This is a genomic window from Collinsella sp. SGI.095 (assembly GCF_050314535.1).
Classification (GTDB): domain Bacteria; phylum Actinomycetota; class Coriobacteriia; order Coriobacteriales; family Coriobacteriaceae; genus Collinsella.
Genome location: NZ_JBNPNG010000017.1, coordinates 1 through 41,163 on the forward strand (window position 1 = coordinate 1; position 41,163 = coordinate 41,163).

The following is a 41,163-nucleotide window of genomic DNA, read 5'->3' on the forward strand; positions in this document are numbered from 1 at the left end:
GATGCACAGATTGGGAAATACGCTTAAGCGCGCGGTTACGGTTGGCGCGGTGTTGGCGCTGACGTTAGGCATGGCCACTCCGGCGACCATGTCATTCGCAGACGATGCCGCGGGGGGCGCCGGTCAATCGTCCACGTTAGAGCAGAACCAGAAGATGGCGACCGAGCTTGACGAGAATCTGGAGACGAAGGTTACGCTTTCGTTCCCGGGCAAGCGCGAGGCCGAGCCGTCCGACGTTGTGTTTGTGCTCGATAAGTCGGGCGCTTCCGCGCAGACGGACATTTACAAACAAGCCAAAGAATTCTTGGAGCAAATTAGCCAGAAAGCCAAGGCTGATGGTCTGGACATCAAGGTTGGCGTAGTCCTCTTCAACAGGGTCGGTAACATCCAGCAGCCGCTGACCGACGTCGTCACGGGGTATAATGACATCCTGAACGCAATGAACTCCAGCCTGCATTCGGGCACTAACATGGACGCTGGCCTTCTTGCCGCAAAGAGCATCCTCGACGCGGATACTGCCGTTAAGGCCGAGAACAAGCACGTGATCCTTATTAGTGACGGTGCAACCTACCTTTACTGCAAGAACGGCGATTACACCAAACCGTATACGAGGTCGTTTGGCGATCCAACCAAGCAGACGAATCCAGAGACCCACGCTGCATACCCCTATGGATCGAACAAAATGGGCGGTATCTGGGAGTGGCAGTCTCGCGAGTACAATCTCAAGAACGACTGGAAGAAGTTCTCCGACGGCTCTAACTTCATTTTCTCGCAGGCCATGAAGAGCCCCGAGAAGCTCGGCGAGTATCTTAAGTACTATCGCGACCAGTACGAGAACTCTGACAAGAACTGGGCTCAGTACGACTACGAGTACACCGACGACGCCCGCAATAACGGCACCACGAACCCCATCCCCGTCGATGTGAACGCGCCGTGCAACATTGACGTCGCGTTCTGGAGCACGGACGACACGTTCCAATCGATGGTCAACGCTGGCTACGACATGAACGTCTACTACAAGAACGCCGCCGACTTTGATGGCCAGGTATTCCTGCAGTACCTCACCAGGAATTCCAACAGTAGCCAGCTCGACACCGACTTTGCCGATATCAAGGCTAAGCTTGTTGACAAGATTGCCGCCGGCTCGACGGTCGAGGACTTTATTGGCAACAACTTTGACTTTGTGAACGATGCCAGTAAGATCAGCCTGAATGTTGCGGGCGAGGACCTTGCGCCCGAGAAGATCGACGAGACCACCTATGGCTTTGGCAAGCGTGCGGACGGCACCTATCGCTTTACCCTCAAGTACACGGCAGGGGAGAACGAGAAGCTCGTCTTCACTCTCAACGAGGCCGCGGTGCCCGCTAAACCGGTTGTCCTTACGTACAGCGAGGTATTAGTGAATAAGCCCACCGAGGCCGGCACCCATAGCCTCAAGGTCAACGAGAGTGCAACCCTGCATCCTGTTGATAGCAATCACGTGTCTGGCGCCGATTACGACTTCCCGGTTCCGACGGTTACCTACACGGTTGCTGCTCCCGAGCCTAAGCCCGAGCCCGAGGTTAAACCCACGAAGCCGAGCGATAAGAAGCCCGTCAAGACGACGAAGGGCGAGAAGGGCACCATGCCGATGACGGGTGATACCTTCTCAATTCTGCCCGTCATTGGGCTGGTCGTAGCCGGTGCAGCCGTTTGCGTTGCCGGCATTATCCTCAAGCGCCGTAATTAGTAACGGCGTTGACGTCGAACGACGTTTCGCTTCCCAGCGCTTACGCAACGCTTGAGTGCTCTCTGCGAAGCAACTGATGGGGCGCGGTCGCACACTTGCGACCGCGCCTTTTTGCTGCCGTGCACTCATGTGGTTTTCCTTTTGACCGTGGGGCATCTTGCTCTGCTAGACGGGAGCAGGTAATATATATCGAGCGCCTAGCGCGTTCGATGGGTTCGGATGACGACATGTTCCGAATCTGGTCAGGTCCGGAAGGAAGCAGCCATAAGGAGCCTCTGTCGGGCATCCGAATCCATCGAGCGCACGGGCTTTCTTTTTGCGCGGTTTTACCAAACCGCGCAATGCTCGACGCTGCGCGTCACCCAGAGCGACAATTTGTCATTCAAAAGGCAAGGCATGACCAGAAGGTCTATGCCTTGCCTTTTTCATGCCAACTTGTTCGCTCTGGGTGGCGCTCGCTGGCTTTGGCAAAACATCGATGGTAACGCGGTCCAAGAGGTGATGGGGTATTTGGTGTCTCGCTGGTCCTCGGCTTTGCCTGCGGGATCGCTCGACTACCAAACAGCCCGCCGGCACCGGGACCACTTCGTCCAAAAATCACCCGTAGAGGGCGCTTTTATCTGAAGAATTGAATCCCGTGTCTTGCGGCGCTCGCTGGCGTTGCCAAAACATCGGCTGCTACATGCCTTGGGCGCTAGTGACCGTCGCCCTTACATCTGTAACGAGTTGCTTACGCATCTCCAGGGCTCGCCGTATTATCATGAATCAGATTGAAGAGAGATGATGATAGGGAGCGCCTTTTTATGATTGAGCTGCTCAGGCGTTTTGGTGGTAAGTTTCGCCGGTATATGGTGATTGGCCCTGCGTGTAAGTTGATCGAAGTGATCTTTGACCTACTTACGCCGCTCGTGATTGCCCAGATGATCGATAAGGGTATTGGCGCACGCGATGTCAACGCCGTCGTCCACTACGGTATGGTGCTCGCCGCCATGGCTGTGATCGGCATCTCGTTTACGCTCGTCTGCCAAAAGATGGCGGCGCTCACCTCACAGGGCATGGGCACCGACATCCGCGGCGCACTCTACCAGCACATCAATAAGCTGAGCTATGCCGAACTCGATCGCTTTGGCACGCCGTCGCTCATCACGCGCATTACCAACGATGTCAACCAGGTGCAGCTTGCCGTGGCGCTGGGCGTGCGCATGCTCATTCGCTGGCCCTTCTTGGCGGTGGGATCTATGTGCGCGGCCCTTGCCATCGACCTTAAGCTCGGCGTGATCTTTTTGATTTGCACGCCCGCCATCGGCCTGGTGTTTTGGTTTGTCATGGCGCGCTGCATTCCGTACTACAAGCAGCTGCAGGCAAAGCTCGACCGCATCGCACTCATTTGCCGCGAGGGGCTTTCGGGCGCCCGCGTGGTCCGCGCCTTTGTACGCGAGGATCACGAGCGCGAGCGCTTTGCCCAAGCCGCCGACGACCAGGCCCATACCGCCATCGCGGTGGGCAAGCTCTCGTCGATCCTTAACCCCGTAACGTTTTTGATGATGAACCTAGGCGTGTGCGCCATCCTGTGGGTGGGCGGCATCCAGGTCAACGCGGGCGAGCTTACGCAGGGCCAGGTTATGGCGTTCGTCAACTACATGACGCAGACGCTCACCTCCATCGTGTACGTTGCCAACCTGGTCGTGGTCTTTACCAAGGCGAGCGCCAGCGCGTCGCGCATCAACGAGGTGCTCAATTGTGAGCCGAGCATCACCGATGAGGGCAATCAGCCGGTCGCGCTGCCCAAGCCGAGCGAACTGGCGGGTGGCGCTGTTCCGGTTCCCGCACTGAGCTTTGACCATGCGAGCTTTTCGTTTGGCGCCGGCGCTGCCAACGCCGTCAACGATGTGACCCTGGAACTGCCGCTGGGCAAAACGCTCGGCATTATCGGTGGCACGGGCAGCGGCAAGTCCACACTCGTCTCGCTTATCCCACGCCTGTACGATGCGAGCACCGGCAGCGTGAGCGTGATGGGCGCCGACGTGCGCACCTGGCCGCTCGACCAGCTGCGCCATGTGGTTGCGACCGTTCCGCAACGTGCATCGCTGGTGAGCGGCACTATCCGCAGCAACTTGACCTGGCGCGACGAGGCGGCAACCGACGAGGAGCTGTGGGCGGCGCTCGATATGGCGCAGGCCAGCGAGTTCGTACGCAACAAGCCGCAGGGCCTCGATGCCCCGGTCGAGGCGGGCGGCAAGAACTTTAGCGGTGGCCAGCGCCAGCGCCTGACCATCGCACGTTCCCTGGTGGACTCTCCGCAGATCCTGATCATGGATGACTCCGCCTCGGCGCTCGACTTTAAGACCGACGCGGCGCTTCGCCGTGCCATTCGCGAACGAAGCGTGTGCGGTACCGCCGAGGGCGGGCTGCCGCTGACGACCATCATCGTGAGCCAGCGCGTCTCGACCGTGCGCGACGCCGACGTGATTTGCGTACTCGACCACGGCTCGGTCGCGGGCTTGGGCACGCACGATGAGCTGTATGCAAGCTGCCAGCTCTACCGCGAGATTTGCCAGTCGCAGCTTCGCCGCGAGGAGCTCGAGGGTCAGCAGGGGGGTGCGGCGCCCACGCCCGCTCCAAGCCCCGCGCCCGTCCCAGGCGCCCCGACCGCCCCCGCATCCGTCTGCGCAAAGGAGGGCTGCTAAATGAATCCGTACACTTCTTCCGGTTCGGTCGCCACGATGACGGCCAACGTGTCCGGCAACGATAACCTCAGTGACTTGGGTGACGGCCCGCGTCAGCCCGGCGACCCCGAGCGCTATCCCGTGGGCGCGGTAACTCGCCGCCTGTTGGGCTATGTTCGTCCGCACCGCATTTCGTTTGTAGCGTCGTTTGTGAGTGCCGCCGCTTCGGTGATCTTGCAGCTCTACACGCCCATCCTCGTCGGCGAGGGCATCGACCTGATCGTCGCCGCCGGGCAGGTGGACTTCGACGCGCTGCTGCCGCTTGTCACCAAGCTCGCGATTGTCGTCGTAGGTGCTGCGGCTTTCCAGTGGCTGCAGGGCTACTGCGTCAACCGCCTGTCCTACGAGACGGTGCGCGACATGCGCGTGGAGGCGAGCGACAAGCTCAGCCGCATGCCGCTCAGCTTTATCGACAGCCATGCCCACGGCGACCTTATGGGCCGCGTGGTCAACGATGTCGATCAGGTGGGCGATGGCCTGCTGCAGGGCTTTACCCAGCTTTTCACCGGCGTTATCACCATCGTGGGCACGCTCGCGTTTATGCTTTCCATCAACCTGACCATGACGCTCGTGGTGGTGCTCGTCACGCCGCTTTCCATTTTTGCAGCCGGTGCTATTGCCAAGCTCTCCAACAAAAGCTTTACGGCACAGCAGCGCATCCAAGGCCAGCTCGGTGGTCATATCGAGGAGTACGTGGGCGAGCAGAAGCTTGTCGACGCCTTTGCCTATGGCTCCAACGCGCAAGCGAGCTTCGATGCCCTCAATGCCGAGCTCTACACCGCGGGCGAGCGCGCGCAGTTTATGGGTTCGCTCTCCAACCCCGGCACGCGCTTTATCAATAACATCATCTATGCCGTGGTCGCTGTGATCGGCTGCGCGGGCGTGATCACGGGCGTGCCGTCGGCGCTTACGGTGGGCGGCGTGCAGATCTTTCTGTCCTATGCTAACCAGTACACCAAGCCGTTCAACGAGGTCACCAACGTCATTACGCAGATCCAGGCGGCGTATGCCTCGGCGCGCCGCATGTTTGCGCTGCTCGATGCGCGCGAGCAGGAGCCCGACGCGTCGGACGCTGTAGAGCTTGCCGCACCGCAGGGCGAGGTCGCCTTTGAGCATGTTGACTTTAGCTACGTGTCCGACCGCAAGTTGCTGCAGGATATCTGCATCGAGGCCAAGCCCGGCATGCGCTTTGCCCTGGTCGGCCCTACGGGCTGTGGCAAGACAACGCTCATCAATTTGCTGCTGCGTTTTTATGATATCGATGCCGGCCGCATTGCGGTCGATGGCCGTTCCTCGCGTGAATACACGCGCGCAAGCCTGCGCCGTGCCTTTGGCATGGTGTTGCAGGATACGTGGCTGTTCGAGGGCACGGTGGCAGATAACATCGCCTACGGCTGTCCCGATGCCACGCGCGAGCAGGTTATCGAAGCTGCCAAGCGCGCGCATGCGCACAAGTTTATCGTGCAGCTGCCGCAGGGCTACAACACGGTGATTGGCGAGGACGGCGGCACGTTTAGCCAGGGTCAAAAACAGCTGCTGTGCATCGCTCGCGTCATGCTCACCGACCCGGCGATTTTGCTGCTGGACGAGGCGACCTCGAGCATCGATACTCGCACCGAGCTGCAGGTGCAGGCGGCATTCGACGAGCTCATGGCCGGTCGCACAAGCTTTGTGGTGGCGCACCGCCTGAGCACCATTCGCAACGCCGACTGCATTTTGGTGATGCGCGACGGCGAGATTATCGAGCGCGGCACACACGACGAGCTGCTGGCGGCAGACGGCTTCTATGCCGATCTTTACCGCAGCCAGTTTGCCCAGTAGGGGCCACCGATTAGCGGCAGGTGGTTTACATCTGTCACGTTGGTACTAAGATATTCATCTAATAAATTGCATTAGTGGCTTTAGTTTTGGGGGAAACGAGGCAACGTGACTATGACGTGCTCTTTGGTGGTTAACAGCAAGAGCGGTAATACCAGGATGGTTTCGGGCGCGATCAAGCGCGCTCTGCAGGCTGCGGGTGTTGAGTTTGTCCATGCCGCGGCGTTGAGCGACGATGCGGATGCAGATCAGGTTGCGCTCGAGGCGCAGGGCGCCTGCGCGGCCGACACGGTGCTCGTCGGTTTTTGGTGTGACAAGGGCGCGTGCACGCCTTCGGTCGCGGCGTTGCTCTCCACCTTGCACCGCAAGCGCGTCTTTTTGTTTGGCACCTGCGGTTTTGGCGCCGACCAGAGCTATTATCAGCAGATTATCGATCGCGTGACCTCCAATTTGGCCAATGATGCCGAGCTTGTAGGTTGGGCGATGTGCCAGGGCAAGATGGGCCCTGCGGTCAAGCAGCGCTACGAGGCCATGCTCGAGCAAGATCCCGACAACGCCCGCGCTAAGATGCTGCTCGACAACTGGGTTGCCGCGAAGGACCATCCGACCAAGGAAGATCTGGACAACATGGCGGCAGCCGCCAAGAAGGCCGTGCTGGGCGAGTAGGTCTATCGCTGCCGCGCGTGCGAAATAATACAGAAGCGAAAGCCTCGAAATCCTCGAGGCTTTTTTCTTGACACTCGCGGGTGCAACCGTGGCAAGCGTGTGGGGCGACATTTTCCATCACCCCGATGACGAGGCCGTCCTGGAAGACACGCTCTCCTGCATCCGCTGGATGTATTGAGCGTGGGACGGGCTTTCCAGATGGGCAGGGTTTCGGGAAGTGTGTCCCAGAATCGGCGCTCAGACTGGGATACACTTTCCGCTTTACGCCTTGTCCGGAAACTGTGTCCCGGAATTAAGGCTTGGAATGGGATGCACTTTCCGGTTGAGAGCCTTAGCGGAAAGTGCGACCCGGAATTTACTCTTGAAGTGGGATGCGCTTTCCCAACAGGCCCTCAAGCGGAAAGTGCATCCCACTCCGGACGTGAATTCTGGGACACAGTTTCCGCGATTCGCATGACAGGCCACGCTTCTACCATGAGGTGAGCGCAGTTTCTTTATCAGCCCACTCAACCCGCAACGGGTGAGGGGCGGCGGCAGGCGAAGGCACGGGAAAGGTCTGTCGCGAGTTCCGCACGCAAAGGGGGCCACTTAATGTGGCCCCCGTCTTGCGCAGGACTGTTTGAGCAGCAGACCTTTCCCGTACCTCCGCCTGCCGCCGATTCGGGCCCCCGACCCCGTTACTTGATCCCCGCTACTTGATCTTGGTCGTACCCGGCGCCAGGTTGGGGTCGGTCTCGTTGGCCTCGGTCTGGAGGTGCTCGGTGTACACGTTCTTGCCGTCGCGGAACATCTCGTAGTACTGCATCTTGGCGTAATCCTCGCGCGCCTTGGTGGCCGCCGCGGCGACGGCGTCTTCGCCGGTGACGTTGGAGGAGAGCGCCCAGCGCAGGCTAGCGTCCTCGTAGCCCACCGAGTTGATGGCGGGCAGCGACTTGCGCAGCGTCATGTGCGCTTTCTGGTAGTCGGTCAGTGGTGCGCCGATCAGCTGCATCAGCTGGGTGGACAGGTAGTTGGTGGACAGGTCGTCGACCTCGCTCGCCTGGTCGCAGCCGGCAACGTCGTAGTTGGCCCAGATGATGTAGTCGGTCTGCCACAGGCGCTCCTGATGCGTAGCGTCGTCCTCGCCGGTAAACCACTTATCGTTGAACTTGGACGGGAAGAACGGCTGGTGGTCGCCCCAGAACACCACGACCACCTTGCGGTCGAGATTGCGCAGGGCATCGAGGAAGTAGCGCAGCGCCTGGTCGGACTGCTCGATGCACGAGACGTACTCGTCGACATCGGAGAGTGTGCCGTCCTCGATGGTCTTGGCGTCCAGATCGGTCGTGTCGATGTTCAGGTGCATCTGCTTATCTGCCGGCAGCAGGCCCGTATCGTAGCCCGAGTGGTTCTGCATGGTCACGTCAAAGATGAACTGCGGGTCGGCGTTCTGGTTGAGCAGCTCAAGGATTTTGTCGTAGGTTGCCTGGTCGGTCACCATGCCGCGCAAGGTGTCGGCTCCCTGGAAGTCGTTGATAGACAGGAACTGGTCAAAGCCAAAGTCCTTGTAGACGTTCTCGCGGTTCCAGTTGGTTGCGTGGTTGGGGTGCATGGCCGTTGTGGAATATCCGAGCGACTTGAACTGCTCTGCCAGGTTTCCGGTCGTTTCCATGATGTAGATGGTGTAGGGGTACACGCCCGAGCCCAGGTTGGCCATGGAGTTGCCGGTCATAAACTCAAACTCGGTATTGGCGGTGCCGCCGCCGTAGGCACTCACGTAGAGCTTGCCGCGGCTGAGGCAGTCGGACAGGTTCTTAAAGTACTGCGGGCCCTCGTAGCCGGCGTGCATCTCCTGATAGATCGAAAGATCCGAGAAGGTCTCGTTCATAATGGCGATGACCGTGGGCTTCTCGCTATCGAACTGCTCTTGGGCGGCGGTACGGGCGTCGCTTGTGGCGGCATCGGACTTGTCATAGGCCTTGGCATACTTTTTGAGCGTTGCCTTGGCGTCGTCGGCGGAGTAGTTGGCGGGTTTGGGCGGCTTGATGGACTGTGCCGCACTAATAAAGGCAGGCAGATAACCCTCGCGCCAGTAGCTCTCGAGCGGGCGCCAGGTGTAGACGGTGATGCCGAGGGTGTTGTAGTAGTCGATAAGCGTGACATGCGCGGTCACGCCGCCCAGGCACAGCACCGCCACGAGCAGGTTGGTGAGCAGCATGCGCTTGGCGTTGGCGGCACCCTTCTGACGGTGCGGTGCTACCAGGCCGGCGTACTCGCATAGCAGCATGGCGATGGCGGTAAAGCCCATGGACAGCACGCAGAACAGCGAGATCGAGTAGGTGTAGCCGTTGCCGGCGACCGCGGCGGCGGTGGAGATGGCCGAAAGGTCGCCCGGCTGGATGGGCATGGATTTAAACGTGATGACGAAGAACTCGGCAATGCCCAGGATAAAGAGGGCGAAGGCCAGGGCGGCGGGAGCTGCGCCGCGGCGCTGGAACAGGAAGAACAGGCCGACCATGAGCGTGGTGATGATGGCCCACTCGAGCAGTATGCACAGGGGGTAGACCCAGGTAAAGTCGTGGTTGGACGAGACCTCCATGCCCAGCAGCGCAAAGACGCCGGCGAGCAGCAGGCACAGCACGGCGGCGACGAGCGGTTTGCCCACAAAGGCGCCGCGCAGACGGGCGAGCTTGCCGGTGGGGGCGGGGGCGTCGGGCGCGGCGAACGCAAAGACGCGCGGGGCGATGCGGTCGCGTGCGATGCTGGCCCAGGCGCAGCCGGTGAGGATGGCATTGGTCAGAACGAGCATTACAAAGGCGAGCGGCTCGTTTTGGGCGACGAGGCCCATGGCGCCCCAAATGGTCAAAAAGACCTGGAACAGACCGAAGGCGACGCTCCATCCAAGAGCGCCCTTGGCAACGGTGCCCGACTGCGCGCGAATGGCTTTGGCCTCGCGCAAGACAAGGAAGACGGTCGCCGCAAGACCGACGAGCGAGATGGCGGCTGCGAACATGCTGAGACTCCTCACAAACTTAAAACTACGAAAGCGGGGGTTTACCCGATTGTTACCAAGATATGCGCTGCGATTGGTGGCTGCGCACAACAACCAGCCATATTAGCGCGCATGTGTGGCGGTGTGGCGCAATGTAGTGGCGACCTGCGCGATAATGGACGGGAATTACACGGAAACGTAAAGGCTTCTTAAAGAAATGGCGAGGTTGAGGCGATGAACGAGCAGGTTTGTATGACGAGTGCGGGCGACGTGGGCGCTGGCATGGGCGCGGGCGGCTATCCGGTCGAGACCACGGGCAACGCGGTGCTGGACATTTTGGAGCACCGTTCGTCCACGCGCGCTTTTGCGCGCGATGACAACGACCGTCCCGTAGCGGTGACCGACGAGCAGCGGGCGGCGATTCTGCATGCGGCGAGCCGCGCGCCGTCGGCAGGCGCCATGATGATGTATTCCATCGTGAGTATCCGCGAGCAGACAACGCTCGATCGCCTGGCCGACCTGTGCGACCACCAGCCCATGATCGCCAAGGCGCCCTGGGCACTTATATTTGTGGTCGACTATGCCAAGTGGATCGATCTGTTTGAGCACGTGGGTTGCTTTGAGCCCGAGTTTGTCGAGCGCACGGGCAAGGCGCCCCGCCGCGCGCCGGGTTTAGGCGACTTTGCCATCGCGGCGCAGGATGCCGTGATCGCTGCCCAAAACGCCGTGGTCGCCGCCGAGGCCCTGGGGCTGGGGAGCTGCTATATCGGCGATGTCGTCGAGAACGCCGAGGAAGTTGCTGCGCTGCTGGACTTGCCGCCCTATACCATGCCGCTGTCGATGCTCATCATCGGCACGCCCCGCAAGGAGCGCCCGGCGATTGCGCATCCCGTGGTGAACCTGGTGCACGAGGAGCGCTATCGCCGCGCCGATGCCGCGACCATGGATGCGCAGGTGGCCGAGATGGACGCGATGTTCCGTCCGCATGCCCGCGAGGTGGGGGAGCGCGTCGTGGATATCTACACCCGCAAGCACACGAGCCCCTTTATGGCCGAGATGAGCCGATCCATGGAGTGGTGGTTCAAAAACTGGCTCGGAAAATGACGAATGTGACAAAGGGACAGTCCCTTTGTCACATTCCATATCGCCGCGGTGGCCTAAAGGCCGTATAAATGTTTATCTAGCTGGGAAAACAGTGCATTAAAACATGGGACGATTATCTATAATCCCCTCGAACGTTAAAGTTGGGAGGAAACCGGCTTATGGAACAAAAGGCCAAGGAGGCAGCCTCGCACGCTGCGATTCCTGTGAGCATCTCGGCGATGCTCGTCACGCTGGGCGTGGTGTATGGCGATATCGGCACCAGCCCCATGTATGTAACCAAGGCGCTCGTTGCCGGCAACGGCGGCATCGGAAGCGTCACGGAGGAGTTCGTGCTCGGCGCGCTCTCGCTCGTCGTGTGGACGGTCACGCTGCTGACGACCGTCAAGTACGTGCTCATCTCGCTGCGCGCCGACAACCATGGCGAGGGTGGCATCTTTGCTCTGTACAGCTTGGTTAAGCGCTGCGGCAAATGGCTCATCATCCCCGCCATGCTGGGCGGCGCGGCACTGCTCGCCGATGGCATCCTCACGCCTGCCGTTACCGTGACTACGGCTATCGAAGGCCTGCGCACCATTCCGGCAGTCCATGCCGTGCTGGGCGACGATCAGGCCCGCGTCGTGGCCATCACGCTTGCCATCATCATTGCGCTCTTCTTGGTGCAGCGCATCGGCACGGCCAAGATCGGCCACGCCTTTGGCCCCATCATGACGCTGTGGTTCCTGTTCCTGGGCGGCACGGGTCTGTTCTTTGTCTTCCAGCACCCCGCCGTGCTGCTGTGCCTCAACCCGGTGCGCGGCATCGCCTTTTTGTTGAGCCCCAACAACCATGCGGGCATCATGATTCTGGGCAGCTGCTTCCTCGCCACCACCGGTGCCGAGGCGCTTTATTCCGACATGGGCCACGTGGGCCGTGGCAACATCTACGCAACCTGGCCGTTCGTTAAGTGCTGCTTGCTGCTGTCCTACATGGGCCAGGGCGCGTGGCTTATCAACAACGCCGGCAACCCGGAGCTCATGGGTATCGCCGACCTCAACCCCTTCTACCAGATGCTTACCCCGGGCCTGCGTCCCTTTGCCGTCGGCCTTTCCACCGTCGCGGCCATCATTGCCTCGCAGGCGCTCATCACCGGCGCTTTCTCGTTGGTGTCCGAGGCCAGCCGCCTGGACCTCATGCCGCACATGCAGGTCTTCTATCCTGCCGAGACCAAGGGCCAGCTCTATATTCCCATGGTCAACAACGTCATGCTTGTGGGCTGCGTCATCGTGGTGCTGCTGTTCCAGAGCTCGGCGCACATGGAGGCCGCCTACGGCTTGGCGATTACCCTGACCATGATGTGCACGACGCTGCTGCTCTTCTTCTACTTGCATGTTGATCGCGGCCTTAAGGTCGTCCCGTATATCTTCGTTGTGTTCTTCCTTATGCTCGAGGGCTTCTTCTTTGTGAGTTCGCTCACCAAATTTTTCCACGGTGGCTATTTCACTATTCTTATGGCCATGCTCATCATGGGCGTTATGCTGTGCTGGTACAACGGCACGGCGGTCGAGCGGCGTCAGTTTACGCTGCTGCCGCTGCGCAGCTATCTGCCGCAGCTCAAGCGCCTGCGCGACGACGATCGCTATGAGCTTATGAGCGACAACATCGTGTACCTGACCAAGGACACCAATACCGACTACATCGACCGCGATATCGTCTACTCGATTCTGGACAAGCATCCCAAGCGCGCCCGCGCCTGGTGGTTCGTGAACGTCGAGACCATGGATGAACCGCATACCTTTGCCTATTCGGTCGAGACGTTTGGCACCGACTATGTTTTCCGCGTGCATCTGTACCTGGGCTACAAGGTTAACCAGCGCGTGAACGCCTACCTGCGCCAGGTTGTTCAGGATCTGGCCGCCACCGGCGAGCTGCCGCCGCAGATGCATGACTACTCGGTCTACAAGGATCCGGGCAACATCGGCACGTTTAAGTTCGTCATGATCCGCAAGCTCCTGGCGCCCGAGAGTGACGTGGAGCCGAGCGAGCGCACGGCCATCACGCTCAAGTACATCATCCGCCGCTTTGCCGGTACGCCGGCGCGCTGGTATGGCCTGGAGAACTCCAACGTGAGCTTTGAGTATGTGCCGCTGTTCACCAAGTTCAAGGCTGTGAACAAGATGCAGCGCTTGGCCCCCAACGAGCGCCCGTAGTCGCCGACAGGTTGCATGGAGTTGGCCTTCGATGGACAGGAGTGTGCGCCCTGCTCGCGCACGTGCTGTTTGTCTAACGACCGCAGACTGCAAAGGCTATACACTTGGAACCACCACAAGGGAAACCACCACAAAGGTGCTGTCCCTCTGTGGTGGTTTTTGTTTTTAAGAGAGGGGCGGGGTGCCGATGGACGTCCGTGCGGACGGCGATATTGCCGATAGCTTTTGGTGGCGGCGCACAACGCTGACACGTCGCAGCCCTCTGTATGACGCCTGCGTATCGGCGGGGCTGCTGGTCGCGGCGACGATTGTGGGTGCGTTGCTCGACCATCCTGGTCTCGCGCCGAGCATCATGATCGTCTATGTGTTCGCCGTGCAGCTGTGCGCATTCTTTACCTGGAGCCGCCTGTATTGCTTGCTGAGCTCGGCTGCCGCCGTAGCGCTCTACAACTTCTTGTTTGTCGACCCGCGCTGCTCGCTATCGTTTATCGACCGCGTCTATCCCGGCATGTTCTTCATCATGTTTGTGGTCTCGCTTGTGTCGAGCTCGATTGCGTTGGCCCTGCGCCGCGCCTTGGCACAGGCTGCCGCCAGCGACCGTCGCACGCATATGGTGCTCGAGACCAACCGCATGCTGCAGCGGTGTCCCGATCAGCAGCAGATTGTGCATGCCATGGCAACGCAGCTGGCGCGTCTTTCGGGCTGTCCGGTCGTGTGGTACAGCGCCGACGCCGACGATGATGACTTGCTGCCGCGTGCGACGTACACGGCCGTGGGTGACGCCGCGCCGGTGCACCAGCTGACGCCCCAGATGCCGCCGCGGCTCTCGGCGTCCGCCTATGTGGGAACGCCGCTCGATGCCACCTATGGCGGCTCGGCGTTTTATGGCATCTACCTGACGGTTTGCACGGGCGACGGCTTCGTGCGCTCGGGCGACCCCGCCTCGGTGGTGGGCGTGCTGGCTATCGTTGCCGAGCCCGACATGCTGACGCACGAGGAACGGACACTTGCCGACGCCATCGTGAGCGAAGGCGAGCTGGCACTCGATCGCGCCCGCGCCATGGAGGCCCGCGAGGAGGCGGCGGTGCTCGCCAAAAACGAACAGCTGCGCGCCAATCTGCTGCGCTCCATCTCGCACGATCTGCGCACGCCGCTTACCAGCATTTCGGGCAATGCCGACGTGCTACTCGACCAGGGTTCGACCGGCACGGCCGTGCTCGATAGCCAGACGCGCCGCAGCATGCTCCTTTCCATTCGTTCGGATGCGCAATGGCTCAACGCCACCGTCGAGAATTTGCTCGCCATCACAAAGCTCGAGGGCGGCGGCATGTATCTGTCGACCACGCTCGAGCTCATGGACGATATCGTCGAGGAGGCGCTGCGCCACGTGAATCCGGCTGTACGCGAGCACGATCTTAAGGTGGTGCCGTGCGACGAGCCGGCGCTCGTCAACGTCGATGCGCGCCTGATGGTGCAGCTGGTGGTGAACCTGGTGAACAACGCTATTGCCTATACGCCGTCGGGCTCGCATATCGTGATCTCGATTATGGCGAACGATGGACAGGTGGCATGTTCCGTCGCCGATGACGGTCCCGGTATTGCGCCCGAGGAGCAGGGCCGGATCTTTGAATCGTTCTACACTGTCAACCATGGCTTGGCTGATAGCCATCGCAGCGTGGGCTTGGGACTTTCGCTCTGTCGATCCATTATGTTGGCGCATGGCGGTAGCATAGAGGTTGCCGCGGCGGACCCGCACGGCTCGGTCTTTACGATTGGGCTTCCCGCCGCCGACGTTTCGTTTGATAAGGAGTAACGCTGTGTCGAACTCTGCCATGAAACCGCTCATCTTGGTCGTTGAGGACGACCCCGCCGTCCGCAACCTTATCTTTGCCGCGCTCGAGGCGCACGGCTTGCGCCATATGGCCGTGGAGACCGCCCATGCCGCCATCGCCGCCGCCTCATCGCAGGCACCGAGTATTGTGCTGCTCGATCTGGGCCTGCCCGATATGGACGGCGTCAAGGTGGTGGAGTCGGTGCGCGCATGGTCGGGCATGCCGATCATTGTGGTCTCGGCGCGCAGCGAGGATGCGGACAAGATTCGCGCACTCGATGCCGGTGCCGACGACTACCTGACCAAGCCGTTTTCGGTCGAGGAGCTGCTCGCGCGCATTCGCACGACGCTCAGGCGCCTTTCGTATGCGCAAACGGGTGGCGTTGCCTCCGAGGGCTCGTTCGATACCGGTGAGCTGCATATCGATTTTGATGCCGGCATCGCCACGATGGATGGCGAGGAGCTGCATCTGACGCCGATCGAGTACAAGCTCTTGTGCCTGCTGGCGCACAACGCCGACAAGGTGCTGACGCACCAGTTTATCCTGCACGAGATTTGGGGCACGGCAACTAAGAGCGACCTGGCGAGCCTTCGTGTCTTTATGGGCACGTTGCGTAAGAAGATCGAGTCCGATCCGGCGCATCCGCGCTATATCCAGACGCACGTGGGTATCGGCTATCGCCTGGTCACCCAGGGCTAGATCGCCAACCACCATCCCAATATGAGTTGCGGTGAAATACGGTCTAAATTTGCCTAATTTCCAGGCAAAACAGTCCGCATTCCACCGCAACTTTGTTTATTTACCCTTGGGCTTGCTGGCGTAGAACTTCTTCTTTTTGGGCTTGCCGGCGCAGGCAGGCTTGCCGTCGCCGCGCGACCCTCGGTCTCCGGCCTGCGCTTGCGCGGGCGTCGTTGCGCGAGGCTTGCGGGCTTCGGGGTTGCGCAGCTCTTCGGTTCGCTCTGCAATCTCCTCGGCGCTAAAGCCGACTTCGGCCATGGCGTCCTCGATGGGCAGGCGGCGCACGATATAGCAATGGTGCACCTTCTGGTTGCGCGCAAAGTCCTCGGGGATGGTCTGCGCCGTAATGTCCTCTAGCACGACGCCCGCGCGCGCGAGCTTGCGCGTCTCGGGGCGGAAGCCGCGCAGGTTGCAGCTAAAGATGGCGTGGCCGCCCTGTGCGAGCAGGCGCGATACGCCGGCCAAAAGCTCAACATGGTCGCGCTGGACGTCCCAGGTGCGGCGGCCCATCTTTGATGAGTTCGAAAACGTGGGCGGATCGACAAAAATCAGGTCCCAGCGGTTGCGCGTCTGGCGCTGGACGCGAATCCAGGCAAGCACGTCGTCGCGCACAAAATGATGCTGCGGACCAACAAAGCCGTTCTGGCGCATATTGCGCTCGGCCCAGTCCAGGTAGGTGTTGGAGAGGTCGACCGTCACAGTTTCCTCGACGCCGCCGTCTGCCGCATAGCAGGTAGCGGTGCCGGTATAGGCGAACAGGTTGAGAAAGCGCCGCGCCTGCTTGGCGTGCTCGCGCACCAGGTTGCGGGTGACGCGGTGATCCAAGAAGATGCCGACGTCCAGGTAGTCGTCAAAGTTGACGGCAAAGGTAAGGCCGCCCTCCTCGATGAGCGGCAGACGACGGCGTGCGATATTGGCGCGCTCGCCCGAGCCGCCCTTGCCGGCGCCCTGCTTGCCGTACTGCGAGCCGCCGCGCGAACGCATGCGGGCCTTGGCGTGCACGTGCTCGGCGGGAACATCTAGGATGCGCGGCGCGATGGCCAGAATGTCGAGCATGCGGGCCTGGGCAAGCGCGGGATCGATGGTCTTGGGCGCGGCGTATTCGGCGATGACGAGCCAGCGGCCCGGCGTCTGCGGGCAGCCCTCGTACAGGTCGATGGCGGCGGAGTAATCGGGCAGGTCGGCATCGTAGACGCGGTAGCAGCTCACGCCCTCGCGCTTTGCCCACTTGCGACGCAGACGGGCGTTCTTGCGCAAGCGGTTGGCGAACTGCTCGGACTCGGGGATGAGCACGGGCAGCGGCTTGCCGTCGCCCAGGTCGAGTGTGGCGGCAGGTTCGGGCATGGGGGTGCTGGCGGCTTTGTCGTTGACTTCGTTGGTATCCGCAACCTCGGCCTCGGCATCTGCGCCGGTCGCAGCCTCAAACGCTGCGGCGGCGTGGTCGAGCGACGGCCAGACTTCGACGGTCGCCTCCTCGTTGTTGGGCATGACGGCGATCGAGCGCTCGGGCTCGGCGTGGAGCGAGCGGGCCAGCAATCCATCGCGGGTGAGCGCAGCGACCGGCGCCGCGGCAAGCTCGGGCGCGCGACGCAGCTCGCCGACCAGCGTCATGGCGTCGTGCATGAGCGAAAGCGGTGTCTCGGTCGTATCCGCGACCACGGCGGCGCCGGCGACAGCGCCTGCATGGTCCAGCACGGTGGCTGGCTTGGCAGCGCAAAAGTCGACAAAACGCTTGTAGCCGGCGCACTTGACCATGCGCTCGGCAGTCTTGCGGGCAGCGGGGTCAATGTCCACGGCGACGATGCGCGCCTGGCGCTCGCGCGCCGCCGCCTCGCGCTCGCGTGCCTCGGCAAGCAGCTGCTCCCACAGGGCGGCGTCGTGCGGCTGCCAGCCCTCAAAGCCCCAGCGCTCGCGTGCAGCGCCCGGGGCGCGGTCGGTCAGAATGTTCACGGCCTCCAGTAGCAGACCGCCGCCGGCGCACGAGGCGTCGATCAGCGTGGGCAGGGCTTCGTTCTCGTAATCATCGGCCGTCAGCTCGCGCTCGCATAGTGCGGTCCAGCCGACCTGCGCCAGCACCAGGGCGGCGTAGTCGGGGCGCAGCACGTGCGCGCCCTCGCCGGCTCGGGTCGCTGCGGGCGGCAGGCGCTTGAACAGCGGGTCGCCCGAAAGGTCCAGGCTGATGCTCGCGCGGCGCTGACGCAGCGAAAGCAGCAGGTGAACATCGGGATCGGCGGCATCGACATCGGCGCGACGGCCCGTGGTTTCGGCCAGGCGGTCGCACAATGCGTCCTTGGCGCGCAAGGCAGAGAAGCGTGTGTTGCGCAGCTGCTCGGTCACGCCGCGGGCGGTGATGGCGATGGTTGCGCCGGGGCGGATGATGTTCTCCCAGGCGATGTCGTAAACGCTATCGTACAGCTCGTCGGCATCCTGCGCCTCAAAGCGCCCAAGAACCACGAACACGCGGCTCGCCAGGCGCGACCACAGACAGGCGCGGTAGCCTTCTTCGAGCTCGCCCTCAAACGTAGCGCGGCCCTTCAGCCGGCGGACATGCGAAAGCCCGAGGCGTTTAAGCTCATCGGCGAGTGCGGACTCAAAGCCCTCGGGGCAGCTTGCGTAAAATTCCATGGGTGACCTCTCTGGTTGCGTCGCTCCATTATATGATGGATGCTTCGTTTGCCCTCATCCCCGAAAGGAACCCATATGATTGATGCGTGCCCCGATTCCGCCGTGCTCTTTTTTGACGTGGACGGCACGTTGACGTCGTTCGATCCCGACGATATGACCGATAAGGACTTTTCGGCGGTTCGCCCCTCGCAGACGGTGGTTGAGGCGTTCCGTGCACTGCGCGATGCAGGGCACAAGGCATTTATCTGCACGGGTCGCCCCCTGTGGCTTATCGCCGATAGCCTGCGTGCGCTCGACCCCGCGGGCGTCGTGGCCATGGCAGGCGCCACGCTCGAGGTCGAGGGACGCGTGGTACACGAGGACTGCTTTGACGAGGACGTTATCGAGGAGCTTGCGCGCCGTATGGCCGCGGCAGGGATTGAGGCCTTTTTCGAGACCAACGTGGCTACTTTTGCCCTGGAGCCTGTGGGCGTTGAGCAGTCGTCTCTGATCGGCACTTCTGTGGTGCACAGCACCGAGGAAATGCGCGTCGACGGCAGTCTGCGCGTGGGCAAGGTATGCCTCAGTGTGCCCAGTTTGGCTCGCGTAGCCAATGATGACGGCTTTATCGATTGCGAGTTTGAGCTGTGCAACACCGGTGGCCAGAATCGCGAGCTGAGCCCCAAGGGTATTGACAAGGGCGTGGGCGTGGCGCGAGCGCTGGCGTATCTGGGCCGCGAAGGAAATGCGCGCACCTTTGGCTTTGGCGATTCGGGCAACGACCTGGGCATGCTCGCTGCGGTCGAGACGGCTGTCGCCATGGGCAACGCCATGCCCGAGGTCAAGGCGGTCGCCGACTACGTGACCGACGATGTCGCACACGACGGCACCGTCACAGCGATGCGGCATTTTGGGTTGATTGAATAAATGGCCGGGTCGCCCGCAGGGGGGGGCGACCCGGCCATTTGAGCTATTTTGCAATATAGAGCTTGGGATGGCTGCGACTGCTCTCGATCGCCGCCGTCATGATACCCTCGTCGTCTCCATCAACGATGATGCCATCGAGGTCATCGATCTGCGCGGACTGATAAAAACTGGTCTTGTTGAACTTTCCCTGGTCAACCATCATGTAACTCTGGTTTGAGTTGGTCAGGTACATATGCTTGATCATGGCTGAGAAGTCGTGCTCGACGGTAAAACCGTGGTCGGGGTGGAATCCGTCGGCACTGACAAACGCCTTGTCGGCATGGAGTTTGCTCATGCAGTCGAGCGTTAGTGCGCCCGCGAGATAGAGGTGGCCCTTGCGCACGGAGCCGCCCAGCAGCACTACCGAAGCATTGGGGAGATTAAAGCTGGCATAGTTCGCGATTGCAAGATCGCCGGTGATAATGGTGATCTCACGCTTGTCCATGAGGGCCTTAGCGAAGTAAAAGCCTGTGGTGCCGATATCAATTACCAGAACATCGCCATCATCAACAAGAGTTGCCGCGGTTGCGGCGATGGCCTCTTTGGCCTCGACTTGGACATTGATGCGCTCCTCGGGATACGAGATTGCGTTGGAGCGTGAAAGCGATACCGCTCCGCCGCGTACGCGACGCAGCTTGCCTTCGGATTCCAGCGAGACGAGGTCGTGTCGTGCGGTGACTTCCGAAACCGAAAAACGGCGAACGATGTCGGATACCGAGATATTTGGCTTTTCGGCCAGCCAGTTCATAATAAATCGCTGACGCTCGGCCGGTGAAAGGTCTGAAGTAGATGCCATATGCCGCTCCTTTTGAACGAAAGGCAAAAGATACGCCTTTCGTAATCGAAATATAACGTATCGATATGAAAAGGACAAGGCAAAATCGAATGAATCAAATGAACGGAATGGCATGTCCCAAATGCATGCGTAGCAGATAGTTTGCACTTATATAGCGTGTAGAGGGCTTGTTCTGAAGGTGCCGCCCAAAAGAAGTACGTTCACACCCGATATTCGACCGTTCACGGAAAGATGACAATTGAGCTTTCGATAGCTTTTGAAATGGTTTATAAAAGAAAACCGAAAAGCTTTTGAAACAAAGAAGAAGGCTTTCGATAGCAATAGTGCTAGATGAGAAAGGACCGAACATGGCGATCAAGGTGTTTGCCGACGGCGCTAACCTCGAAGGCATGCTTGACATGCATGACAATGGTAACGTTCAGGGTTTCACGACCAATCCTTCCCTTATGAAGGCCGGTGGCGTGACTGACTACCGCGCTTTTGCCAAGACGGTTCTTGAGCACATCACCGATGTGTCGGTCTCTTTTGAGGTATTTGCCGACGACGAGGCGGGTATGGAGGCCGAGGCCCGCGAGATTGCAACCTGGGCAGACAACGTCTACGTTAAGATCCCGGCACTCAACACCAAGGGCGAGTCCACCGCCGCGCTGGTCAAGCGCCTTTCTGCCGACGGTATCAAGGTGAATGTCACTACCATCTTCACGCCCGAGCAGGTCGACGAGTTTGTCGATGCCGTCTCTGCCGAGACCCCCTCTATTCTGTCCATCTTTGCCGGTCGCATTGCCGATACCGGCGTCGATCCGCTGCCCCTCATGGCGGAGTCCGTAAAGAAGGCTGCCGTTAAGCCTGCTGCCGAGGTTCTTTGGGCGTCTACGCGCGAGGTCCTCAATATCTTCCAGGCGGAGTCCGTTGGCTGCCAGATCATTACGGTTCCCAATGCCCTTCTTGCCAAGCGCAAGAATTTCGGAAAAGATTTACTCGAGTACTCGCTTGATACGGTCAAGGGCTTCGCCCGCGACATTCAGGCACTTGGTTTCCATATCCTGCCCGAGGAGTAGGGGGCGAGCATGCTGACCGATCTTCTTAAGTCCGAGCTTGTTGCCTGCCACGTCGAGGCCTCCGATTGGGAGGAAGCGATCAAGGCATGCGGTAAGCTGCTCGTTGACGCCGGCAAATGCGACCAGAGCTATGTTGACGCCATGATTTCGTCGGTTCACAAATTCGGTCCCTATATGGTCTTGGAAGAGGGCATTGCCATGCCTCACGCTCAGGCCGATGGCAATGTGAGCGAGGCCGGCATCTGCATTGTCACGCTTGACCCTGCCGTTGCGTTTGGACATGAGGATTTCGATCCGGTTCACGTGCTCGTGGGTATTTGCGCACCCGACCCCAAGGCTCATCTTGGCTGCTTGGCGGAGCTTTCGCAGATGTTCGAGGACGAGGACTGCGTTGCCAAGCTCAGCGCATGCGATACGCCCGAGCAGGTTTTGGAGACCATGCGTTCATTCTTTTAGGCCTTAATGGCACGGCGATGCGTCGCCGCTTTTGGATAGACGGAAAACCGTCACGTGTAGGAGAGGAAGGTTGCCATGCATATCATCACCGTATGCGGAAACGGCATCGGGTCTAGCCTGATGCTCGCTGGCAAAGTAGAGGAGCTTTGCGAGGAGGAGGGCATCAAGGCCGACGTTGAGTCTATGGACCTGAACGGTGCTTCTTCCGCAAATCCGGATCTGTTCATCACCGTTAAGGAGCTCGCCCCCGAGCTCCACGGCAACGTTGTGATCGTTCGCAGCTATGTGAACAAGAAGAAGATCCGCGAAGACGCCCTTGAGGCAATCAAGGCGGCCGCTGCTAACGCCTAAAGCGGCATAAAAAAAAGGGCGGTTCCCTGTGGAAGAGGGAAACGCGCCCACGTTAGAGAGAAAGGAAGCGCAGATGCAAGCCATCCTTCCCATACTTGAGTTTATCCAATCGATTCTGACCAAGCCAGCGTGGATCATGGGTCTGTTTGCCTTTGTGGGCCTTGTTGCGCTCAAGCGCCCTGCCCACAAGGTGATGACGGGAACCCTGAAGCCCATTCTTGGTTACATCATGCTGTCTGCTGGCGCCGCTGTTGTTCAGGAGAACCTTGCTCCGCTGGGTACCTTCATCGAGACCGGTTTCCACATCACCGGCGTCGTGCCTAACAACGAGGTCGTCGTTTCGATGGCTCAGAGCGTCCTTGGCGTTCAGACCATGATGATCCTGATTCTCGGCTACGTCGTGAACATTATCATTGCCCGCTTTACCAAGTTTAAGTACATCTTCCTGACGGGCCATCACAGCATGTTTATGGCCTGCCTGCTGTCTGCCGTTCTGCAGGCATCTGGCTTCCAGGATGTCCAGCTTGTCATCGTGGGCGGCATGTTCCTGGGCCTCGTGAGCGCTATGCTTCCCGCCGTTGGTCAGCGTTTCACCGAGAAGGTTACCGATGGCGATGAAATCGCCATGGGCCACTTCGGTTCACTCGCCTATTACATCTCCGCTGCAGTCGGTACGCTTTTTGCTAAGGACGCCGAGGAGAACAGCACCGAGAAGATCGAGGTTCCCGAGAAGTTTGCCTTCCTGCGCGACACCACCATCTCCACGGCTCTTACCATGGCTTTCTTCTACCTGGTTACCGCTTTTGCCGCTTACATCGCAGACCCTGCGGTCGTTACCAAGACCGCTGGCGGCGACAATGTGATCGTCTATGCCCTGACTTGTGCCCTGTCCTTCGCCGTCGGTGTCACTATCGTCTACAACGGTGTCCGTATGATTCTCGCCGACCTGGTCCCGGCTTTCCAGGGCATCTCCAACAAGCTGATCCCCGGTGCCATCCCCGCCGTCGACTGCGCCGTCTTCTTCCCTTATGCTCCCACCGCCGTCATCCTCGGCTTTGTCGCTTCCTTTATCGGTGGCGTGGTCGGTATGTTCATCGTGGGCGCTACCCTGGGCATCTTCATCATCCCGGGCATGGTTCCCCACTTCTTCTGCGGTGCTACCGCCGGTATCTACGGCAATGCCACGGGCGGTCGCAAGGGTGCAGCTCTTGGCGCTTTCGTCAACGGCCTGCTCATCACCTTTGCCCCGGCCCTGCTCCTGCCCGTTCTTGACGTCTTTGGCTTCAAGAACACTACGTTTGGCGACTTCGACTTCTCCGTCATTGGTATTACGCTCGGCCGCGCTGCCGAGGCCTTCGGTACCACCGGTGTCTACGCGATTCTCGCTGTCCTTTTGGTCGTCGCCTTCGTCCCCAACTTCATCCACACCAAGGGTGCTGTGATCAATCACGTTGAGGAAGAGTAATCTAGGCATACGTTAGGCCCTAATCGGGCGGAGCTCCGATAACCGGCTCCTACACGGAAGCGGTGACGTCTCAAATGAGGCGTCGCCGCTTTTTGTTTTGGAGCGGTTGTGAAAACGCGCCGGTGAAGCGCTGTCTCAGCGCCGCGAACGGAATCAACCGCGATGATTGGCAAAAACGTTTTGCCGCTGGAATGTCGATATAAAAATGGTAAATCTGCAAAACCGTTCGCCGAGAAGATAAAAAACCGCAGCTTACGCCTTGATAAACGTAGGTAAAGTGTTTAGCAGTTTATCGGCCGTATGCAAACGAAAGGAATCAGGCAGATGGCAATCAAGGTGTTCGCTGACGGTGCAAACCTCGAGGGCATGCTCGACATGTACGAGAACGGCAACGTTCAGGGTTTCACGACCAACCCGTCCCTTATGAAGAAGGGTGGCGTGACGGATTACCGCGCGTTTGCCAAGGAGGTTCTGGCCCACATCACCGATGTGTCCGTCTCGTTTGAGGTCTTTGCCGACGACGTCGAGACCATGGAGGTCGAGGCGCGCGAGATTGCTACCTGGGCCGAGAACGTCTACGTCAAGATCCCGTGTGTGACCACCAAGGGCGAGTCCACCGCCGAGCTGGTGCGCAAGCTTTCGACCGACGGCATCAAGGTCAACGTTACCACCATCTTTACGCCTAAGCAGGTTGACGAGATGATCGATGCCGTTGACGCCGAAACGCCGTCCATCATTTCGCTCTTTGCCGGCCGTATTGCCGATACCGGCGTCGATCCCATTCCGTTTATGACGGAGTCAGTCAAGAAGGCCGCTGCCAAGCCCAACTGTGAGGTCCTGTGGGCGTCCACGCGCGAGCTTATCAACATTTATCAGGCCGAGGCCTGCGGTTGCCAGATCATCACGGTGCCAAATGGCATCCTGGCCAAGCGCAAGAACATCGGCCGTGACCCGTACGAGGTCTCGCTCGATACCGTGCGCGGTTTTGCCAAGGATATCGCCGCTTTGGGTTTCCATATTCTGCCCTAAGCAAGGGTACCCCCTGCAGCGACGTGCAAAATCGCGAGTTTTCAGCATGGTAAAGACTTTTACTAGCTGGTTGAAGCGCGGAACGGCCCCCGTTTTGGCCCTAAAACGCCAAAACGGGGGCCGTTTTTGCTTTTATGGCCCTCTGAAGCGCCGCGGGGCTATCGGGAGATGCTGAATACTCGCAATTTTGCACGCCGCGAAGAGGGGGACGTTCGCTTTGGCGGCTATTTGCCCTGCACCATGGTGAGCGAGATCTTCTTGCGGTCGCGATCGACCTTTTCGACCCACACCTTGACCGTGTCGCCGACGCGCACCACGTCGCTGGGGTGCTTGACAAAGCGGTTGGCCAGCTTGGAGATATGCACGAGGCCGTCCTGGTGCACACCCACGTCGACGAAGGCGCCAAAGTCCACAACGTTGCGCACCGTCCCCTTGAGCTCCATGCCGGGTTCCAGGTCGTCGATGGAAAGTGCTGAGCGGCTAAAGACCACCTCGGGCGCGTCGTCGCGCGGGTCCCGGCCAGGCTCCTTGAGCTCGTTGACGATGTCGATGAGCGTGAGGGTGCCGCAGTCCAGGTCGCTTGCCAGCGCCGAGATGCTGCCGATGCGTCTCTCGATATCGGGCACGCCGCCGCGGCTGAGCTCGCTTGCCGCCACACCCGTACGCTCCAGGACGGCCGTGGCCACCTCGTAGCTTTCGGGGTGGACGCTCGTCGCATCGAGCGGGTTCTTACCGCCGCTGATGCGCAGGAAGCCCGCGGCGTTGAGATATGCCTTGGGTCCCAGCTTGGGGACCTTCTTGAGCTGGCGGCGATCGGTAAAGGCGCCGTTCTCCTCGCGGTAGGCCACGATGTTTTTGGCTACGCTCGGCGTGATGCCCGATACGTATCCCAGCAGGCTCGCACTTGCGGTGTTTACGTCGACGCCCACGCGGTTGACGACGTCCTCCACCACATGTCCCAGGGTGCGCGAAAGCTCGGCCTGGTCAAGGTCGTGCTGGTACTGGCCAACGCCGATGGACTGGGGTGGAATCTTGACGAGCTCTGCCAGCGGGTCCTGCAGGCGGCGGCCCAGGCTCATGGCGCCGCGCACGGTGACGTCCAGGTCGGGATACTCCTGGCTGGCGAGCTCGGAGGCGGAGTACACCGATGCGCCGGCCTCGTTGACGATGGTGTATCGCAGTCCAGGCGCCTGCTCGGCGATGAACTCCGAGACGACTTCTTCGGTCTCGCGGCTGGCGGTGCCGTTGCCGATGACAATGGTGTTGACGCCGTCCTTCTTGACGAGGCGGGCGAGCTCGCGCTTGGTGCCGGCGACGTCGTGGCGCGGCTTGGTGGGGTAGACCACGCCGTGGTCGAGTAGCTTGCCGGTCTCGTCCATGACGGCGACCTTGCAGCCGGTACGGTAGCCCGGATCGAGTGCGAGCACACGGGCGCCGCGCACGGGGCGTGCCGAGAGCAGGCCCTCGAGATTCTTGGCAAAGACGTTGATGGCCTCGGTCTGCGCGCGGACGGTGAGCTTGGCGCGGGCCTCGCGCTCCAGTGAGGGGGCCATGAGGCGCTTGTAACCGTCGGCGATGGCGGCATCAAAGACGGGTGCGAACACGCCCTGGCGTCGGGGCCAACGGCTGCCGAGGCGTGCCGTGGCGGCAGTGCCGTCGACGTTCACGCGCACGCGGAGTTTGCCCTCGCGCTCACCGCGGTCGATAGCCAGCACGCGGTGGTTGGGTATACGGCGCAGCGGCTCGTCATAGCTGTAGTACGGCTCGTAGGGAGTCTTCTCGGTGGGGTCGGTGGCCTCGACGACGATGTCGGCGGTGTTCTGCGTAAAGGCGCGCAGGTCGGCGACGTTCTCGGGGTCCTCGGCCACCGTCTCGGCCACGATGTCCGCCGCGCCGGCAAGCGCCTTTTCGGGCGTGTCGAAGCCGGCCTCCTCGTTGACGTATGCCGCGGCGGCGTCGAGTGCGCTGCCCTTGGCCGAGGCCTGCATGATGATCATGTTGGCGAGCGGTTCAAGGCCTGCCTCGCGGGCCTTCTGCGCGCGAGTCATGCGCTTTTTGCGGTAGGGCTTGTAGAGGTCCTCGACACGCTGGAGCTGCGTGGCCTCGCGAATCTGCTGCTCGAGTTCGGGCGTGAGTTTGCCCTGGGCGTCGATGAGCAGGATGACGTCCTCTTTACGCTGCTCAAGATTGCGCAGGTAGGACAGGCGCTCGTCGAGTGCGCGCAGGGCGACGTCGTCCATGCCGCCCGTGGCTTCCTTGCGGTAGCGCGAAATAAAGGGGATGGTGTTGCCCTCGTCGATGAGCTTGACGGCTGCCTCGATGTTGGCGGCCTTAAGGTTGAGCTCGTGGGCAAGCTGGGCGATAAGATCCATGGGACTCCTTGCGTTTAAGGTGCGTTTGCAGCACAGGGCTACCAAGGATACCACCCGACGTTCTGCCAAAGCAGTCTTTTTGGGACGGGGCTTTTTTAGCTACGGGACTGCGGACGGGAGACGGTGGAGTCCCTCCTTACAAAACGAGGCCCTGGCCAAACGGCCGGGGCCTCACCACTTCTTTTCAGGCTGCGAGAAAAGACCGTGTGCGCAGGCGCTCCCCGAGGGAGACGGGGGTGTTTGCTCCGCGCGCAGTTTCGCAGCGAAGCGAGAATGTTTGAGCACGGAGTAAACACCCCGTCTCCCTCGGGGAGGTCCGTTGGGAGCGTAGGGGATGTTTTGAGCTACTCCAGCTCAAACGCTCCGGTATAGAGCTGGTAGTAATATCCGCGCTTGGCGATCAGCTCGTCGTGGTTGCCACGCTCGATGATGCGGCCGTGATCCAGGCAGATGATTGCGTCGGCGTTGCGCACGGTGGACAGGCGGTGCGCGATGACAAACGTCGTGCGGCCCTCCATGAGCTTATCCATGCCTGCTTGCACGATGGCCTCGGTGCGGGTGTCGATGCTCGACGTGGCCTCGTCTAGAATCATTGCCGGCGGATCGGCGACGGCAGCGCGTGCGATCGAAATCAGCTGGCGCTGGCCCTGCGACAGCTGCGCGCCGTTGCCGGTGAGCATGGTGTCGTAGCCGTCGGGCAGGCGGGTGATAAAGTCGTCGGCGCCCGCGAGCTTGGCCGCCGCGATGCACTCCTCGTCGGTGGCGTCCAGGTTGCCGTAGCGGATGTTGTCCATCACAGTGCCGGTGAACAGGTTCACGTCCTGCAGCACCACGCCCAGCGAGCGACGCAGGTCGGACTTGCGAATCTTGTTGACGTTGATGCCGTCGTAGCGGATCTTGCCGTCGGCAATGTCGTAGAAGCGGTTGATGAGGTTGGTGATGGTCGTCTTACCGGCACCGGTGGCACCGACAAACGCGACCTTCTGGCCCGGCTTGGCATATACGGACACGCCGTGCAGCACCTCGTGGTCGGGCGTATAGCCAAAGTCCACGTTGTCCATGACCAGGTCGCCGCGCAGCGGCACGTACTCGATCTCGCCGGTCGCGCGGTGCGGGTGCTTCCATGCCCACATGCCGGTGCGGTGGTCGGCTTCCTCGAGCTGCCAGGTCTCGGGGTTCACCTGTGCGTTGACGAGCGTCACGTAGCCCTCGTCGGCTTCGGGCTCCTCGTCGAGCAGCTCAAAGATGCGCTCGGCGCCGGCAAGGCCCATGACCACGGCGTTGATCTGCTGCGAGATCTGGCCGATCTGGCCGCAGAACTGCTTGGTCATGTTGAGGAACGGCACCACGACGGCGATGGAGAGCGCCATGCCCGAGAGGCTCAGGTTGGGCACGCCCAGCTCCAGGAAGATGCCGCCGGTCAGCGCGACCAGCACGTAGAGCAAGTCGCCCAGGTTCCCGAGGATCGGCATGAGGATGTTGGCGTACATGTTGGCCTTCTGCGAGACCTCGAAGAGCTTCTCGTTGCGCTCGTCAAAATCGGCCTCGGCAGCGGACTCGTGACAGAACGCCTTGACGACTTTCTGGCCGTTCATGACTTCCTCGATATGGCCCTCGACCACGCCGAGCTCGGTCTGCTGCGCGATAAAGAAGCGCGCGGAGTTGGAGCCGAGCAGCTTGGTCATAAAGGTCATAAAGGCGACGCCGGCAATGATGACCAGGCACATCCACACGCTGTAATACAGCATGATGAAGAACACGGTGACGATGACGATGATCGTCATGAGCAGGTTGGGCAGCGACTGGCTGATCATCTGACGCAGCGTGTCGATGTCGTTGGTGTAGTGGCTCATGATGTCGCCGCGCTGGTGCGTGTCGAAGTAGCGAATCGGCAGGTCCTGCATGCGGTTGAACATCTTTTCGCGCAGCTTCTCGAGCGAGCCCTGCGTGATGACGGCCATGGCGCGGTTCCAGAAGAGCGAGGAGGCGACGCCCACGGCGTAGATGCAGCCGAGGGTGGTCACGAGCTTCAGAATCTTGGGCTGCGCGGCCGTCCAGTCGCCCGACTGCCACGATTCGCTAATGACCTGCAGCGCGCTCTGGAGAAACGTCGCGCCGATGGAGTTGATGATGGCGCAGAGCACAACGCCGGCGACGACGAGGGGCAAAAGCACCGGGTAGAAGCCAAAGAGCATCTTGATCAGGCGCGTCATGGTGCCGCCCTTGCGGTTGCGCGCGCGCTCGGCGGTAGCGGCCTTACTCATGTGCCTCGCCTCCTTCCTGGGTCTGAGCTTGCGGTGCGGTCGTGTCGGTGTTGTCTGCCGCCGTGGTCGTATCGCCGGAAACGTCGCCCGCGTCCTCGCCCTCGGCAGACATCTTGTTTTGCGAGGTAAAGGTCTCGCGGTAGACCTCGCTCGTCTGGAGCAGCTCATCGTGGTTGCCGATGTCCTTGATGCGGCCGCCCTCCATGACGATGATGCGGTCGGCGTCCTGCACGGAGCTGATGCGCTGGGCGATGATGAGCTTGGTCGTGTTGGGCAGGTAGCTCGCCAGGCCCTCGCGGATCTTGGCGTCGGTCTTGGTGTCGACGGCGCTCGTGGAGTCGTCCAGGATCAAGATCTTGGGGCGACGCAGCAGGGCACGCGCGATGCACAGGCGCTGCTTCTGGCCGCCGGAAACGTTGGAGCCGCCCTGCTCGATCCAGGTGTCGTAGCCCTTGGGGAAGCCGTCGACAAACTCGTCGGCGCAGGCCAGATGTGCGGCCTCGCGGACTTCCTCGTCGGTGGCGTTCGGGTCGCCCCAGCGCAGGTTCTCGGCGATGGTGCCGCTAAACAGCACGTTTTTCTGCAGGACCATGGCTACCTGGTGGCGCAGCGCGTCCAGGTCGTAGTCGCGCACGTCCACGCCGCCGACGCGCACGGTGCCCTCCGTGACATCGTACAGACGGGCGATCAGGTTCACGAGCGTCGACTTGGCCGAGCCGGTGCCACCGATAATGCCGATGGTCTCGCCGCTCTTAATATGCAGGTCGATATCGTCGAGCGCCTGGCGGCGGGCATGCTCGGAATACTTAAAGCTCACGTGATCGAAGTCGATGGAGCCGTCGGCAACCTCGTGCACGGGCTCGGTCGGGTTAGCGATCGTGGGCTCGGCGGCCAGCACCTCGGTAATGCGGTGCGCCGACTCATCTGCCATGGTCACCATGACAAAGATCATCGACAGCTGCATTAGGCTCATCAGAATCTGGAAGCCGTAGGTAAAGATGGAGGAGAGCTGGCCCACATCGAACAGGGTGCCCTGGCTCGTGATGATGAGCTTGGAGCCCAGGTAGATGATGACGACGAACGCGCCGTTGACGCAGATGTTCATCATGGGGTTGTTGAAGGCGAGCAACTTCTCGGCGCGGGTGAAGTCCATCTGGACGTCGCGCGCGGCGGTGGCGAACTTCTCCTTCTCGTAGTCCTGGCGCACGTAGCTCTTGACCACGCGCATGCCGGTGACGTTTTCCTCGACCGATTCGTTGAGCGCGTCGTACTTGCGGAACACGCGGGTAAAGATCGGGCGCACCTTATAGATGATAAAGAACAGGCCAAAGCCCAGCAGCGGAATGATGACCAGGTAGACCATGGCGACGCTGCCGCCCATGGCGTATGCCATGGTAAAGGCAAAGACCAGCACCAGCGGCGAGCGCACGGCGATGCGGATGAGCATCATAAAGGCCTGCTGCACGTTGTTGATGTCGGTGGTGAGGCGCGTGACGAGCGAGGAACTCGAGAACTCGTCGATGTTGGCGAAGCTGAACGTCTGGATCTTGTAGAACAGGTCGCGACGCAGGTTCTTGGCAAAGCCGCAGCTGGCATGGCTGCAGGTGATGCCCGCGGCGGCGCCAAAGGCGAGTGACGTCAACGCGATGAGTACGAGAAGGCCGGCGGTGGGCAGCATCTCGGTAACGGCGGTGCCGTCCTTGATGGCGTCGATCATGTCGGCGGTGATAAACGGGATCATCATCTGGCAGATTACCTCGCCAAGCACCAGCAGCGGCGTGGCGATCGTGACCTTCATGTAATCGCGGATGCTGCCCATGAGGGTTTTAATCATCCAGTTCCTCCCAGGTTTTGCGGATTTTATCGAGCATCTCGGCGAGCTGTTCGCGCTCGTCGTGGGTGAGCGCGCTAAAGGCCTGTTCCCTAAAGCGGATGCGGGCCGCCTGGTCGATGCGGGCCTTCTCCCAGCCGATCTCGGTTAGGCGAATGGTGAGCTGCCGGCGATCTTTTGGATTGCGGCTGCGCTCGATGATGCCGGCGCACTCGAGCTTGGACAAGATTTCGGAAAGCGACCCCGGCTTGAGGTCGAAGTGCATGCCGAGTTCCTGCTGCGACATCTCGCCGTTTTCCTGCTTGGCGAGCAGGCAGACGATGGGCGCCTTGCCGGACACGCCACCGCCGTGAAAGTGCATGTAGTGGCCGCAAAAGCCTAGGCCGCTCAGGATGCGCTTGGCGAGCTTGTCTTCGCCGTTAACTGCTTCGGGCACGTCTGCCGGCTCCGAAGGATCGCCGCCGGGCTCATGCGGGCGAAGGTTAAGGGGTTCATCGCACATGAATTCGTATCGCTCCTTTCTTTAGTTAGGTAGTGGAATTATTTTGTGCCTAACTAATCTAGGAGTGCCACACAAGAATGTCAAGGTACCAAACTTATTTAGTTACGGCGCCGCAAAACATCGGGGTAGTCGTTGGGGACGTTCTTAAACGACTAGTCGTTGGGGACGTTCTTGTTTGACTAGTCATTTAAGAACGTCCCCAATGACTAACTTCAAAACTATGCCGGATTACGGGGCTGAACTGCGGATTGTCGACCATACCGAAATTGGTAAAAAGAAAACCGCAGGTAGAAGGCTTGCTATGATTTGAAAATAGAGGGTGTGGTTGACTCATTCAGGTTCAGCCCCGTAATCCGGTGTAGTTTTGAAATGGCACTGAATGAGTGGCGGCGAATGGGCCGCAATGAAGCAGGCTAGCCCCTCGTTTCCGAAACCTTTCCGCAACAAACTGTCCTCCACGGCGCAAGCTTTCGTCCGTAGCGTTCCCTGCGCTACACTTAGTCGCACTGTGGCGCCGTTGCGCCGCGCCCGACCCAAGGGGGACACTCATGAAGAACACTCAGCTGTTGCTGATCAACGATATGTGCGGCTACGGCAAGGTCGCGCTTTCCGCCATGCTGCCGGTGCTGTCGCACATGGGTTACCGTATCCACAATCTGCCGACGGCACTTGTGTCCGATACGCTCAACTATCCCAAGTTCTACATCCACGACACCACGGAGTACGTGCGTCAGAGTCTTGCCATCTGGGAAGAACTCGGCTTTGAGTTCGACGCCATCTCGACCGGCTTTATCGTGACCGAGGAAGAGACGCGCATCATCTCGGACTTTTGCCACCGCCGTGCGCAAAAGGGCACCAAGGTGTTCGTCGACCCCATCATGGGCGACAACGGCAAGCTCTATGCGGGCGTGCCCGAGTCCACGATCGGTCTCATGAGGCATCTGCTCGAGTGCGCCGACTATGCGGTGCCCAACTATACCGAGGCGTGCCTGCTCACCGACACGCCCATTGCCGAGCAAATCACGCCTGACGAGGCCCACGCCCTTGTGGACGCCATGCGCGCGCTGGGCGCCAAGTCGGTGGTCATTACGAGCGCTGTGGTCGACGGCACGAACGCCGTCATCGGTTACGACCACGTGGCGGGGGAGTACTTCACGATTCCCTTCGACCTGATCCCGGTCTATTTCCCGGGCACCGGTGACACGTTCTCGGCGGTGCTCGTCGGTCGCGTTATGGCTGGCTGGAGCCTGCAGCACGCAACGGCCGATGCCATGCGTGTGGTGGCCGAGCTTATCGAGCGCAACGCTGACCAGGAGGACAAGTCTGCCGGCCTGCCCATCGAGGCCTGCCTGGATGTGATCGACCATGAGTAGCGCCAGCGAAAGCGGCCCCGAGCCCGCGAGCGAGGGCAAGTTGCTCGGCGCGCCACGCGGCAAGCGCCCACGTATCCGCATTAGCTGCGTGGACCAGCTGGGCACGTGCCGCTGCCACCATGGCCACAAGCCCGGCGACGTCTTCGACTTCGACCGCGATCGCGGCAAGATGTGCTCCATGGCCTGCCATGTGGGCTTTCCCTATATCGACATCCTGCGCTACGGCGGAACCGTGCCCGGCAACGAGCCCGGTACGGCAAAGTTCTGCTGCCCCGAGGTCGATACGTTGAACGTCTGGCTCGCCGAGATCGTCGACGAGTAGTTGAGCGTGGATTTTCTCCCACCAAGATAATGAGCGTGGATAATCTCCCGTTTAGAGCGCCGTTTTGCGTTCAAAGTGGGAGATTATCCACGCTCAATTTGTATGCGGGAGATTATCCACGCTCATTTTATGCCGATGGCGTGGCTCACGCATCCGCGCCGCCCGGGCGCCTACAGTTGCTCGAGCATGGCCGTGCAGCCGGCGAGCACATCGCGGTAGGTGGCATCGAAGTTGCCGGTGTACCAGGGATCGGCGACGTCGCCGGGGCGATCGGTCCAATCCAGCAGCCGCGAAATCTTGCCGTCGGCATCGTCGCCGAAGATGCGACGCAGGCCGCGCGCGTTCTCGGCATCCATATAGACGATGTGGTCCCAGTCACCATACTCCGCGCGACGAACCTGGCGCGCGCGGTGCGCAACGACGGGAATCCCGACCTCGCGCAGCTTGGCGACGGTGCCATGATGCGGAGGGTTGCCAATCTCCTCGGTCGAGGTCGCGGCAGAATCAATGACGAACTCCGCCTCGCGCCCAGCACGGCGCACCAGCTCGGCAAACACCGACTCAGCCATCGTCGAGCGACAGATGTTCCCATGACAGACAAATAGGATTTTGCGCATTGGCTAAAACCTCTCGAATATCAGAGTTTTCGCAGATAATCGCACTGCTTTTTGATCCCTCGTCAAGGACAGAATATCAAATTGATTCATAAATGAGCGGATTATTCTTCTTTCCAGCGTCGTAAGAATTGTCGTAAAGAACGAGGGTTTACGACTTGTTGTCACAATGTTGACCGTCCTTTGCATCCAATTTTCAGCATATCCTCTCTGACGTCGTCGAAATCAAGATGGGTGTATGTGTTAAAAGTCACGTTGATGTCGGAGTGGCCCATGATGCATTTTAGCTTCGCAGGGTTCATTCCCCTGCGTGCCATCTTCGAGCAGAAGGTATGTCGGCAGACATGTGGTGTGATTTTGGGAAGCTCATCCTTGTAGATGCGATTATGTTTCTCTATCGCGTGGTGGAAGTACTTCTCCCAGTGCAGGGCAACACGCGGCATCTCGTTTTTATCAAGAAACAGAAAACCGCTAACACCGTCAACGACCGGCTCACTCGAAGGCTTTAGACGTTGCGCAAGGATACTCCTGAAACACTCTGTCACGGCTTGAGTCATGGGAACATAGCGGATCCCGCTCTCCGTCTTGGGACGTTCGATGTAGTATCGCATGTTGCTGGTCCGCTGAAGTTGCTTGTTTACCCGAATGCTTCCGTTTTTGAAATCAAGGTCTTCGACGGTAAGACCGCAGAATTCAGAAATGCGCAGGCCCGTATTTAGAAGGATGTAGATGGCGTCACGATAGCGGTGAAAGTGTTCATCGCCCTCCACGAAAGCAAGAAATCTGCGTTCTTGGTTAGTGGCCAAGGCCTTGCGTGTAACCATGTCGTTTGTCAGTATCGTTGCGAGCTCGAAATAGAAGGGATTTCGGCGAATCAGGCTGTTCTCCTCTGCCAGTTGAAACGCCGGTCTCAGAACACCACGGATGCTATGGATTGTGCTATAGCGCTTGCCGTGGATTTTTTGCAGGTTGATGAGCCATTCCTTGGCATCAAGGGAGGTGACACCGCATATTCGTTGCGAGCCGAATTCATCTGTAGCAAGAAAATTGAGGATTGTCTTGTAGGCGGCTCGAGTGGATTGTTTCACGGCAGTCTTTGTTTCAGTGTAACGAGATGCGAGTTCGTAGACTGTCATATTGTTCGGCGCGACCTTATCAAGCAGATCGCGCTGGATCTCATGCTCCAACGCGCGCAAGCACGGACTGGCTTTCTTCCCCTTCGGAGTTAGATCATGAGTTGTCAAGGTCCACGAGTAGACGCTCCGCGTTTTACCTCTTGCATCCACATACTTGAAGCAGTAACGGCCGTTTTTTCTCTGGCTTTCCCCGCGTCTGAGGATTCGCCCTTTGCTGTCTTTTCTCACAGTCACTAGCAGGCTCCTTCCTGTTCAGAAAAGAGCCCCGATGCGATATTTCAAGATTATCGCACGGGGCCCGATTGGTTAAGCTGTCAAGTGCGAAACGGTGTCGAGAAGCTCTTTATAAAGAGCGTTGGCGCAGGACGAGGGGGCGAGTCCTCGCGCATAACTCGAATATGGGTTTGTACGAGAGGAACCTTCGACCGGCCAGTATCCGTCGAGATCGTGCCTAAACTCAGAGAGACAGATCTCCCTCGTCTGCATCTCCGCAACGACGGAGAGGCGCCTCTCAAGTTGACCAAATCCGTCGACATCGTTTTGCGGACGATAAGTCGCGGATCGGCGCATCTGTTCTCCATAGAATTCCAAGGGGCTGTAGGGCGTCGTGACGATTACGAGATCGGCGGCTATCGCTTTGTCGGAATATCGGGACGGTGCCATCACCTCATGCTCCATCGCATAGGGATCCGTGATGCGAAGCAGGTCGGCGTAGGGGATGGATGAGGGACGAAGTTCGTCAAGAATCACCGTGTGCTTGCCCTCATACCCCTGAAAGATGTCTCTCGTAGATCCAGAGACGAAGAACGGTTCGCCCTTCCGCTTCGCATAGAGCTTTGCGAGGGTGGACTTCCCCGTTCCAGCAGGCCCGAAGATCCAAACTGATTCCACCCTTCTTTCGCCCTTGAGCATCAACCCCCGCCATTCCCGGGCCTGAACCTGAAGGCGGCGTGCATAAACGTCTTCGATCTGACGCTATGTCCGGGCATATTCGGATCCGGAGAGCTGAGAGATCAAGGACTCCTTGTCGATACGACCTTCGAGAAGGTCATCGAGAAGGACTTTGATGCTGCTATGGGACCTCGTTCGAGCAACGCGCGACTCAATAGAAGCAAGTAGCGCTGGGTAATCGAAATTGGAGCGCACGATTTTGGGGTCGTACTGATGCTTGGATCGTGCGCCATCCGTTCTGTGGCACAGGTAGGAAAAACCGTTTTCCACACCTGCCTTCCAAGCCTCGATGCGCTCAGGTTTATCTCCAAGGAGCTTCGCGATGCTATTGAGCGAGCGCGGATTCTGGAACTCCATCATCACGTGAAGATGCGCGGCTGCCGGACGTCCCGCGTCCGTCGTGTCGCTGTCGTGCACGATGCCCGCATAGCGCTTCGGGGCGAGTGTTTCGATTCTTCGGTACATTTCGTCCACAAGACGGGGCAGGTGATCGAGCTGCTGCTCGTACATCATCGCGCGGGTCTTCATGGGCAGAGAATTGGTCATGGTTCCGAGTCCTTTCTCGTAAATGAGCTATTTCGGGACGATTTTGGAACGCGCCCGAGGGTGCGCCTTGGGATAACAAGCTCCCCAAGGCGCATAAATGAGCAGAATTTCAAGTAATGGAACAATCGACGGGGTCCGCTTTTGCTGCGCGAAGCGGACCCCGCGGTGGTTATTCTCTGAAGTACAGGTCAAGGAGCCGCCCAAGCTCGCGGTACACGGGGAAGTCCATGATCGGAAAATGCACAAAGCCGATGCGGTCGTGCGCCCCGTCCGTACTGCTGAACCAAGCGTCGCCCGGGGAGAAGGTGCGAGGTGCACCGAGGTCGAGCAGGCGTTCCGCGCCCCATATGAGCCGCGCCTCGGGAAGCGTCGGCTTGAAGAGGACGCGGGTGCTGCACGCCGAGCGCAGCATCGACGGCAAGCCCCCCTCCTCAACAGACGCCTCGGCGATCGAGATGATGGCGTAGCAGCCCGCGCTCGCCCCCATCGTTACGATGCGCTTCACCAGCCCATCAAACGTCGCGAGGCAGTAATCGGGGTCCTCCTTGCTCGCGCGCTTGGGAAACAGCGTGCGGAGTGCCACGTACTCATCCATGAAGAGAAGCGAAACGTGAAGCCCCGCATCCCACCAGTGCACGGCGTCTCCCGTCTCTGTCGACCTATCGTTGAGGAAGCTCTGTCGCTCTTTGATGCTGTCGGCGAACCGTGATAACGCAGACAGGATTGCGCGAGCGTCCCCGTCAGCATTCAGTGAAACCACGCGAGGAAGTCGGGAGGGCTCGGCCTGCTTGGGGTCTATGATGAGGACTTGCGATCCGTGTCCGTCAGGACCAGCCAACAGGGCTTGGAGCAAGAGGGCGATCACGCCCGTGGTCTTTCCAGCGATGAGCATGGAACCGGAGGTGCGGAGGTCGATGCTCGTGCCGTTTTGAACGCGGAATTCGTAGGCGTTCGCCGGGCACAAATCCTCGACACGCGATGCCTTGATCTCTCGATGCAACGTCACATCTTCAAGGAAGAAGGTCACTTGATTGCATGCGACGTCTGCTTCGGCAAGTACGACGGCGTAGCGGGAGAACCTTCCGCGAAGTCGGGAGCTAATGCTAGGTCCCATCTTCGATATTTCTTCTGCCGTTGAGGATGAGGTTGAGATGGCGAGCTCGAACTGTCCAGGAGCCGTCTCTTTGCAAGAGATGTCGGGAAGAAGCTCGCCTTCTCGCAGGTGTAGAGGATTCCCGTAACGTGGATCAAAGAGCCCCCTCCTAATGCGTGCATGCAACCGTGTTGATTCAGATAGCATGACGTAATGTGTGATCCCTCCCGCAAACAACATGGTCCCAGCGAGGCTAAGAGTGGCCGCTGCGGAGGTAAGGTTGCCGCCAAACGCCATCACCGTACTGGGCTCTATGGCGATGGGCGCAAGAATGGTGTTCACGAATAGCCCGATGCAATAAACGCACGCGGCGACCGCAAATAAAGCGACCCCCAGCACACAAAGCTTTGCGCTGGGGGTCGAATACACGATCGCCGGTGCGCCACTGGAGTAACGCACCACAATCACCTAGCCCTTCGCGGGGATGACGGTAATGCCGTCCGCCGTGATGGACAACTGGTTGCGATAATCACCGTAAACCTTTGCGACCACGCCGGTGGGAATGACGTGCTGATTGACGGGAATCTCGATATCGTTCGAAACCTTGATGGAAAGCTTCTCGAAACGATTGCTGACCACCTCGCCTTCGTTTTGGTGATACTGCGTGTTATCGGTTGTGATCACCACGTCGATCTTGGTGCCGCGATGCTCTTTGGTGTTTTAATCAACCCATTTACCACCTCCGACACAAAGGAAACGCTTGCCTTTCGCAAAAGCTTCCCAATCGAACTTCATAAACTGATTCAATTTCCTCATACTCGAACTCCTCTCAATCCAATTATTTGCTGACTCCGCGTTGCGGCTCGCCGTGGACATCGAGATAGAGGCGCAGGACGTTGCGCAAGATCTCCTCGACATTTCTTGTTGCGGCATGAAGATCATCGTCCCCAAACATTGCCCCATGGAGCTTCGTGTGGGCACAAAGAATCTGGCGATACATGACGCGAGAGAACATCTCTTCGGCCTTCAGGGCATGTCGAACAGCTCGTTCAGAACAAGTCGGCATGCTCGCCGAAGACTCCTTTATAGACGACATTGCCGTACTGGTTGTTGAGATGGAGCCGCATTCAAACGGTCCGCGCATGATCTTCGGTCGGGTCGTACACACCTCTTTCCTAAAATTGGATATTACCGACGATTCGTCAACCGTCATCGAGCACTCGGTGAGCACATCATGCCATAAGCTTCTGAGCTGGGATTATTTCGCAAGGACCTGTCGTTCTCGACGTCCTCTGATGAGAAGAAGTGGGGCGTAATGATGACAAAGTATTCAATCACGGAACAAACACAATTTAATAATCACCCAGATGGGGCAAATATGGACATCCAGATATTGAATCGTCGGTATCGTTGGTGTCGCTGAGCCTTCAGGCTGAGGGGGATGGGCCATTTGCGCTGAGTTGCTTGCAAAACGGGGGAGGGGATATCAGAAGAAGGCGGCTTGCAGAAGACATGCCTGAGCGCTAGAGGAGGGGCTGACCAATAGTGTGCTCCTCTTCTGGGGCCAAATCCAAGCGGAGGGGGCATGAGGCCGAGAGGAACTGCTCGTCATGGCTCACCAAAACAAGCGCGCCGGGAAAGGCGGAAAGCGCTCGCTCGAGTGCCTCCACCGAGTGCAGGTCCAGGTGATTCGTGGGTTCGTCCATGACGATGATTTCGGGGGCATCTAGTATACCGCGGGCGAGCATGAGCTTCCGCAGCTCCCCCGGGCTGATGTTCTCGCCGGACAATATTCGTTCGGGATCCGAATTGAGTTGCGCAACGATCGAAAGCAGGGCTCCACGTTCGGCTTGGGGCAGGTCCTTGATTTCCGAGAGGAATTCAATTGAGGATGAATCGTCGACTTCCTGAGGGATATACAGCGTGCGAATGTCCAATCCCGTGGCCTTGCGGCCTTCCAATATCTCCAGGATATGCTTGACCAGTGTTGTTTTCCCCGCTCCGTTGGGGCCGCTTATGCCCAGATGATCGGTATTTCCCAGATAAATCTCGGGAACCCGCAAAGATTGCCTCGGGCCGCACGGTATGCGATCTGAGCTGACGTGAATCAGTGTTTTGCGCGGGCTGGGTTGCGCTTCCATCCACAAGGTGCTTTCGTAGCGCTTTTCGACATGGTGGGCGTCGACGGCGGCTTGCGCGCGCTGGATTCGGGAGTCCATGCGCGAAGCGAGCTTGCCCGCAACGCCGTCTCTGCCAGTGTAAATGGCGAGTTTGATTCGTGCTTTCGCGTCGTGATCCTTCGGATCGACATGACGGGCGCTTCTCTTGGATGCGGACCGTGAGGCGTTTTCAACGCGCCTGATATACTCAGCCTTCATGCGCTTTTCTTCGGATCGCGCAATCGATTTGGCCCGCGCCGCGCTTTCGCGCTCCAGATTCGCCTGCGAGCGAGCTTGGGAGTAGTTGCCGGGGCGCATGGTGACGTGCCCCGACTCAAAGCACAGGCAGTCCTTTGCCAAGGAGTCGAGCAACGCACGGTCGTGCGAGACGAGGAGGCCAATACCCTTGTACTCGGCGAGTGCTTTGCAAATCTGCCTTCTGCATTCTGCGTCCACATGGTTAGTCGGTTCATCCATTGCCAGAAGATCGGGATTCTGCCAAAGCGCGACGGCTATTTGAATTTTCTTCTGCTCGCCACCGGAGAGCTCGGAAAAACGCCAGAGCATATCATCGGTGATGCGGAGCATCCTTCTGAGGTGCGTGGTCGCCGGGGCGAAGTCGCACGCAAAATCGAAGAGCATGGGCGGTTCGACTCCGGCTTCTTGCGCGCAATATGCGGAGACGAGACGCGGTGAAACGACGCCGCGATCTGGAATCAGAAGTCCGCACGCAATGCGGACGAAAGTTGATTTCCCGCACCCGTTGTCTCCGACGATGCCGTGCCAGCCGGGGGCAAATGTCGCCGACACGTTGTCGAGTGCGGGCATTGCGCTGCCAGGATATGCATAAGTAATATGGGAAAGAACGAGGGTGGTGGAGCTGTTCAAATTGGTTCTTGACATTGTGCCTCCTCGGCATGGGAGGCCGCGTTTTGCCGCATATGCTCTGATTGGCTCGTTCCGACCAACGTGAACGCCCGTCGACTCGAGTCAAGCTGAAAGAAAATGAGTCGACGGCAATGCTCGCAAAGGTAGTGTTTAGGATATACGAGGATCAGTGAAAAGACGATACGACAAATGTGCAGCCAGATTTATTCTTGGATAGATGGCAATTTGCAAATTGGCGTCGATATGTATCGTCTACAGCTTCACGAATCCTTTTCCTTTCCGGGGCGCTGGCTTGGCATATGGGCCTGCGCTGAATTCTTCCGTAGAGTCTAACAAAGCAATAATGCGGACGCAAGGAGGCGTTGCGTCTGAAAGCACGCCATTGCGTTGGACGCTTGAAGGGGTTTGCAAGTCGATTGAAAGAATACTAGTGCATCCGCTTCTTGTAACTAGCATGCGATGGTGGGCGTCGTTGTTAGCGCCGGGCGATTTTAGCCGCTAATAGTCAACCGATTTTGACCAATCCCGGTCACCGAATAATGGCCACCGTGCCTCCCCGCCGCCACTACGCTGGTGGCGCCAACACGCCGCCCTCGACAGGCTGCTCGAAAAGGCGT

The 41,163-nt window shown here is 59.6% G+C and carries 31 protein-coding genes and 1 other RNA gene; 17 read left to right on the forward strand and 15 right to left on the reverse strand.

What is annotated here, in order from left to right; translation table 11 throughout:
• From ACQRCA_RS06800 to bilS, 5 genes are all read left to right on the forward strand, one after another.
• On the forward strand, nucleotides 1-1,729 hold a 1,729-nt coding region (locus tag ACQRCA_RS06800), incomplete at its 5' end, for a vWA domain-containing protein (protein WP_427719643.1).
• A 206-nt stretch (nucleotides 1,730-1,935) separates the two neighbouring features.
• Nucleotides 1,936-2,031, forward strand: an RNA gene (gene ffs / locus ACQRCA_RS06805) — signal recognition particle sRNA small type.
• 501 nt (nucleotides 2,032-2,532) lie between these two features.
• Entirely contained in the window at nucleotides 2,533-4,416 is a 1,884-nt protein-coding gene (locus ACQRCA_RS06810) for an ABC transporter ATP-binding protein (protein ID WP_427719644.1), read from the forward strand.
• A complete protein-coding gene (locus ACQRCA_RS06815; RefSeq protein WP_427719645.1) occupies nucleotides 4,417-6,276 on the forward strand; it encodes an ABC transporter ATP-binding protein in 1,860 nt (619 codons plus the stop codon).
• Between the two features lie 111 nt (nucleotides 6,277-6,387).
• Nucleotides 6,388-6,939, forward strand: a complete 552-nt coding sequence (bilS, locus tag ACQRCA_RS06820; protein ID WP_427719646.1) for a flavodoxin family protein BilS — start codon at nucleotides 6,388-6,390, stop codon at nucleotides 6,937-6,939.
• Between the two features lie 691 nt (nucleotides 6,940-7,630).
• Here bilS and ACQRCA_RS06825 read toward each other — a convergent pair.
• The gene (locus ACQRCA_RS06825) at nucleotides 7,631-9,931 is read right to left on the reverse strand and encodes an LTA synthase family protein (RefSeq protein ID WP_427719647.1); all 2,301 of its coding nucleotides are present in this window, start codon (nucleotides 9,929-9,931) and stop codon (nucleotides 7,631-7,633) included.
• A 213-nt stretch (nucleotides 9,932-10,144) separates the two neighbouring features.
• Between ACQRCA_RS06825 and ACQRCA_RS06830 the strand changes: the two genes are divergently transcribed.
• The 4 genes from ACQRCA_RS06830 to ACQRCA_RS06845 all read left to right on the forward strand — a co-directional run bounded on the left by ACQRCA_RS06830 (nucleotide 10,145) and on the right by ACQRCA_RS06845 (nucleotide 15,731).
• Nucleotides 10,145-11,014, forward strand: coding sequence for a nitroreductase family protein (locus tag ACQRCA_RS06830; protein WP_154517858.1), 870 nt, complete (start codon nucleotides 10,145-10,147; stop codon nucleotides 11,012-11,014).
• 158 nt (nucleotides 11,015-11,172) lie between these two features.
• The gene (locus tag ACQRCA_RS06835) at nucleotides 11,173-13,200 is read left to right on the forward strand and encodes a KUP/HAK/KT family potassium transporter (RefSeq protein WP_427719648.1); all 2,028 of its coding nucleotides are present in this window, start codon (nucleotides 11,173-11,175) and stop codon (nucleotides 13,198-13,200) included.
• A gap of 187 nt (nucleotides 13,201-13,387) precedes the next feature.
• Nucleotides 13,388-15,013 carry a sensor histidine kinase gene (locus tag ACQRCA_RS06840; RefSeq protein ID WP_427719649.1) on the forward strand — a complete coding sequence of 542 codons (1,626 nt, stop codon included), beginning with the start codon at nucleotides 13,388-13,390 and terminating at the stop codon, nucleotides 15,011-15,013.
• A 4-nt stretch (nucleotides 15,014-15,017) separates the two neighbouring features.
• The gene (locus ACQRCA_RS06845) at nucleotides 15,018-15,731 is read left to right on the forward strand and encodes a response regulator (protein ID WP_427719650.1); all 714 of its coding nucleotides are present in this window, start codon (nucleotides 15,018-15,020) and stop codon (nucleotides 15,729-15,731) included.
• 96 nt (nucleotides 15,732-15,827) lie between these two features.
• Here ACQRCA_RS06845 and rlmKL read toward each other — a convergent pair whose 3' ends face one another.
• Nucleotides 15,828-18,395, reverse strand: a complete 2,568-nt coding sequence (gene rlmKL / locus ACQRCA_RS06850) for a bifunctional 23S rRNA (guanine(2069)-N(7))-methyltransferase RlmK/23S rRNA (guanine(2445)-N(2))-methyltransferase RlmL (protein WP_427719651.1) — start codon at nucleotides 18,393-18,395, stop codon at nucleotides 15,828-15,830.
• 75 nt (nucleotides 18,396-18,470) lie between these two features.
• Here rlmKL and ACQRCA_RS06855 point away from each other — a divergent pair, with 75 nt between their 5' ends.
• Nucleotides 18,471-19,301: an HAD-IIB family hydrolase gene (locus ACQRCA_RS06855; protein WP_427719652.1), complete on the forward strand. Its 831-nt coding sequence runs from the start codon at nucleotides 18,471-18,473 to the stop codon at nucleotides 19,299-19,301.
• Nucleotides 19,302-19,344: 43 nt separating this feature from the next.
• Here ACQRCA_RS06855 and ACQRCA_RS06860 read toward each other — a convergent pair whose 3' ends face one another.
• Nucleotides 19,345-20,136, reverse strand: a complete 792-nt coding sequence (locus ACQRCA_RS06860; RefSeq protein ID WP_195838607.1) for a DeoR/GlpR family DNA-binding transcription regulator — start codon at nucleotides 20,134-20,136, stop codon at nucleotides 19,345-19,347.
• 347 nt (nucleotides 20,137-20,483) lie between these two features.
• Between ACQRCA_RS06860 and ACQRCA_RS06865 the strand changes: the two genes are divergently transcribed.
• The 5 genes from ACQRCA_RS06865 (at nucleotide 20,484) to ACQRCA_RS06885 (ending at nucleotide 24,495) form a co-directional block, all read left to right on the forward strand.
• On the forward strand, nucleotides 20,484-21,194 hold the full coding sequence (locus ACQRCA_RS06865; RefSeq protein WP_117564350.1) for a transaldolase: 711 nt from the start codon (nucleotides 20,484-20,486) through the stop codon (nucleotides 21,192-21,194).
• Nucleotides 21,195-21,203: 9 nt separating this feature from the next.
• On the forward strand, nucleotides 21,204-21,650 hold the full coding sequence (locus ACQRCA_RS06870) for a PTS sugar transporter subunit IIA (protein WP_427719653.1): 447 nt from the start codon (nucleotides 21,204-21,206) through the stop codon (nucleotides 21,648-21,650).
• 75 nt (nucleotides 21,651-21,725) lie between these two features.
• Entirely contained in the window at nucleotides 21,726-22,001 is a 276-nt protein-coding gene (locus ACQRCA_RS06875; protein ID WP_022094539.1) for a PTS sugar transporter subunit IIB, read from the forward strand.
• A 73-nt stretch (nucleotides 22,002-22,074) separates the two neighbouring features.
• Nucleotides 22,075-23,466: a PTS ascorbate transporter subunit IIC gene (locus ACQRCA_RS06880; RefSeq protein ID WP_089573144.1), complete on the forward strand. Its 1,392-nt coding sequence runs from the start codon at nucleotides 22,075-22,077 to the stop codon at nucleotides 23,464-23,466.
• A gap of 324 nt (nucleotides 23,467-23,790) precedes the next feature.
• Complete coding sequence (locus ACQRCA_RS06885; RefSeq protein WP_427719654.1) at nucleotides 23,791-24,495, forward strand: transaldolase; 705 nt, start codon at nucleotides 23,791-23,793, stop codon at nucleotides 24,493-24,495.
• Between the two features lie 224 nt (nucleotides 24,496-24,719).
• Here ACQRCA_RS06885 and ACQRCA_RS06890 read toward each other — a convergent pair whose 3' ends face one another.
• From ACQRCA_RS06890 to ACQRCA_RS06905, 4 genes are all read right to left on the reverse strand, one after another.
• Nucleotides 24,720-26,867 carry a Tex family protein gene (locus ACQRCA_RS06890; protein WP_427719655.1) on the reverse strand — a complete coding sequence of 716 codons (2,148 nt, stop codon included), beginning with the start codon at nucleotides 26,865-26,867 and terminating at the stop codon, nucleotides 24,720-24,722.
• Between the two features lie 344 nt (nucleotides 26,868-27,211).
• Entirely contained in the window at nucleotides 27,212-29,131 is a 1,920-nt protein-coding gene (locus ACQRCA_RS06895; RefSeq protein WP_427719656.1) for an ABC transporter ATP-binding protein, read from the reverse strand.
• Entirely contained in the window at nucleotides 29,124-30,965 is a 1,842-nt protein-coding gene (locus tag ACQRCA_RS06900) for an ABC transporter ATP-binding protein (protein ID WP_427719657.1), read from the reverse strand. The genes ACQRCA_RS06895 and ACQRCA_RS06900 overlap by 8 nt, the downstream gene beginning before the upstream one ends.
• Nucleotides 30,958-31,464, reverse strand: coding sequence for a MarR family winged helix-turn-helix transcriptional regulator (locus tag ACQRCA_RS06905; RefSeq protein WP_427719658.1), 507 nt, complete (start codon nucleotides 31,462-31,464; stop codon nucleotides 30,958-30,960). The genes ACQRCA_RS06900 and ACQRCA_RS06905 overlap by 8 nt, the downstream gene beginning before the upstream one ends.
• Before the next feature lie 548 nt (nucleotides 31,465-32,012).
• Between ACQRCA_RS06905 and ACQRCA_RS06910 the strand changes: the two genes are divergently transcribed.
• Together ACQRCA_RS06910 and ACQRCA_RS06915 are read left to right on the forward strand one after the other, a co-directional pair.
• Nucleotides 32,013-32,837 (forward strand): PfkB family carbohydrate kinase, encoded by an 825-nt coding sequence (locus ACQRCA_RS06910; RefSeq protein WP_117743457.1) that lies wholly within the window; start codon nucleotides 32,013-32,015, stop codon nucleotides 32,835-32,837.
• A complete protein-coding gene (locus ACQRCA_RS06915) occupies nucleotides 32,830-33,159 on the forward strand; it encodes a TIGR04076 family protein (protein WP_117743458.1) in 330 nt (109 codons plus the stop codon). Before ACQRCA_RS06910 ends, ACQRCA_RS06915 begins: the two co-directional genes overlap by 8 nt.
• 170 nt (nucleotides 33,160-33,329) lie before the next feature.
• Here ACQRCA_RS06915 and ACQRCA_RS06920 read toward each other — a convergent pair whose 3' ends face one another.
• The 8 genes from ACQRCA_RS06920 to ACQRCA_RS06955 all read right to left on the reverse strand — a co-directional run bounded on the left by ACQRCA_RS06920 (nucleotide 33,330) and on the right by ACQRCA_RS06955 (nucleotide 40,561).
• Nucleotides 33,330-33,776: a low molecular weight protein-tyrosine-phosphatase gene (locus tag ACQRCA_RS06920; protein ID WP_117743459.1), complete on the reverse strand. Its 447-nt coding sequence runs from the start codon at nucleotides 33,774-33,776 to the stop codon at nucleotides 33,330-33,332.
• A 161-nt stretch (nucleotides 33,777-33,937) separates the two neighbouring features.
• Nucleotides 33,938-35,143 (reverse strand): tyrosine-type recombinase/integrase, encoded by a 1,206-nt coding sequence (locus ACQRCA_RS06925; RefSeq protein WP_427719659.1) that lies wholly within the window; start codon nucleotides 35,141-35,143, stop codon nucleotides 33,938-33,940.
• A gap of 72 nt (nucleotides 35,144-35,215) precedes the next feature.
• The gene (locus ACQRCA_RS06930; RefSeq protein WP_117734894.1) at nucleotides 35,216-35,821 is read right to left on the reverse strand and encodes a hypothetical protein; all 606 of its coding nucleotides are present in this window, start codon (nucleotides 35,819-35,821) and stop codon (nucleotides 35,216-35,218) included.
• A gap of 63 nt (nucleotides 35,822-35,884) precedes the next feature.
• Entirely contained in the window at nucleotides 35,885-36,406 is a 522-nt protein-coding gene (locus ACQRCA_RS06935) for a Rep family protein (protein ID WP_117743461.1), read from the reverse strand.
• Between the two features lie 169 nt (nucleotides 36,407-36,575).
• The gene (locus ACQRCA_RS06940) at nucleotides 36,576-37,841 is read right to left on the reverse strand and encodes a hypothetical protein (protein WP_427719660.1); all 1,266 of its coding nucleotides are present in this window, start codon (nucleotides 37,839-37,841) and stop codon (nucleotides 36,576-36,578) included.
• A 126-nt stretch (nucleotides 37,842-37,967) separates the two neighbouring features.
• Nucleotides 37,968-38,183 carry a hypothetical protein gene (locus ACQRCA_RS06945; RefSeq protein WP_117743463.1) on the reverse strand — a complete coding sequence of 72 codons (216 nt, stop codon included), beginning with the start codon at nucleotides 38,181-38,183 and terminating at the stop codon, nucleotides 37,968-37,970.
• A gap of 154 nt (nucleotides 38,184-38,337) precedes the next feature.
• Nucleotides 38,338-38,565 carry a hypothetical protein gene (locus ACQRCA_RS06950; RefSeq protein ID WP_427719661.1) on the reverse strand — a complete coding sequence of 76 codons (228 nt, stop codon included), beginning with the start codon at nucleotides 38,563-38,565 and terminating at the stop codon, nucleotides 38,338-38,340.
• Nucleotides 38,566-39,022: 457 nt separating this feature from the next.
• Nucleotides 39,023-40,561: an ATP-binding cassette domain-containing protein gene (locus ACQRCA_RS06955; RefSeq protein ID WP_427719662.1), complete on the reverse strand. Its 1,539-nt coding sequence runs from the start codon at nucleotides 40,559-40,561 to the stop codon at nucleotides 39,023-39,025.
• Between the last annotated feature and the right edge of the window lie 602 nt (nucleotides 40,562-41,163).

Bases quoted from the DNA above. Each gene is read 5' to 3' on its own strand.
- ACQRCA_RS06810 (WP_427719644.1), top strand. From the start codon at position 2,533: ATGATTGAGCTGCTCAGGCGTTTTGGTGGTAAGTTTCGCCGGTATATG.
- ACQRCA_RS06815 (WP_427719645.1), top strand. From the start codon at position 4,417: ATGAATCCGTACACTTCTTCCGGTTCGGTCGCCACGATGACGGCCAAC.
- bilS (WP_427719646.1), top strand. From the start codon at position 6,388: ATGACGTGCTCTTTGGTGGTTAACAGCAAGAGCGGTAATACCAGGATG.
- ACQRCA_RS06825 (WP_427719647.1), bottom strand. From the start codon at position 9,931: ATGTTCGCAGCCGCCATCTCGCTCGTCGGTCTTGCGGCGACCGTCTTC.
- ACQRCA_RS06830 (WP_154517858.1), top strand. From the start codon at position 10,145: ATGAACGAGCAGGTTTGTATGACGAGTGCGGGCGACGTGGGCGCTGGC.
- ACQRCA_RS06835 (WP_427719648.1), top strand. From the start codon at position 11,173: ATGGAACAAAAGGCCAAGGAGGCAGCCTCGCACGCTGCGATTCCTGTG.
- ACQRCA_RS06840 (WP_427719649.1), top strand. From the start codon at position 13,388: ATGGACGTCCGTGCGGACGGCGATATTGCCGATAGCTTTTGGTGGCGG.
- rlmKL (WP_427719651.1), bottom strand. From the start codon at position 18,395: ATGGAATTTTACGCAAGCTGCCCCGAGGGCTTTGAGTCCGCACTCGCC.
- ACQRCA_RS06855 (WP_427719652.1), top strand. From the start codon at position 18,471: ATGATTGATGCGTGCCCCGATTCCGCCGTGCTCTTTTTTGACGTGGAC.
- ACQRCA_RS06860 (WP_195838607.1), bottom strand. From the start codon at position 20,136: ATGGCATCTACTTCAGACCTTTCACCGGCCGAGCGTCAGCGATTTATT.
- ACQRCA_RS06865 (WP_117564350.1), top strand. From the start codon at position 20,484: ATGGCGATCAAGGTGTTTGCCGACGGCGCTAACCTCGAAGGCATGCTT.
- ACQRCA_RS06870 (WP_427719653.1), top strand. From the start codon at position 21,204: ATGCTGACCGATCTTCTTAAGTCCGAGCTTGTTGCCTGCCACGTCGAG.
- ACQRCA_RS06875 (WP_022094539.1), top strand. From the start codon at position 21,726: ATGCATATCATCACCGTATGCGGAAACGGCATCGGGTCTAGCCTGATG.
- ACQRCA_RS06880 (WP_089573144.1), top strand. From the start codon at position 22,075: ATGCAAGCCATCCTTCCCATACTTGAGTTTATCCAATCGATTCTGACC.
- ACQRCA_RS06885 (WP_427719654.1), top strand. From the start codon at position 23,791: ATGGCAATCAAGGTGTTCGCTGACGGTGCAAACCTCGAGGGCATGCTC.
- ACQRCA_RS06890 (WP_427719655.1), bottom strand. From the start codon at position 26,867: ATGGATCTTATCGCCCAGCTTGCCCACGAGCTCAACCTTAAGGCCGCC.
- ACQRCA_RS06895 (WP_427719656.1), bottom strand. From the start codon at position 29,131: ATGAGTAAGGCCGCTACCGCCGAGCGCGCGCGCAACCGCAAGGGCGGC.
- ACQRCA_RS06900 (WP_427719657.1), bottom strand. From the start codon at position 30,965: ATGATTAAAACCCTCATGGGCAGCATCCGCGATTACATGAAGGTCACG.
- ACQRCA_RS06905 (WP_427719658.1), bottom strand. From the start codon at position 31,464: ATGTGCGATGAACCCCTTAACCTTCGCCCGCATGAGCCCGGCGGCGAT.
- ACQRCA_RS06910 (WP_117743457.1), top strand. From the start codon at position 32,013: ATGAAGAACACTCAGCTGTTGCTGATCAACGATATGTGCGGCTACGGC.
- ACQRCA_RS06915 (WP_117743458.1), top strand. From the start codon at position 32,830: ATGAGTAGCGCCAGCGAAAGCGGCCCCGAGCCCGCGAGCGAGGGCAAG.
- ACQRCA_RS06920 (WP_117743459.1), bottom strand. From the start codon at position 33,776: ATGCGCAAAATCCTATTTGTCTGTCATGGGAACATCTGTCGCTCGACG.
- ACQRCA_RS06930 (WP_117734894.1), bottom strand. From the start codon at position 35,821: ATGCTCAAGGGCGAAAGAAGGGTGGAATCAGTTTGGATCTTCGGGCCT.
- ACQRCA_RS06935 (WP_117743461.1), bottom strand. From the start codon at position 36,406: ATGACCAATTCTCTGCCCATGAAGACCCGCGCGATGATGTACGAGCAG.
- ACQRCA_RS06950 (WP_427719661.1), bottom strand. From the start codon at position 38,565: ATGCCGACTTGTTCTGAACGAGCTGTTCGACATGCCCTGAAGGCCGAA.
- ACQRCA_RS06955 (WP_427719662.1), bottom strand. From the start codon at position 40,561: ATGTCAAGAACCAATTTGAACAGCTCCACCACCCTCGTTCTTTCCCAT.